This is a genomic window from Myxococcus sp. AB056 (assembly GCF_006547365.1).
Classification (GTDB): Bacteria; Myxococcota; Myxococcia; order Myxococcales; family Myxococcaceae; genus Myxococcus; species Myxococcus virescens.
In genome coordinates, this window is record NZ_VHLB01000040.1 from 1 (window position 1) to 56,568 (window position 56,568).

Here is a 56,568-nt window from a genome sequence, read left to right on the forward strand (position 1 = left end):
GGGTTCCTCAGGGGGCACAAGAACTCCGCGACGGACATGGTGGGGCTGGTCGGCATCCCTTATTCTCGCGTGCAGAACCGGGGTGTGCGGACCGACGCCACGGGCTACCCGGACCTCTATCCGTCGCTCCATCCCTTCACCGCGCCGTGGTTCCAGGTGGGCGCCGTCGCGAACCAGGTGTGCCAGCACCACGGGTTCGCGACGGGCGTCGCCTCCGGGGCCTACACGACCAGCACCGTTGGCGTCCTGAGCCTGACCTTCGACTGCTTCTCGTGATGTAGCCGCGCGACTCGGAGCCGCGCCGCTACTTCGCGGCGCGGCTCAGCATGTCCCAGTAGCTGTGCAGGCCACGGATGTGGTTTCCACCATCGACGGAGAGGGTCTCCCCGGTGATCCACGCCGCGTCCTCTCCGCACAGGAAGGAGACCACGCCCGCGACATCCGACGGCATTCCACACGGCTTGCCCAGCGGCGTGCGAGCCAGGAACTCATGACCCATGACCTCGATGAGTCCGACACTCTCCGCCAGCGGTGTCTGGATGGCTCCAGGGGCCACCACATTCACCCGGATTCCATGCCGCCCGAGCTCCGACGCGGCGACCTTCGAGAGGTTCGCCAGTCCCGCCTTCGACGCGCAGTAGTGCGACAACCCATCCGTCACCGCGAGCTGGTTCAGGGAGGAGATGTTGACCACCACGCCGGGCTTCTTGGCCTGCACGAGCGCCCGCGCGAAGGCCTTCATGAACAGGAAGGGCCCCTTCAGGTTGATGGCCATCACCTGGTCGAAGTCCTCGTCCGGCAGGTCGAGCAGCGGCGCCAGCGTGGCGGTCCCCGCGTTGTTCACCAGAATCCCTGGCAGGCCCAGCTCGCGCGTGGCGACCTCGAGACTCCGGGCAACATCCTCCGACCGGCGGACGTCACCCGTGAAAGGCACGGCGCGCGCATTCCCGTCGAACATGCGGTTGAGGTCCCTGGCGGTCTCCTCCACCTTCGCCTGAGTCCGGCCAAAGACAAGCACGTTGGCCCCATCCCGCATCAGTCGCTCGGCGATTCCCCGCCCGATGCCCTGTGCAGCTCCCGTCACGATGGCACTGTTTGATATGAGCTTCACGCCGCCTCCTGGCTGCTGGTGAGTCACGCGGGATGATGGCAGCCCGGAGCTCTTCGTCCATTTCAGGGGAATCGTCCTTGGCTGCCGTAGCAGACACCCGTGTCGCCGTCGTCAGGGAACGCCGCTCACGGCCACGCACGAGACTTTTCCACGAAGAGGGCCACTCTTGTTGCCCCCGTTTCCCGCCAGGGAGTCTGCAATCACCCTCCCAGCGGGGCCCCCCGCGGCTGGGCTTGCCCACGGCATGTGCGAGGTTGGCCCCGGCACGAGGCCCCCCAGGCCGCGTGGGGTTGAGGCTCAAGAGGCGCCAAGAGGTCCTGGCCCCTGCTACGCACCTGAGGGGAGCGCGCTCTGGGCAGGCCTGCACCCCAAGGGGGCTCAAGCGGCCCGTCCACCGGACGGGAGCATCACTCGGGCGGCCCCGTCAGCGGCCCTCCTCGGCCCCTCTGCCCCCCTCAACAGCGCCCCCATCCCTCTTATGCGTCACGCAGAAGAGCGCGGTGCTCGCACCGATGCCCACCGCCAGCATCAGCACGCACTCCAGCGTGAAGCCGGGGCTGCGGCCCAGCGGGCGCAGGCTCTGACGCAGTCCACCCAGAACGGTATCCATCGCGACGTCTCACGGAGCCGGTCAGCGGCCTCCAAGGGCGCCTACGTCCAGTCCGACGAACGATTGCGTGGCCCCGGCTTTTTGCCGCACGCTGGCGGTCGGCACCCGTGGAAGACGGAGGGGCACCATGGAGCAGCTCGAAGAGCAAAGCACCGAAGCGCTCATCCAGATGGCACTGAAGGGAGACGAGGATGATGAGCGAGCCTGGGACGCAATCGGGACGCTGCATCGCCGGGGGACGCGCGAGGTGTTGGACGCGGCCATCCAACTTACTGGCGCTCCCTCCGCGAAGGCGAGGGGACGCGGCGCCGACATTCTTGGTCAGCTCGGAGGAGAGGAGCGCACCTTCCCGGCGGAGTGTTGCGAAGCGCTAGTGGACCTGCTTCGGCGGGAACCGGAACCCGCCGTCCTCCTTTCGGCTGGCGTTGCGCTGGGGCACCTGAGGGATGCGCGTGCCCTTTCCGACCTCATCAAGCTGGCGGGCCATCCCTCGGACGAGGCACGGTATGGCGCGGCACATGGACTGGCTGTCTTGCATGCGCCGGAAGCCGTTGAGGCGCTCTTCCGGCTTTCGGCCGACGAGGACCGTGATGTCCGGGACTGGGCGACCTTTGGCCTGGGCACGATGATGGAGGACGTCGACACTCCCGCGCTGCGGGATGCGCTGGCTGCGCGACTCGGCGAAGAAGACACCGAGATTTTCGGGGAGGCCCTGGTGGGCCTTGCAGACCGGAAGGACCCACGCGCTATCGAGCCCGTGCGCGCGGCGCTGCGTGGCGAGTGGGTGACGGTGTATGTGCTCGAATCAGCCGCGTCCCTGGGCGACCCGAGCTTCTACCCACTGCTCCTCGCCATTCGGGATAGACAGGGGCCCGCTGATGACTACTTCCAGCACGTTCTGGATGACGTCATCTCCCAGTTCGAGCAGAGAGAACAGGCCTGAGGCGCACCCCTTTCAAGGTGTTGTAAGTAGCCGTTTTTGTATTCAGACATGTCCTGCAGCCAGGACTCGTGTGATGGAGACATGGCGCGAGGCAACGCCGTGAGCGACGTAGCCCGTCTTGGTCTTCTTCTTGGGTTCTCGGGGGTGCTTGCGCAGGCGCTTGGGTTGGGCATTGGCCGCGATGCGAATGAGGCTTTGGGCGAGGGCTGCGGGCGACGCGGTCTCATATTCAACCCATGCCTGTTCAGGGACGGCGATAAGCATGCCCTCGTACGCGGCACGCGCTTCGATGGCGACGAAGTATGCGGACAGCTCGATGCCCTCCTCTTTGGCTTATGGATGAGCCGCCTCCACCGCCGTCTGCAGCACGGATAGGACATTGTAGGCGACGACCGCGGCACCGAAGGCGAACAGGGCTGCCTTTGACTGGCCGAGCGTCCTCAACTCGCTCTGAATGACAGACGCAAGCGACGCCTGCCGGCTTTGCATGGGCGAGACGACCGGGGCAAGCCGCTCGGCGCTCTGCTGCACCAATGCCCGGACCACTCGCCCTTCCACGCGGTTGACTTTGTCGTAGACGGCCGTCGTCGAGACCGAGAGGTTGCTGGCCTTGGCCGCCGCATGCAGCGAGGGACGCAGCCCCATTGCCACAAGGCACATCATCTCCACCACCGATGAGAACATCAGCTCGCGCGTGTACTGCCGCTCCCGGTGCTCCTCGAACAAGGAGTCCACCCACTCCGGGCTGACCGCACGCTGAACCGCCAGCCGTGCCATCACGCTGACGGGACTCTTCTCGATGAACCGCTCCAGGACTGCCCCCATTGCCATGGCACCTCTCCGAGAAACCTTCCTCCCGGTCCGAGCCACGGCAAGGTCGACCCATTCCGCTCCGTGCCTGAACGGCTTGCTCTCATGCACGCCGCGCCGTCAGGCGGGCCTGTATCTTTGGGATCTTGAAAGGGGCGGCAACTCGACAGGCCCGTGCCTCGGTTCCATCCGACGCCGGAGGGGCACATTGGGGGCACATGACGCTGACGGAATGAGAGAAGGCCCAGCAACCCGTTGAGATTGCTGGGCCTGAAGGTGTGTGCCGCGGGCGGGATTCGAACCCGCAACCTCTGCATTCTGAGTGCAGCGCCTCTACCAGTTGGGCTACCGCGGCGTTCTTCGATGACGGCAACCCGGATGGGCTGCCGGAAAGCGGTCGACGGGATTCGAACCCGTGTTCACGTGGATGGCGACCAGGGGCCTGACCACTCGGCCACGACCGCATGTGCTGCCACGACCCGGAAAAGAAAGAGGCCGGGTTCCCTCGGGGAGCCCGGCCTCTGGCCTGCCATGCCACGTCGATGGACGGGCGAAAGGCGTCAGAGTCCGGGCCATCTACCGCCGATGGGTAGGCCGGGCAGCACGGGAGCGGGCAGCAGGGCGACGGGCGCGAGCACGCCGATGCCGATGACAGTGTCGTTCAAGGTGTCGGGATTCATCGGGCTCGTCAGGTTCGTCGTCTGCATGTCACCGCTCCTTTCTGTGAAAAATGACGCGCTGGAAGCGCGGGGCCTGACACAGCGCCACGCCTGTCACCGGCCCGGCCCGCGGATGGGGTAAGAAGGCCCTGGAGCCTGCGCCGCCTCCCCCAGGCCGAGGTCACCCGGGCGGCGCCCCCCCTCGATGAAGACCGTTCCCTGCCTGCTCGCATGGTCCGCGATGTTGCTCCTGTCCGGGTGTGCGGACCCCGGCGATGACTGCGGCCTCGTCCCGCCGCCAGGAGGCATGGGACAGACCCCGCCCCTGCTGTCGCTGGAGGTCCCCGCGGAGCTCCAAGTCCAGCCGAGCCTGAACTCCACCTGTGAGGGCCCCGACACCTCCCAGGTCCCCGACAGCATCACGGCGGAGGTGTTCGACCCGAACAACCACGCCGTGGCCTCGGAGGCGTCCCTCACCGGCAATGGACAGGCGGCCACCGTCCGCTTCACCCCGACGACCACCGGACGCCACCACGTCCGCGTCGCCTTCGCCCCGGTGGGCAGCCTCCAGCAGTTCGGCGCCTACGTGTCACGCGCGTGGACCGGAGGAGCGCCGACAGTGCTCCCGCTGCCCCGCTGCACGCAACTGGACCGCACCACGCATGGCACCTGGCTGTGTGACGGTGTGGCGGTGCACGCGGCGAACGGAACCCAGACGCCACTCGGCGGCGTCTCCGGCATGCCCGACGTGGCCGTCGCGGGAGACGTCGTCTGGGTCGTGGGCGAGGACCGAGTGCGCCGCTTCGTCGACACCGGCTCGGAACTCGAGCTCACCGGCTCGCTCCTGCTCAACCAGCGCGACACCGTGAAGGTCATCCAGAACCGGCTCGCCACCGCGGATGAGCTGTGGGTGCTCGACTCGGAGCGCCTGCACCGCTTCGCCTTCACCTCAGAAGGCGTCGTCATCGGTGCCACCCCCACGCCGTGGGTGCGGGCCAACCAGTTGCCCTTCGGCGTCGACATGGTGCTGGGCCTGCTCGTGCGTCTGGGCCCCGACACGGTCAGCGTCATCCAGGTGACGCACGAACCCGGCAGCCGCGCGTGCACGTTCCGGTTGGGCCCGAACGGGGCCTTCGTCGCCTCGGAGGCGCCGTGTCAGCGCCTGCCGGGCGTGCCAGCGGGCATCGAGGAGGGCGCGGTGTGGACCCGCGTAGACACCCTGCTCCTGCCGCAGCCAGGACAGACGCTGTACCGGTGGGCCGCGGTGGATGGCGCGCTGACCGAACGAGGCACCCTGGTCGTGGACGCGCCGCTCGAGCTGGTGAGCGCGCCCCTCCGCCCCGGCTTCGCCATCCCCTTCCTCCAGTGGCGGCAGTCCCGCGTCGGCTCCGCGGTGCCCGTGCCGCCCGAGTCACAGGGCCCGCTGGGACTGGAGCTGCTGCCGGGCAACGCGGACCTGTCTCCCGGACTGCGAACCATCTCTCCGCGCTTCTACTGGGAGGCCGGCGGCGGGCAGGGCCTCGGTGGCACGCGGGTGTACGAACGGCGTGCGTCTTCGTTGAAATAACGAGACGGTTGGGGCACACACGGAAGGAAAGCGCGAAATGTCGCCTGCCTGCCTCTCGCGATACCTGGCCTTCCGGGTGTAGAGAGGCCCGCGCGCCGCGGCACCACGCGCTCCACCCTACACGCCCGGAGGTGAGCCCCCATGATGGAAAGCCCCCAGAGCGCCGCGCTCTCCATGGAGGAACTGCACGAGGCGTGGCCCGTGCTCTCCATCGATGAGCGGCTGGAGGGCTTCCGGTTGCTTCCCGCTTCGGTGGCGGACGACTTCTTCCTGGCGTTGTCAGCGCGTGAGCAGGCGGAGCTCATCCTCCACCTTCAGCCGGCCGAGCGACGGACCTGGGTCCGGCTGCTGCCCCCGGACGACCTGGCCGACCTGGTACAGGCGGTGGAGCCCGAACAGGCGGAGTCCATCCTCTCGCAGCTCGACGACGCCAGCCGCCGCGAAGTCAACGTGCTCCTGGCCTACGCGGAGGACGACGCCGGCGGTCTGATGAACCCGCGCTTCGCCCGCGTGCGGCCGGACATGTCCATCGACGAGGCCATCAGCTACCTGCGCAAGCAGGCGCGGGAGCGGGTGGAGACCGTCTACTACGCCTATGTGCTCGACGCCGAACAGCACCTGCTGGGCGTGCTGTCCCTGCGTCAGCTCTTCCAGACGGCCAGCGACAAGCGCGTGGCGGACGTCATGCAGCGCGACGTCATCACCGTGTCGGAAGACACCGACCAGGAGGCCGTGAGCCGGCTCTTCACGGAGCACGGCTTCATGGCCCTGCCCGTGCTCGACGTCCAGCAGCGGATGAAGGGCATCGTCACGGTGGACGACATCGTCGACGTCGTCCAGGAAGAGGCCACCGAGGACATCCAGAAGGCCGGCGGTATGGAGGCCCTGGAGGCGCCCTACTTCGAGACCGGCTTCTTCGGCATGTTGAAGAAGCGCATCGGCTGGCTGCTGGTGCTCTTCCTGGGGCAGATGCTCACCGCCACCGCGATGAGCAGCTTCGAGGACGAAATCGCCACCGCGGTGGTGCTGAGCCTCTTCGTGCCGCTCATCATCTCCTCGGGCGGCAACTCCGGCAGTCAGGCCTCCACGCTCATCATCCGCTCGCTCGCACTGGGCGAGATGCGGCTGAGGGACTGGTGGCGCGTGGCTCGCCGCGAGCTGCTCTCCGGACTGGTGCTGGGCGTGGTGCTGGGTGTGGTGGGCCTGGCGCGCATCCTCATCTGGAACTCCATCTCCGGCGTCTACGGGGAGCACGCCTTGGTGTTGGGCATCACCGTCGCCCTGTCCGTGCTGGGCGTGGTGACGTTCGGTACCCTGGCCGGCTCCATGCTGCCCTTGGTGCTGCGAAAGTTCGGCTTCGACCCCGCGAGCGCCTCCGCTCCCTTCGTGGCCACACTGGTGGACGTTAGCGGCGTCCTCATCTACTTCACCGTCGCCAGCCTCCTGCTGCGCGGTACGCTGCTCTGAAGCGCCGGGGCCCGTGAGGCCGCGGCTTCGCGGGAGACACGGCCATGCTTCACCTGACCCCACGGCGCACCCTCGACCTGGAGGCGCCCGTCGCGCCAGGACGTCCGTCTCACGTCACCGCCTCGAGCGGACTGGTCCGCTCGGGCGACTGGCTCTACACCGTCGCGGATGAGCCGCTGCACCTGGCCGCGTTCTCCCTGTCGAAGGCAAGTCCCGGTCATGGCGTGGTGCTCGTCGCGAACCACCAGCCCGACGCGTCTGTCTCCCTCAAGTCGTCGCAGCCCGACCTGGAGGTGCCCTGCCTGCTGGCGCCCCTGGGCAGCGCGCCCCACGGTTCGCTGCTGATGCTGCCGTCGGGCGTCTCCGCAGGCAGGCAGCGCGGCGCGCTGGTCGCCCTGGGCGCGGACGGCACCCTGGCGGGAGATGCCCGGACCGTGGACGTCACGGCGCTGTACACCCAGCTCAGCCGGGAGTTCGGACCGCTCCGCATCGCCGGGGCGGCGATGTCGGGGGGACTGATGCGGCTGCTCCAGCGCGGCAGCGGCGAGCCCGGCACCGACGCCCTCGTGGACCTGGACGCGGAGCGGGTGTTGCGCGGACTGGAAGCCGGCGCGCTGGGCCCGGACGTGGTGCGCATGACGCGCCGCTGGGAGCTGGGACAGGCCGGAGGCATGCGGCTGTCCTTCACGGCGGCGTCGCCGCTTCCTGGCGGGCGGATGGTCTTCACCGCGACTGCGGGGAGCACCGGCCCGACGGCAACCGTGGGCGGCTCCGTCGTGGGCGTGCTGGCGCCGGATGGCTCGCCGCAGTTCCTCGACGCGCTGGAGGGCCTCGTGACGGTGACGGGCGTGGATGCCCGGGTGGAACAGGGGCGCGTGCGGCTGCTCCTGGCGGCCCTCTCCGAAGATGGGGCGGGCCCCGCGAACCTGCTGGAAACGACGCTGGACGTCCCGGCGTAGGGCGGCGTGTCCGCCCCGCGTCAGTCGTGCTCGTGCGCGGCTTCCTCGGGGCGGCCACCGACAGCTTCCAGCGACGTACGCGCCGGGCGGACGCGGTCGAAGGCCACCTCGCGCTGCCCCACGCCCGCGGCCGTGGTGTTGGCGATGCGCCGACGCGCCCTCGCGATGTAGTCCTGCACCAGCGCGGGGTCGGGGTGTGTCTTCAGCGCATCCACCCACGTCTCGATGGCCTTCTCGTTCTCTCCGGCGTCGGCGCGCAGCTTGCCCATCTCGAAGAGGGCGTGCGGCGCCAGCTCGGAGTCCGGGAAGCGCGTGCGCAGGTCCGCGAAGGTGCGGGAGGCCTCCTGGCGGCGTCCCTCCATCATCGCGATGGCCTGGGCTTGGAGGTACAGGGCGTCATCCACGTAGGCGCTCGTGGGGAAGCGCTCCATGACTCGGCGGGTCTCCAGCTCGCACTGCTGATAGTCGCCCAGCTCGAAGTAGAGCTTGGTGACCAGGTAGTGCAGCTCCGCGCCCTGCGGTGGATTGAGCTTGAGGGCCGCGGTGAGCTGGTCGATGGCGCCGCGCAGGTCGCGGTAATGCACGCGCAGCAGGTCCGCCAGGATGATGCGGGACTCGAGCGCCTCCGGCGACTCGGGGCACTGCTGGATGAGCTCGCGGTAGACGCCCACCGCCTCCTTCACCTTGCGCTGCTCCAGCCAGTAGACATCCGCGGCCCCCTTGAGGGCGCGCGCGCGGAGCACCAGCGCCTCCGGTGAGGAGTCGTGGCGAAGCGCATCGAAGGCCTTGCGGTACTCGACGAGCGCCTCGTCGGGCCGCTTCTCGAAGGTGGCATCACGGGCCCGCTGGAGATGGTCCACGGGCTTGTCCCGGCACGCCGTGGCGGCCAGGGACAGCACGGCGAGCGCGAGCCGCAAGGACTTCATCAGTCGCAGGCCTCCGGCGTCACGGTGACGCACTTCGTGTCCTGACAGCGGACGCAGACTTCCACTGGCGAGACGTCGGTGACGCAGACGTTGACGCGCGAGGTGCGCGGGCAGTCCTCGGACGTGACGCAGCGGTAGGGCTCCCCGCCATCACGCGTGATGTCGCTGGCCGTCGAGCCACAGACTTCCAAGTCGTTGCATCCGAAGAGGCCCACCGCGATGGCGGCGAACGCTCCGCACAAGGCGCGTCTCACGGCGGCGGTTGTACCCGGATTCGCCCGCGTCGTCACTGACGCCCCGCTCGCTTGCCTGGTGCCAGGAGCCGCGTTCGCGATTTTGGGACAGGGATGTCGGGTGTGTCATGGAGCACCCGGTGTCAGCGCCGTTCTGGGCGCTCGCGTCAAGGCGCCGCCGGGGTGATGGCGGCGAAGGCCGCGACAGGGACATGCTGAGCGCCATCGCGCCAACGACACGCATGAGCCTTCCATCCCATCCAAGAGCCGTCATCACCGGCGCAGGCACCGGCCTGGGCCGCGCGCTCTGCGAGGAGCTCGCACGCAGGCGGGCCCGCGTGCTCGTCACCGACATCAACGCCGCCTCCGCCGAGGAGACCGCGCTGCGCGTCACCCGCGCGGGAGGCGAAGCCCACGTCCATGTCTGCGATGTCACCGAGCCGGCCCAGGTCGAAGCCATGGCCGACGCCGCGGAGCGGCTCCTGGGCGGCGTGGACCTATTGGTCAACAACGCGGGCGTCGTCAGCGCGGGCCCAGTAGGCGAGCTGTCGCTCTCCGAATGGAAGCGCGTGCTGGACATCAACCTGTGGGGCGTCATCCACGGCTGCCATGTCTTCGTCCCCCGGATGCGCAGGCAGGGGTCCGGCCACATCCTCAACATCGCCTCGGCGGCGGGGCTCGTGTACGTGCCCGACCTGGCGGCCTACAACGTGTCCAAGGCGGGCGTGGTCGCGCTCTCCGAGACACTCCACGCCGAGCTGAGGGCCACCGGCATCGGCGTCACCGTGGCGTGCCCCAGCTTCTTCCGCACCCAGATTGCCAGTTCGGGCGCCTACGCCAACGACACGCTGCGCGCCCTCGCCGTCGGGATGATGGATGCGGCACGCCTGGGCCCGGAGGTCGTCGCGCGCAGGCTCCTGAAGGCCGTGGACGCGCGAAGCCTCTACACCGTCCCCATGGCGGACGCGCGCTGGGGCTGGCGCCTGCGTCGCATGTCCCCCAGCCTCTTCCTCCGCGCCGTCGCCGCGATGGACCGCTTCGCTCGCGAGTGGCTTCTGCGACGACGCTGAGCCCCTTCAAGGCGCTGGCCGACAGAAGCCGCGCTCGATGAGGCTCGGCGGCAGCATCCCGTTCTCGCCCGGCTTGCAGAGGGGCTGCATCTCGCCACGCCCTTTCGTCGCTGTTCGTCCTGTCGCGGCTCCTGCGCTCGCTGAGCTATCTGGAGGAGCGGCTGACTCAGCTCGCTTCTTCCGCGCCAGCCGCCAGCACCTCATCAACCTGGACTTCATCGAGTCCCTGGAGCCTGGGCCCAGCGGCACGCGGGTGGCGCGCCTGCGCGGTGGCCGCGAGGTGGAGATGACCTGCCGCCAGTCGCAGCGCTTCCGCGAAAGGCTCAGCGCCTGAGCGCCGTCAGTTGTTGCCGCGCGGCGCCTTGCCGGAGGTGAGCACCGCCTTGTCCACCGAGGCGACACCACTGCCGCGCCGCTTGAGCTGACGCGCGCGGTCCTCCTGCTTCTTGTAGTGCTTCATCATCGCGACCATGTGCGGGTCGGACGTCTCGCAGTGCAGCTGCGTCACCTGCTGGTGGCGGCGGCCAAGCTCCTGCCACGTCTGGAGCATGGCCTGGTTGCCCAGGAGCCGCTCCTCGACGGAGTCGAGCACCGCGTCCATCGCCTCGCCCTCGGCCTCCAGCGCCGCGAGACGCTCCTGAGCCTCCTGAGAGGGCGACATGCACCCCGTGCCCAGAGAGAGCCCCATCACCATGGAAAGCCCGAGCCACCTCCGCCGAATCCCCACGTCGCCTCCCGCAGTGTCTCGCGCCGCCCACCGGCCGCTTACGCGAAACGCAAGCTAGGGAGGCACCCCCGGGGCGACAACCCGCTCCAGCAGCAGAGGCAGTCGTTCTTTCAGCAGGCGACGATTCCCGACACTGGTGGCGCGGGGGGCAGGTCGGCAGCGGAAGGGGGTGCGCACACACCTGCGTCCAGCCAACGACGTGCGGCCCCCGCACACTGTCCAGTGACGTCTACTTCGGCACGGCCTTGAGCGACGCCTTGCCGTCCTTGATGACGACCTTGAACTCCACCGCCTTCGCGTTGTGCTGCTTGAGCAGCTCCGGCACCTGCTTGCGCAACGTGGCCGCCACCGACTCGTAGGACAGCTTCGACGTGTCCTCCTGGCAACGGCGCTTCGCGGTGACGTACGCGTCGTAGACGGCACGCAGCTTGTCATCCGCCAACCCGCCTCCACCGCTCGCCGAGGGAGGCCGGAACGCGGCAGAGGAAGGCGGCGTCGAAGCAGGCCGCGACGGCGGAGGGATGCTGCCGGCCGCGCCCGTGCCGGGCGCCCTCGACGGGGGAGCCATGCTCCCGGCGCCGGTTGCCACGGGCCGCGACGGAGGCGGCGTGCTGCTCGCGCCGACGGCAGAAGTCCTCGACGGAGGCGGTGTGCTGGCCACGGCGCCTGGTGCCTTCGCCGCCATGCCCGGCGGCGCCACCGACGTGCCGTGCGCAGGCGTGCCTCCCACCGCGGACGTCACGGTGGGTTGACCGCGCGGCGGTGTCCCCGCCACGGGCGCCACGGAGGGAATCCCTGTCAGCGGCGCAACGGAGGGGGTGCCTCGCAGCGGCGTGCTTCCCACCGCAGGCATGACGGGCGCGATGGCGGGCGTCAGCGGCGCGACCGCGGGCGGGCCCTTCGACGGCGCTCCACCCGTGGCCTGGAGAAAGCTGGCGGCTACCTGCGGCTCGTTGACGGGACGGGGGCGGATCAACTCCTCCACCTCCTCGAAGTCCATGTCGGAGATGTCCTCCGGCAACTCGACTACGCCCTTCTGGCCCGCCGCGCCCGTCGAGCTGGTCTTCCGGCCCTCCGCGCGGCGGCGCGCCTTGAAGACATCCCGGCGATAGGTGCCCGCTTCGATTTCCTGGAGCGTGCGCGCCCACAGCCGTTCGTACGTGAGGAACTTGTTGTACAGGCCGGCGACGCGGAACTTGGCGGAGGTGCTGCGGATGAACGCGCCCTTCAGCTTGTTCATCCGCTTCTTGAGGTCTTCGTGAGCGCGCGACGGCGCCTGACGCTCGTTGCCCAGGAAGTACTGTTCGTAGAGGTTGCGGAGGACGGCGACCTCCGCCTCCAGGGCTTCGCACTCCTGGAGGACGGCCTCGCTGGAGCCGGGGTCGGCCGGGGTGGACCTGCCAGCGAAGCTCTTGGAAGCGGACTGTCGGGCGTCGGGGGGCGGCATGACTCCTCAGAGTGTCCCCAAGAGGCCCGCGCGATTCAACCTCACGCAGCCGAGGGGGTAGGCCCCAGGCTTGCCGCCTCGCTCTCCCGGCGGCGGCCTTTCTGGGCGAGCAGCACCGCGCCAAAGGTGAACATACACAGGGAGATGAACTGGCTGGTGGAGACATTGTACCACGCCTCCAGCGGCACCGCCGCCGCCAGCTCCCCCGCCCCCAGCGACTGGAGCAGACCGTGCAGGGTGCCGCGCTCCACGTCCCCACGGAACAGCTCCACCGTGCTCCGCAGCACCGCGTAGGCCATCAGCCAGAACGCCAGGACGTGGCCATGGAAGCGGCGGTAGCGCCGGGCGTACAGCAGCCCCACGAAGAGCACCAGCTGCCCGACGGACTCGAAGAGCTGGGTGGGGTACACCCCCAGGGTGTGGCCCTGCTGCGCCACCCAATCTGAGATGCGCACCGCGCCAGGCGCGGCGTGGTGGAAGATTTCACCCGTGGCCTCCACGACGTACCGCGTGTCCTGGAGCTGGGACGAATACGCCAGGCTGGACGTGTTGCCCGTCCCGCCCAGGAGGTCCTGCGCCACCCCGCTGCCGGGGAAGTGCACGGCAGAGGCGGCATGCGCGGGCGCCACGTCCCCCCAGCAGCACCCCGCGCTGAAGCACCCCAAGCGTCCCAGGCACTGGCCCAGCGACACGGTGGGGATGCACACGTCGGCGAGGCGCCAGAAGTCCAGGCCATGCATCCGCGCGAACACGAACGCGGCCACGGACGCGCCAATCAGGCCGCCGTAGAAGACGAGCCCTCCGCCCAGGGAGAACACCTGCGTCCAGTCACGGGCGTAGTCCTGCCAGTTCACGAGCACGAAGAGCAGCCGGCTCCCGCCGATACCGCCGAGCAGAATCCAGACCGTCATGTCCATGATTTGCTCGCGCTTCTTCGGCCCCTCCACGTCCACCCACGCCCCGTCCTTCAGCTCCAGCGTGCGCCATTCGTCCTGCGCCAGCCGGCCCGCCACCGTCACCGCGGTGATGAAGCCCAGGGCCAGCAGCAGGCCGTAGGTGTGCACGGGGATGCCCTCGCCCTTGGCGCCCGGAAAGGCCCCGGGCGGCAGCGAGTACTGCAGGGCGAACCAGGCCAGCACCGCGCCCACGACGCCATACCCCGCGGCCCGCAGCAGCCGGTCTTGTGAGGACACCGGCGCGCGCGTGCCCGTCCGGGCATCCAGCTCACCCTCGGCGCTGCGCCAGCCGTTGAAGACGACGTAGCCCACCGTGCCCGCGGCCATCGCGTACAGCAGGAGCTGCGACCAGAGCGAAGTGAAGGTGAGGTGGACGAGGACGGGGAGCATGGCAACGAAGGCTACCCTCGTTGCGCGGGCGGGACGACACGCATGCGCGCATCAGGGCCCGCCCGGCTGCTCGGCCCGATTCGGCGGCCTAGGCCTGGGTGGGGGCCTGGGCCGGCTTCTCCTTGCGGACGAAGGAGTCGACGATGAGCATGCCCACGCCAATGCAGATGGCGGCGTCGGCGACGTTGAAGGACGGGAAGGTCGCCTTGTCGAACCAGTGGACCTCCAGGAAGTCGATGACGAAGGCCCGGGCGATGCGGTCGATGTAATTGCCCAGCGCGCCGCCCAGCACCAGCGGCAGCCCCCAGAGCGCCCACTTCTCTTCCGGGTCCGTGCCGGTCAGCTTGCGGAAGCTGAAGGTGATGAGGATGAGCGCGCCAATGATGGCCACGTGGAAGAGCGGCACCCGCGCCTCCGGCGGCATGCTCCGGAACATGCCCCACGCGGCGCCCGGGTTCTCCAGGTAGCGGATGCGGAAGAACGACTCCGAAATCTCGATGTGCCGCCGGGGCTGGTAGTGCATCCCCGTGAAGCCCTTGGGGGGCGGCTCGGAGTACATCGCGGCCAGGCGCTCGCCCAGGCGCTCCTTGCCTTCCATCTGGGTGGTCAGCTCGCGGACGACGAGGTACTTCGTCCACTGGTCGAGCACGATGACGCCAAGGGTGACGGCGAGGAGGATGATGTATTTGCGCGGCACGGGCCGGGACTTACACCAGCCGCCGCCCGCCCGTCACGGATTGGGGCTTTTCGGCGCCCGCAGCGAGTCCAGCAGCATGAGACTCACCCCGACGGTGATGGCCACGTCCGCCACGTTGAAGGTCGGCCAGCGCATCCCCGGCTGGTTGCGCCAGTGCCAGTCGATGAAGTCGATGACGTAGCCACGCAACAACCGGTCCACGAAGTTGCCCAGCGCGCCAGCCGTCACCAGCGCCAGGGCCACCCGGGCCAGCCGCTGCTCCGAGGGCGTGCGCCGGTACATCACGAAGATGAAGCCCATGGCCGCCAGGCTCACCACGAGGAAGAAGAGGCGCCGCACGCCCTCGGGCATGTCGCCGAAGATGCCCCAGGCCGCGCCCGGGTTCTCCACGTAGCGGAAGTGCCAGTAGTCCTCGATGAAGCGATAGGGCCGCAACACCCGGTACGAGCCGTCCTCGGGCGGCGGGCGGTTGTCCAGGTTCTGCTCGGTGACGAACCCCGTCACCCGCGCCAGGCCTTCCCGCCCATCCAGGGCATCCGTCAGCCGAGAGACAGCCAGGTACTTGGTCACCTGGTCTGCGGCGAGCACCGCGACAATCACGAGGAGGACGAATCGATGGGAGACTTTCATGTCGCGCGCCCTCCTCTATCCCGCTCCCCGGAGTCCTGACAATGAAGAGTGCCCACCCGCCCCTTCCTTGTCCGCTCGCTCCATTTCCCGGCCGGCACGGGATTGGGGCATGGTGTCACCATGCCGCCTGTTGAGTCCGACGTGAATCCTTCAGTCTCCGACACGCCCCCACCCACCGAGGCCGCGGCCAAGCCAGCGAAGCCCTCGCTGATGGCCCGCTTCAAGAACCTGATGCTCGAATTCGGGCCGCTGGCGCTGGTGGTGAACTACGTCATCTTCGGCCTGGTGATCGTCGGCTTCTACGCCGCCATCGAGTTCGGCTTCCAGCCCAGCAGCACCGGCGAGAAGGCGGGCAGTTGGGCGGCGGCCTACGCGGCGTCGCAGGTGGTGAAGCCGCTGCGCCTGGCCGCGGTGTTCGTGCTCACGCCGCTCATCGCCCGGATTCCTCCCGTGGCGCGCTTCATCGAGCGGAACAAGCACAAGTGGAGCTTCTGAGCCGAGGCCCGCGGCGGCCCAGGATGGCCGCCGCGAACCCGCCAGAAAGGGCGTCCCCTCAGAAGTTGGGGACGAGGAAGTCCTTCACCACGCCCATGTGCTGCATGTTGGAGGAACTGCTGTCGCCGGACTGCACCGGGGCAATCTCCGACAGCGGCCGGTAGGTGCGGCTGTCGAGCACCAGCCCGTTGGGGAAGGTGCTGGAGCCGATGACGGTCGCCTGCTGGTACTGGCGCAGGTCCTGATCCACCAGAATCTGGTCGTAGGGCTTGTTGCGGTTGCTGTTGGTGCCCGTGTTGCCGTTGTGGTCCGCCGGGTGCGGCCCCGCCGTCGTCACGACCTGCCGGAAGGTGGCGAAGCAGGACTCGCTGAAGCTGTCCGTGTTCAGGTCGCCACCGATGACGAGGTAGTCGTCCTCGGGAATCTGCGAGCGGACCTCGTTGACGATGGCCTGCGCCTCCGCGTTGCGGTTGCTGGAGCTGGACGTGAGCAGGTGCACGCTCACCGCCCAGAGGTCGCGGGGACCGGGGATGTCGATGCGCGCCCAGGCGAAGTCCCGGTTGGACACGCGCGGGTCGGGCCACTGGCCGAACTGGATGATGGGCCAGCGGCTGATGATGCCATTGGGAATCTGCGCGCCCGTCTCACGGGAGTAGTGGAAGCCCGGCGCAATCTGGTCCACCAGCGAGCGGATGTCCGACGCCGAGTTGCTCCCGTAGTTGAACTCCTGCATCAGCACGATGTCCGGGTCCACGCCCTTGATGAGACGGATGCCGTGCCCCGGGTCGTAGGACTGGTAGTTGCCGCTGCTGAGGTTGGACGCCATCACGCGGATGGAGGTGTGGCCCGCGTCCGTGCCACCATCGGTCCCCTCGTCGGTTCCGGCATCCGTCCCCGCGTCCGTACCGGCATCCGTGCCCGCGTCGGGCTCGGTGCCAGCATCCGGCTCCGGATCCACGCCCGCGTCCGGCTCAGGGTCGGTGCCGGCATCCGGCTCCGGGTCCACGCCCGCGTCTTCTTCCTGGATGCCGCCGTCATCGGTGGACGTGCCGCCATCCTCCAGGGCGCCGCCGTCCGTCTCCTCGTTCGAGCCGCCGTCCACGCCCGCGTCGGTCGGCACGCACGCGTTGCTCGGCACGCAGTGGCCGCCCTCGGCCCCCTCTCCGGACGAGGGGCAGCAGACCGCATCCGGGTGCTCGCACGCGGTCTGCGAATCACAGGCCCGGACGCACAGGTGGCGGTCATGAGACGCGACGAAGATGCAGGATTCGCCCTGCGAGCAGTCTTCCCTGGCGCCCTCGGGGCTGCACTCCGTCCAGAGAACCCCTCCATCCTCGAGCGGCTGCGGCACCTGAGGCGGGCTGCCCTCACCACACGCCAGGGAAAGAAGGGTGAGCGAAACCGCCGCGCACAGGAGGGAGGTGAGCGTCTTCTTCATGCTGTCGGACTCAGGAGTCGAGAGGGGGGAAATCGCCGACGACACCCAGGTGCGGACGGCGGCGGGAGTATAGGAACCCTCGATGTGACGATCTTGTGACTTATGGCACAGCTGAACGATTTTATCTACGCAGTCACCCGGAAACGTCACAGGAAGTCTGGCGGACCCGGCACGGCAGTCACAGAAACATCCCCGTGAAGCGCGGAGGGCCACGACAACGCGGGCCGGAGGGTGGACATGGGACAGCCGAAGGCCCAGGTGACGATGCGCTTCCACGGCGCGCTGAATGACTTCCTGTCTCCCGCGCACCGGCATCAGACGTTCAGCCACGCGCTGAGAGGCCGCCCATCGGTGAAGGACCTCATCGAGGCCTTGGGTCCGCCCCATCCGGAAGTGGACGTGGTGCGTGTGGATGGCGAGGCCGTGGACTTCACCCACCGGGTGCAGCCGGGCGCGTGCGTGGAGGTCTATCCCGCGTCCATGGACGAGGCGCCCGGCGTCCGGGTGGGGCCTCCGCTCCAGGACACGCCCCGCTTCGTGCTCGACGTGGGGCTGGGACGGCTCGTGGGCTTCTTGCGGATGCTGGGCTTCGACGCCCTGTGGCGCAACGACTTCGCGGACGACACGCTCGCGCGGCTCTCGCATGACGAGGACCGCATCCTCCTCTCGCGTGACATCGGGGTGCTCAAGCGCGGCGAGGTCCTGCGTGGCTACTTCCCCCGCTCGACGGACCCGGCGGAGCAGTTGGTTGAGGTGGTGCGCCGCTACGGGCTGACGTCTCGCATGCATCCCTTCTCGCGCTGCGTCGCCTGCAACGCCGCGCTGACCTCCGCCGAGCCGTCCGAGGTGGCCAGCCGCGTCCCCGAGCGCGTGGCGGAGCGGCACTCGCGCTTCCAGCAGTGTCCGGACTGCCAGCGCGTCTACTGGGCCGGCACGCACCACCAACGAATGCAGGCCCTGGTGGACCGGCTGCGCGAGCTCGAAGGCGCCCCCTAGGCGTCCGGATCGCTCAGAACATTGGAACTCGAGAAGTCACCAAGGCGTAACGGAAACCTCGCAAGTAATTGCAACTCCGCAACTCTTGCGAGGTCTCTTGAGACTCAGCCCTGAAGTACGACCCCAGCGTCGTCCACGAGTTCCGGCCAGTTACAGCGCCGCCGCTCAGGCATGGCAATTGCCTAGTGCGCAACACTGGCATCGCCCTCACGGGCCGGAGTCCAAGGGAGTCCCGCGACATGGTGCAACGTCCCACAGCCCGACGGCGGCAAGGTGGCTTCACGCTGCTGCTCGCCATGGGCGTCGTCACGATGGTCACCCTCGCGGTGCTCCTCAGCTACGGCGTGGTGAGCCGCGAGGCGGAAGTCCAGGGTGATGGCCGCCGCTACAAGGAGGCGTACTTCGCGGCGGAGGCGGGCCTGGCCGAGGGGCGCGAGGCGATGCGCATCCGGCTGGGGAGGAATCAGATGTACAACGACGCCCTCGCCAGCATGCCGCTGGTCAACGAGCCAGGCCTGAACGGCGGAGCCCGGCCATACCTGGAGGTCCTCCCAGGCCCCGGCGCCCCTGGCTCGTGGAACTCGCTGGCCATCAATCCAGAAAACCTTGCTCCTGGCGAGCGACAGAGTCCTGGCGGCGAGGCCTACGCGGCCTTCCCTCTTCAGCAGAACGTGCGCTACCGCGTGTTCGTTCGCGATGACGAAGACGACAACGGCGCCCCAGACGGGCTGACGGACCTCAACGGGCAGGTCTGGCTCATCGCCGTGGGCGAGGTGGTGGGCCCCGCAGGCAGCCGTCCCACGCGGGCGGTCATCCAGACACTCATCGCCAACGAGAACGCGCCTGCTGTCACCAGCCCCGGCACCGTGATGACGGGGGGCGGCTCCGACAACACCTACAACAGCGGGGGCAGCTCGCCCACCACCCGTGACAAGGTCACGACGCTCGAATCCGGCACCCCATGAAAAGACTTTCCCTGTTATCGCTCTTGCTGGTGCCTGGCCTGGCCGTTGGCGCCGCGAATGAAGGCAAGCTGGCCTTCGACAAGGCCTGTGCCCGCTGCCACGTCATCACGCCTCAGGCCCAGGGCAGCAGCGGCAAGAATGCGACCGCCGCGAAGAAGCCCGCCCCCATCAAGAAGCGCGGCCGAAACATTGATTTGGGTCCCCTCGTTCCTCAGCGCACCCCCGAGCAACTTCGCACGTGGATCGCGGGCCCCACCCAGCTCAAGCCCAAGACGAACTGCGACACGCGCCTGCTGCCCGAAGCCGACCGGGACCTGCTCATCAACTACCTGGCGGTCAGCATCCATCCGACTCCGCCTTCGCGAGAGGAGCTGCTGCGTCAGCAGCTCAAGGAAGACCTCGCCGCGAGCCGTGCGCAGAAGCAACGCAAGGCCAATGACTCGTCCCGCCGTTCCCAGGGGAAGAAGTGATGCGCATCCTTACCCAGACGCTCGCTGCGTTCGCATTGCTGGCCGCGCCGGTCGCCTATGCCCAGGCAGCCTCGGAAACCCCGGCCAAGTTGTGCGAAGACCAGCTCGCCCAGAACAAGCAGCCGGAGTTCAGTGATGAGAACCTGGAGATCCAGGCGTCGACCATGCTCATCACCGAGGACAATCCAGCCCGGCTCCAGCTCAACACGAACCGTACGGCGCTGAACTCCGAGCACATCTTCTTCCCGTTCGACCAGAACGTCACCATCAGCTACGTGTACGAGTCCGCCGGTGCCTCGCACTCGCTCGGCTATGTCTACATGGACGACCTGCGAGAGCGCGGGTACGTCGATGCCAACGGCAACCTGCTGGACACCAACAACAACGGCATCCTGGACCTGCACGAGGACCTGTTCAACCTCGCGCCCCGGAACGGCGCCAAGTCCCGCCCCTATATCGGCAGTGCCCGTCGCTGTACGCGAAACTTCACCTCGGGCGGAGAGACGTACAACCAGCCTGAGCTGGCGATGAACGCGGATTGCAGCAACACGTTCCAGCAGAACATCAGGCTGGCGGATGCCCGGCCCGGCCTCGGCGGCGAATGGAATTGGACAGACCAGATTGGCGAATTCGCCACGGGTAGCATCACCGCGCTCAGCTTCTCTGATGGAGGGCTCTTCCCCCACCTGCCCAACCTCCTGGAGCCCCCCTCGGGGGCCAACGGCAACATGGGATTGGGGCGAATGGTGTTCCTGCTCGCCGACGATGACGACGGCTACGCCACCTACCGGGACCTGGCGCCCGTGAAGGATGAAGGCGACTTCTCAGAAGGCATCCCGGACTACGACGTCTCCAACTATGACCCGCGAGGCCTGCCGCGCGCCGGCTCCAATCCGGACGTTGGCATCACGGCCTATGACCGAACCGTGGACATGGGAATGATTGAAGGTGGCAAGGAAGTCGTCTTCTTCATTGCCGTCTATTACCAGAGCAACCATGGCCCCCGCGAAGGCTATGTCTTCCCCTGCCTGAAGCAGGACCCGGATGGCCGGTGCGCGCTGCACCTGCGCACGTCCATCAACGTCTTCTTCTCCAAGTCCGCTTGGAACATGGACCAGAACCCCGAGGGCGGCACGATTGTCGCCGAGCGCAACATCGGGTGCCAGTATCTGGAGGGCTGCAACCGGGACAACCCCGCCAGCACGCCCGCGCAGGCCTGCCGGGTCCAGGGCACCAACGAGTACTACTGCGGCTGGCTGGACGGCCCCATCGACGAGTGGGGCACCACGCTGTACCGCCTGGCGAACGACGAACTCTACGGCAACCTCGTGATGCCCATGGAGAAGGTGACGATTCCCCGTCCCCCGGGCGTGCGCAACCCCATGCCTCACGTCATCGTGGGCGCACCCACCACGGACCCCTTCCGCTGGATTCTGGGCTTCGAGGACATCCCCGGCGGTGGTGACCGCGACTTCAACGACGTGGTGTTCGTCATCAACAAGCAGAACGGCGGCAGCACGCGCTCGGCCACGGTGTCCGGCGACCTCTCGCCAGACATCGCCAACGACTTCGTCATCACCAAGGTGCGCTTCAAACGCCAGGACGACTTCGCGCCCCACCCGCGCACATGTACCGGTGGGCCGCCCTGCTTCTCCGAGGATGTCGCGGGCGCCTGCACGCCGGAGGATGGCCCCGAGCCCTCCATCACCTATTCGCTGGCGGTGGACTGCCGTATCTGTGAGCCCAATCCGGACACGGGCGAGATGGAGTGCGTCCCCAACCCGGAGCAGCCCACCTGGTTCCCGGTGGTCTTCCCCGAGACGACGCCGCCCACCCAGGAGGTGGAGCTGGACATCATGTCCATGGGCTTCACGGGCTCTCAGCTCTGCTGGAAGGTGGACATCACCAGCCCCAACGAGCTGTGCCGCCCCATCGTCGATGACGTCGAAGTGGGCTATCAGGCCGTCCGTGCCGGCAGCTACTCGCGCGCCTCCCCGTCCACGGTGGGTAACGCCATCGTCTGGGGCGTGAACGAGACACCGGGCAGCGCCTGGGGCCGGGCCGGCACCTGGCCGGGTAACGGCATGCCGGCGCCGGGGGTCCGGGCCTATGACGGCAACAAGGACTTCACGGTCCGCGGGCGACTCCACTTCCGCACGCTCTATGACCCGGAGAACCCCGTCAGCGGCACCGCTGGCGAGAGGGAACGCTGGGACGCGGGCCGGGTGATGGCGCTGTCCTTTGGCACAAGCAGAAGCGGCTCCGACCCGCTCGAGCGAAAGCTCTTCACGATGAACGCGTCGGGCAACCGCAGCACGATCTCCGACCTGATGACGGACACGAGCAGCACCAGTCCGCTCTTCCCGGACGCGCTCTGCGACCTGGAGCAGAACGGCCGGTACCTGTACGACCTCAACAACGACGGCAAGTGCGGCACGCCCTCCATCACCGCTCCCGATAAACACGTGGAGGGCCCCGCCAACGATCGCAACTTCTTCAGGGAGTGGTTGTATGGCTGGGAGCACCGCCTCAGCGGCAGCCAACGTCGGCCCTGGGCGTTGGGTGGCATCAACATGTCCACCGTCGCCATCAGCGTGCCGCCGTACCTCGACGGCTGGGCCCTGAACGCTCGCGCGGGAGAGGTGGACCTGTACCGCCGCAACTTCATGGAGCCGCTCGCCGAACGGCCGACGGTGGCATACGTCGGCACCATGAACGGTTACCTGCACGCCTTCGATGCGGGCGCGTTCCGCAACTCCACCTACGACGAGTGCCTTCCGAATTCGCCCCAGGTACGCGGCTACTTCGACACCACCGGAACGTGCGCGGGCCCCGGCAGCATCCATGAGCGGAACTATGGCTCAGGCGCTGATCGCTTCACGTACATGCCGCGCATGCTGCTGGAGCGCTATCGCAACCTCTACGTGCGCTTCAATGGCTCGGGCAATCTGGCCAGGCCCGCGATGGATGCCTCACCCAGCCTCGCCAACGTGGACTTCGGCATCAATGGGGAGTTCGAGTGGAAGCCCATGACCTCCGCGTCAAAGACGGAGGGCGCCAAGACGGTGCTCGTCAGCGCGTCCGGAAAGAACAGCCCCGCCGTCGTCGCGCTCGACATCACCAACCCCAATGACGCCTGGTACCCCCTGCCGCTCTGGGAGTTCAACCTCCGCGACACCAGCATCGACCACGCGTTCTCCACGGCGAAGCTGGCCGACCCCAGCGTCGAAATCCCGGACAACGCTGGCTCGAGCCATGCGCCCTCGATTGGCCGCCTGAAGTGGGGCTCGGAGGCAGAGGGGAAGTGGGCCGCCATCGTGGGCACGGATTACGTTCCGGCGTCGCCGATGCACGCCGGTGCGCTCTATCTCATCGACCTGAAGACGGGGCAGCCGCTCAACTTCGGCGCGTCGCCCGGCGGAGCCAGGGCCGGCATCATCACCCTGGACCGGGGCTCCGGCATCGCCGCGGAGACCGCACTGGTGGACATCGACCGCGATGGTAACTACGACGTCATGTACGTGCCCACGACGGCGGGCAGCGTCTACCGCATCAATCTGGACCAGGTGAGTACGAGTGCACCGCTGGGTCGCAAGGTGAAGACCTGCAGGATTGCCAGTGCGCCGTCCACGCTGGCGAGCCACCCGGACGCCGCGACGGGACAGGACCCCATCTACCAGCAGATTCACTCCAACCTGGGTGTGAACGTCCTCCGCAACGGCGGCAGCCCCGTGGTGCGCTTCTACTTCGGCACGGGAGACAACCCGGACGAGTTCTCCGATGGTCCGCCGAACAAGGACAGCTACCGCTACCATCTGCTGGCCTTCGAGGATTCCGACCCCACCGGCCGGGAGGCGTGCGAATTGCTGGAGCCCCTGTGGGTGCAGCAACTGGATCCGGGCCAGGCGGTGTGGGGTGGCGTGGTCCTGGCGGCAGACAAGGTCTATGCGACCACCGCCGTGGGCGCTGCGGCGGACATCTGCAACCTGAGCGAGACCGAGAGTGGCCGCTTCTACGAGTCCGGACTGCTTCCGGATGGCAACAACCCGCCCGCCATGGCCAGCGCTTCGCTCGGCGGGCATGCGGTGAATGCGCCCGTGGTGCATGACGGGCACGTCATCATTCCCAAGGCCCGGGGCGACGTCGACGTGTTGGGCGATGGAACCTACAACACCGGCTCCATCGCTGGCGGGGCGGCACGCTCGAAGGTGCTCATCTACGCCCCCAGCCCGGACGGGAGGATTCAGCAGTGAATTCCATGAAGCGGCGCCAGCACGCCCGGGGCATCACGCTCCTGGAGGTGCTGGCCACCATGGCCATCCTGCTGCTGGGCATCGGCGCGGCGATGCTGGTCGTGACCCAGACCAGCTACTCCAACCGCCGCAGCCTCAGTGCGACGCAGGCGCAGCTCATCGCCGAGCAGACCCTGGAGAACATCACCATGCTGGGCTGCACACTGGACCCGCCGTGCCTCAATCTGGTGGGCCTGGATCAGACCTTCACCCTCTTCCAGACGAGCGCGGGGGCGCTGAGCCGCGTGCCGCCCGCGGACCCGGAGGTCATCGCGCGCGCATACCAGGTCGTCGTGGATGTGGACCTCCCTTCGCAAGTCACCACCATCGAGCCAGGCTCCGTCGTTCCGGAGGACCTCACCCGAGACCTGGTCCCAGGGACTCCCGACTCCCGGGGGAACGTCGCCCACGTGCGCGTCCTGGTGAGTTGGCAGGAACAGGAGCGCAGCGACCGTCAGGTGGTGATGCTTCAGACGAGGGTGGCTCCGTGAAGCGTTCGTCCATGCGGATTCAGCGCAGGGCCCGCCGCGGCTTCACGTTGCTCGAGGTGATGATTGCGAGCACCATTGGCCTCATCGTGCTTGGAGCGGGCCTGGTGGCCGCCATGCAGATGCAGCGCCGTGCGCTCTTCGAGGAACAGACGATGCTGGCCCAGGTCACCGGGCGCACGGTGAAGGAGTTGATTGCCGCTGACCTTCAACGCGCCGGCGCGGGCATGGGGAACAGCCGCATCACGTTCCACGACATGCGTGTGCAGACGGCGATCCAGGTGTGGACCGAGCCGGACCTGGCGGCGGCGGACGCAACTCGCCCCTTTCCCGAGGATCCGGGCTTCGCGCTCCCTCCCGCGGGCCCACTTGAAGATTCCGTGTCGGACGTGCTGCAACTTCACTGGGGGGACACACGCGGCATGGTCACCATGGCGCCGTGCGGTGGCCCTCCGCCTCCGGCGACGGGCACCGCGCGTTCCGGTGTTCAGGGCTTCTGCACGTCCATGAACCCGTCCACAAGGCTCCAGCCCACGACCACCCCGTGGGTTCCCGCCTTCGTCGTCAATCCCAACAAGGACATCGCGTGCCATGTGCGCGTCACCAATGTGGACACGAGCAGCAACGTCATCACGGCTGAGCCAGGATTCGGCACGGACAATACAAACAACGGCCCCTGTGCGGAGCCGGCTGACTCGAGATGGAGCGTCAATGATCCCCGTGAGGATACCTGGCGCATCATGCAGGCCCAGAGCGCGACCTACCGGGTGAACTGGGCCAGTGGAACTCCGACGCTGGAGTACCTGGGCCCGAACGCGGAGAACTGGGTGGTCTTGAGTCGGGATGTCGAGCGCCTCACGGTGCGGCTGGGTGTCGCGGCCATCGCAGAGCCGTTCGGCGGCATGCGCTGGTTCCCGGATGAAGAGAACGGTCGGCTCTTATCCTTGGATGAATGCACCATCGACACTTGTCCCATCGAAGTGCATCCATCGGAGCCTGGCGCGCCCGGGACGGACGAGGAATTGCGCCTCCGCTTGAGGCAACGCATCCGTGAGGTGGAGGTCACCCTGGTCGTCCGCACGCCGCGGGCGGACCGCGAGGCCTTCAACCCGGACGAGCCCATCCGCCTGGACGCGGAAGAATTCCCGATTGACGGCTTCAAGCGACGCACCTTCACCTTCCGGGTGACGCTCCGGAACTTCGCGGCAGGCAGCCTGCAGCCCCGCCTGACGGAAAATTGAGCATGAGGCACACACGCGGAATCACACTGCTGGAGATGATGGTCACAGTGGCCATCGCCTGCATCCTGCTCGCCGCGGCGCTGATGGGCATCCAGACGCCCGTCAACCGTCAACGCGAGAATGAGGCCACGCGCGAGCTGTGGGCCTCCACGCTCCGTGCCCGGCAGCGCGCCCTCACCACCAACCAACCCGTGCGCATCGTCGTGGAGGAGAACGTCCCTCGCGGTGATGGAACCCGGCGCACCGTGGCCCGGTGGGAACAGCTCCGGTGCGACAATGACTGGGACAACGCGAGCTGCCCCGCGAACGGCTGTGAGAACACCACCTGCCGCGCCAACCCGGACTGCTGCAGCGAGCTGGGACCGGACATCGTCATTCCCGTCTCCATGAACGCATCCGCGATTCACGGGCTCTGCTACATGCCCGGCACCGGCCGCCCCGTCAGCCCGGGCGACCTGACCTGCATGCGGGACTTTCTCGATGACCTCCCCGCGCTGGACGCCGCGGCCCCGGGCAACCTCCGCTTCGACTTCACGTCGGGCCGGCCGCGCAGCCTCATCCAGGTGGAGCCACGGACGGGCCTCGCCAATGTGATGGACTGCAACCCTCACGCATCGACCCAGAACCAGGCTATCGAGTGCGTGAACTGAGCACTGCTGGTACCTGAAGAGGACCCTCCCACGGGACACATCCGCCGGGGAGGGTTCCACCCAGGCCGCCCGCTACGCCGCCAGCGCCTCGCGGCACTTGAGGCAGACGTCGCCGCCCTGCCCCACCGCTTCCGAGTACGTCCAGCAGCGCGGGCACTTCTCGCCGTGTGCAGGGAGCACCTCGGCCGTGACGCGGACGCCTTCGCCGAAGGCCTGCGCCACGTCCAATGTCTGCGCCGCGTCCCCCTTCACGTCCGCCAGCTCCACCTGGCTGGTGATGAAGAGGCCCGGCAGCTCGGCCAGGTTCGCCTGGAGGAAGTCGCGCGCCGCGCCCTCCGCCGTCAGCACCACCCGCGCCTCCAGCGATGAGCCGATGCGCTTGTCCCGCCGCGCCGCCTCCAGCACGCCCTGCACCGCGCCGCGCACCGCGAAGAGCTTCGCGTAGCGCTCGGCCAGCGCCGGGTCCAACTTCGCGGACACCACCGGGAAGCCGCCCAGGAAGACGCTCTCCGCCGGCTTGCCCGGCAGCGTCTGCCACGCCTCCTCCGCCGTGAAGCTCATCACCGGCGCCAGGAGGCGCAGCAGCACCGAACGGAAGGCCGCCTTCCTCATGAGTCGAGAGTTCTATGTGCAAGCCGCATCCAGAACAGCTCTTCATCCACTAACGGGCTTAAGAGAATTGCATCAGAGGATGAGATACGAGGGCCGCCGAAGCAGCACACAATAATGTTCAGCGAGAGGTCGCTGGCTGAGCGAGTACTCAAGGGGCAACTAAGGCGGACGACAGGCACCTGCTATCGCGAAGCTACACCCCTGATTATTGCCTCGGAACCGGCCCTACGAAGAGCTACGCATCGTGCTTCACTCAATCCGCGTTCATGAGCACCGTCGTAATGCAGTTATGAGCGCTGGCGAAGCATCCTCCGGGCTCTCACCGCCGCCGACGTCTTCAACAGCCTGCAAGCTCTCTCAGCGCATGTCGAGTTCGCCGCCTTCGAGCGTTTGACAGAGTAGATGCCACCCTATCACCACTACTCACGTGCGCGAGTGACAGCTCAGGCAAGCCCATTGACAAATTCACGCAGGGCAACCAGCTGTCACAACATAAGAATAGCCGAAAAACAAATCCCCACTCCCTGCGAAACCGATCGAGCTATGGCTCTACCCTCTCACTGGCCAGTCGACGCGCGCTAGGCGCTTTACATTTCGTGACTTGCAAACCCAACCCACATCCAAAGACTGCACCAGCAGCTCCAAACCACATCCAAGTCACAACTTTACAGCAAGAACACAATAACACACAAAGGCAACAATGGATTGCATCCAATTTCCGACTAAAGAACAATCGCCTCTCCACAAAGGCCCCACACCGGAACGCAAAGGTTCATGAAATCGGCACCCCTTAAGTATCTCGTACTTGGACTTGCACTATCGATGGCATGTAGCTCCCCATCGACAACAACCTCTGAGCAAGAATGGACCGGATCCACATCTCAATCCTTGGAGTCACCACGAGACCGTGTCCTGGCCGTCACACAGTGGGTCGGTATCTACAAAATTCGAAGTACAGCGAGGGGAAGCTGGACCCTGAGCGATCAGACCCAGGAATGGAATGAGAGCTACACAGCCCAAGCTCCGATGCGGGTGAGTATGTTCCCCTTTCTACAGCTAGGCACCGTGACCTTTGAGCCCGCGTTCTTTTCCCTGTCCGCGGACAGCGAGACGAGGCTAGCTGGACAAGTGATCTACGCCACCAAGGGAAACTGCTCGGACAGTGGCCATCTCATCGGCGGGGAGCAACTAACGTTCCCAACCTCTGACACCTATCGCCTGGCAGCACTCTTCCACTCGAACAATCTGTGCGACGGCACATTCCAGCATCTCACCACGATCTATCCAACCCAGGTTGGACACAGCGCTATTCCGGACATCAGCGCGCTGCCAAGCGACCTCTTTACCTTCCCGCTTCCATCCCCGACGGAAGAGGCAAAGATCCAAGGTTACAGACGATTCACCACTATCGGAAACACCGTCGTCACCAGCGTGCCCGAGCCGCTGGCGTGGGGCAGCTTGCCCATTGAATGGGAGATTGAATGGGAACTGTGGCCCGAAGAGGTCGATGCACAACTTGTGCTCGACGCTGTGGGCTACGAGGATTGGCTGCCCAAGGGCCCTCTCGATATCCCGCCGTCCAGCGTGAGCCCGCAGGGGGCACTCCTCACACCAGGCAGTACCCTGACTTTAAAGGCAGAGATCTTTCCTTCGCTCCCTTCGAATCCGGCGAGCGCAAAAAGAATTACCTTCACGCTAGCCTCCTCGAATGTCCCAGGCGTAGCCATGAATGCCCCACTCATGAACGCCAACCAGAGCCCCCTAGACCTTCAGTTTGAGGCCAGTCGCAACACAACACTGCTCTTCGAAGGCCCCGATCGTGTGACAACCCCGGACGGGAATCATACGGAGGCTTACGCAACACTGTCATCGTTTGACTACGGAGCTTACGGAGAAGCTCGAGCTGTGGCTGTATTGACCAATGGGAAGGCGCTGCTGTCCGTAGCACGCTTTCCGTACCCATCTTCACAATTTCAGGATGGTCCGCTCCTGCTCCCGAAACGTAGCCCCAACTCATTCATTTCGGATGCATGGAAATTCGACCCAGCCTGGGCCAACAAGGCGGACTCCGATGACAGCGAAAAACTTCCCGACGGATTGGGCGATGGGCATGCCGGCGATGGGCTAACCCTGTATGAGGAGTACCGGGGCTTTTTCTTGAACGGGCAACACGTCCGGACCCTGCCCACGGAGGTGGATTATTTCCTTCGGAACGAAATTGGGACTTTCGCCGAGCCAGGTATCAATTTATTCCAGAACCTCACGAAGCTCAAGGTGCACAAACTCGCTCACACTGAGATCAACACCGATACCCGCGTTATCAATCAAAACTCACTTCTCCAGGGCGGTCGCCATCACGCAGAAAGCAATCAGCATGCAGTGATTCTCAAGGAGGACCCTTTGAGAACTGACGTCTCCGAAACAATCGGAGGACCGAGCACTCCTGCAAACATCGCCAGTATCCAGATGGCGGGCAATCTGTTCGGAGATGAACGCAAGTTGGCAATTGCCCATGAACTGGGGCATTCAGTGAACATCCCGCATCATGGAGAAGGAGGCCTGCTCATCGCTCGGTGGGAGAAACGGGGCAGTGACTACTGGGAGGTACCTCTCTACCCAAGCGCCGCCCCCGAGCAGCAAGTCCCGACATTTTTTCTAGAGGACGTTGCAGGCTCCGGCTATATCCCAGGGCCTGACATTCCCAAGCTCCATGTATCTGTCCAGTGTCAAGAATCAGCCAGCAATGTCTTTAGCGGCGACGAGAACTGCATCATGCGCTACCGCGCAAATGCGCTCATCCGCACCAACTTCACAGGCACACGGTTCCACATTCAACCTGGGGAGACTCTCGGCTCATCACTTTGCAACTCCGCTCAGGGAAGTTCCTTTAACAGCCCCGGAGGCGTCCTCTACAGCGGTGGGCTCCACCGCCCATCTCGGCATGGAGACGCCGCCAGTAATCGCGGCGATTGCCAGCATCGCATCTGCGTCAACGACAGGTATCGTCATGCACCACGCTATGGACAGACATCCCTACCTGTCTGCACAATGAGGAGGTAACCCCTCTCCCCAGGTTCATGGCTCGGATGAATCCGTCACGAGTCGCGGGTTCATCCAGCCGGGGCCGGCTGGAGCTGAATGATTAGCAGCGGAGCGCGCGCCGACGTGCTTCCACACGACGAAGGACCGGCGCCTGCGCGACAGGTGCAAAGCGGTACTGATAATCGCCTGGAGCCGTCCTCAGCAGCAGATTGCCGAGGATTTGGGCACCACGATGCGCAACATCCAACGCTTCCGGCCCGCTATAGAACATGGGGACTGAAGATGCAGTGGGCTCCGGGCAAAACGTCCCCTTATCCCAGAGGAACTGGCGCCCACCATTCTGGACTGGATACTCGATACACCAGGGCCCTCATGGATGTAGCCTCAAAAAATGAAAATTAGACGCACATCGCCCTAGCTGACTTGCAGTACCGGCAAACGGGCTTTCGCGTGCGCGAAGCAGCTTGCAATAAACACATACCGCAGTGCTCAAAGTTGCCCAGTTCGATAAGCTGGTATGGAGTCTCACTTCAGCGCCTCGCGACACTTGAGGCAGACGTCGCCGCCCTGCCCCACCGCTTCCGAGTACGTCCAGCAGCGCGGGCACTTCTCGCCGTGTGCAGGGAGCACCTCGGCCGTGACGCGGACGCCTTCGCCGAAGGCCTGCGCCACTTCCAACGTCTGCGCCGCGTCCCCCTTCACGTCCGCCAGCTCCACCTGGCTGGTGATGAAGAGGCCCGGCAGCTCGGCCAGGTTCGCCTGGAGGAAGTCGCGCGCCGCGCCCTCTGCCGTCAGCATCACCCGCGCCTCCAGCGATGAGCCGATGCGCTTGTCCCGCCGCGCCGCCTCCAGCACGCCCTGCACCGCGCCGCGCACCGCGAAGAGCTTCGCGTAGCGCTCGGCCAGCGCCGGGTCCAACTTCGCGGACACCACCGGGAAGCCGCCCAGGAAGACGCTCTCCGCCGGCTTGCCCGGCAGCGTCTGCCACGCCTCCTCCGCCGTGAAGCTCATCACCGGCGCCAGGAGGCGCAGCAGCACCGAGGCCACCTCGTACAGCACCGTCTGCGCGCCGCGCCGGGGCTGCCCGTCCGCGCGCCACGTGTAGAGCCGGTCCTTGAGGATGTCGAAGTACACCGCCGACAAGTCACCGGCGACGAAGTCCACCACCGTCGCGTAGACGAGGTGGAACTCGTAGTCCTCGTACGCCTTGCGCACCCGCGCCACCACCTCCGCCAGCCGCCCCAACGCCCAGCGGTCCAACGGCAGCAGCTCCGCCTCCGGCACCGCGTGCTTCGCCGGGTCGAAGTCGTAGAGGTTGCTCAGCGCGTAGCGGACGGTGTTGCGAATCTTCCGGTAGCCTTCCGACAGGCCCTTCAGAATCTGGTCCGACAGGCGAACGTCATTGCGATAGTCGCTGGCCGCCACCCACAGGCGCAGCACCTCCGCACCGTACTGCTGAATGACCTTGTCCGGCGCCACCACGTTGCCGCGGCTCTTGGACATCTTCTCGCCCTGGCCATCCACCACGAAGCCGTGCGTGAGGCAGGCCTTGTACGGCGACATGTCGCGCGTGCCCACCGCCACCAGCATGGACGAATGGAACCAGCCGCGGTGCTGGTCGCTGCCCTCCAGGAAGAGGTCCGCCGGAATCCGCTGCCGCTTCTCCAGCACCGCGGAGAACATGCACGCCGAGTCGAACCACACGTCGAGGATGTCCGTCTCGCGGCGGAACTCACCCTTGCCGCAGCGCGGGCACTGGAAGTCCGCGCCCAGGAAGTCCTTCACCGGCGTGCGGTACCACACGCCCACGCCCTCCTTCTCTACCGCCGCCGCCACCCGCTCCATCAGCTCCGGCGACACCACGGCTTCCTCGCAGCCCTCGCAGTAGGCGATGCAGATGGGCACGCCCCACGTCCGCTGCCGGCTGATGGTCCAGTCCGGCCGCGTCTCCAGCATGCCGCGGATGCGGCTGTGCCCCCACGAGGGCACCCACTGCACCTTGTCCACCTGCTCCAGCACCACCTGCCGGAACGTCTGCGTCCCATGGAAGGGCGCGTCCATGGGGATGAACCACTGGTACGTCGCGCTCAGGATGACCGGATTGCGGCAACGCCAGCAGTGCGGATACGTGTGCGCCACCGTGTCCGTGGCGCCGTTGAGCAGCGCGCCCTTCTCCACCAGCAACTGGATGACGACGGGGTTCGCATCGAACACGCGCCGGCCTTCCAGCACCGGCCCCACCGTGTCGTCGTAGCGGCCGTCCGGACGCACGGGGTTGTAGATGTCCAACCCGTACTTCAGGCCGACCTCGTAGTCCTCCTGGCCGTGCCCCGGCGCGGTGTGCACCAGGCCCGTACCGGCCTCCAGCGTCACGTGCTCGCCCAGGATGACGCGGCCCCGGCGCTCGTAGAATGGGTGCTGGTACGTCAGGTGCTCCAGTTCCTCGCCGCGCGCGTACGCGAGGATGCGAGACGGGTCCACCAACGCCGCCGCGGAGACTTCACCGCCGGGCAGCTCCACGTGCTTCACCGCCAGCTCGTCCGCCTTCACCTCCGCCAGCACCTTGGGCAGCAGCTCCCGGGCCACGCAGATGACGCGCGCGCCGAGCTGGTAGAAGACGTACTCGAACTCCGGATTGACGGAGACGGCCAGGTTGGACGGCAGCGTCCACGGCGTGGTCGTCCAGATGACGAAGGCCACGTCCTTGCCCTTCAGCGAAGGCACGCGCTCGGCCAGCTCCGCCCCGGCCTGGAAGGCCACGTACACGGAGGGCGAGGTGTGGTTCTCGTACTCCACCTCCGCCTCCGCCAGCGCCGTCTGGTCGTACAGGCACCAGTACACCGGCTTCTTGCGGCGGTAGAGCATGCCCCGCTTCGCGAACGCGGCCAGCTCGCGGATTTCTTGCGCCTCGTAGGTGAAGTCGAGCGTCTTGTACGGGTGCTCCCACGAGCCGAACACACCCAGGCGCTGGAACTCCGCCTTCTGGATGTCGACGAACTCCAGCGCGTAGGCGCGGCACGCCTCCAGGAAGGCGTCGCGAGACAGCGTGCGCTTGTCGATCTTCTTGTCCTTGAGCCGCTTCTCGACCGCCTGCTCAATCGGAAGCCCGTGCGTGTCCCAGCCGGGGATGAAGTCACACCGGCGGCCGGACATGTTCCGGTACTTCACCACGATGTCCTTGAGGACCTTGTTGAGCGCGTGGCCCGCGTGCAGGTGGCCGTTGGCGTAGGGCGGACCATCAGGCAGGACGAAGGGCTCCGCGTCCGCGTTCTGCTCCAGAATCTTCCCCCAAATCCCCCGCTCCGCCCACCAGCCGAGCATGCGCGGCTCGAGCTGCGCCAGGTTTCCCTTCATGGGGAAATCCGTGCGCGGCAGGTTGACCGAGTCCTTGAAGTCCTTGTCCTTCGGGGGCGTGTCGCTCATGTCGACAGCGGCCGTAACACGCGGCCCCCAGGGCTTCAATGCGCTCAATCCCCACGCTATGCTGGACAGCCAGGCAAGGAGGAACCTGTCAGCCCCTCCGCCCAACACCACTGCGAGGACTGACAATGAAGAACCTTGGACTGATGCTCTTCCCACTGACGGTCCTGCTCCTGGCAGGCTCCGTCGAGGCCGCGTCGCCCATCCCTGGAGCGGAGGCGCCGGTCAGCATTGGCCAGACCAGCGACACCTCGTCCGTCAAGGACGAGGATGGCAACGACATCGAGCTGCCCAAGCACGATGCCAAGCAAACCCAATGCATCGCGAAGTGCCAGGAGCCTGTCGCGAAGTGCATCAGCGGGTGTGAAGGGGGAGACCGTAAATGCCAGCTGCGCTGTGCGCAGACCATGGAGCGCTGCGCCCGAAAGTGCGGCGTCCAGCTCTGACGGAGCGGGGCCCCAGGGCCTCACTTCGGCTGCACCCCCAGCTTGCGATAGAGCCCGACCATCAGCATGTCGCCTTCGGGCTGAGTGCGGATGGTCAGTTGCTCCGTGCCTCGCTGAAACACACCGGGCTGCTCCGGGTCCTCGACGAAGCCCGCCCGGGTCAACTCGACCTGATAGAACTCCCGGACCTCCGCGGACGTGGCCTTCACGGCGTACATGGCCATCTGTGAGCCTTCCAGATTGGACCGCGTCACCTGCTCCGCGCCAGCCATCACCGGTGCCCAGTCCAGCTGAATGCTGCCGCCCGGGGTGTACTTGGACACATCGGAGGTCCCCAGAATCAACGTGACGGTGTTGTCCTGGTTCTTCTGGAAGATGACCGTGTAGGCCGTGAGCGTCTCGGTATCCAGCGCCGTGAGCATGGGCTCGGCAATCGGCGAGTTGAGCGCCTCCGGCGAAGAGGAGATGAAGAGCCCCGCGGCCCGGAAGCGGTCCACCATGTGCTGGATGAGCGGGTCCATCTGCCAGGACGAGCGCGCGAGCTGAAGGTGCATGGGCACACCATCCGTCACCTGGAGCCCGGGAGACTCCACCCAGGCTGTCACGGCGGGGATGTCCCAGCGGAAGGACGGGCGAGCCGGTGGCGTGCCTGCATCCTGCTCGGATGCCGGTGCCGGCTTGGCGCCAGCGGCCGGAGCCTTCTTGGGAGGGGCCTTTCCCCCCTTCGCGTCCGCCGAGGGACGCACCTTCGGGTCAGCGGGCTTCTTCGACTTTTCAGCCAGCCCCGCGGAGGGCGCCGTCGCGAGCGCCACGCACATCAGCCACACGCGCATCAGGGACACTCATTCCCCAGGAAGCACGAGTCCCGGCGGCCATAGGAGACGGGATACGGAATGGCCTGCCAGTTGAGCCCCGGAGGCAACAAGCCCGGGGACGTGGGCCAGCCCTTGAAGCCCATGGTCGCCAGGCCGCCCATGGAGTCAGCGGGCAGCGGCTGACCGAAGAAGGCCTCCTCGCCCACGGCGCTCATCCAGAACATGTTCTCCGCGCCAAAGAAGAAGGGCAGCGGCAGCCCTCCGACAACCGTCTGCGCCAGACGGCTCGCCGAGAAGTCCGGTCCAAAGGCATTCACCATCAGGCTGACGCCATAGACGCTGGAAGCCATTCCCCAGTACGGCAGGTTCAAGGGGCAGGGGGCGGGAATATCGGGGATGATGGGGCACGAGCCGGACTCACCCGAGCCCGTCAGTCCCCAGTCATCCAGCATGCTGGTCAGACGGCCCGTGCAGTTGCCGCCCTGGGCGCGCCCCATGGCACACACGCGGATGGGGAGCATCTCGTAGTGCTCCGCCTGGAAGAAGCCCCCCGACTCCCGCTGGGCGACCCGCTGCGGAATCCGGAAGGCCGTGAGGTCCGCCTGCGCGGTACAGGAGATGCCGCCGCCATCGCGGTAGGCAACCGATGTGAAGACGGGATGCGGGTCGAAGGTCGGACCGCCCTGGGTACACGACACCTGCATCCCCTCCGTCCGGGTCAACGCGAGCGTGATGACTCCCGCGCTGTTGGTGGACGTGCGGCTGTCGAAGTCCCGGTAGCGCATGGCGGCGTCCTGCCCCGCGCGCTCCGCCGCCGCGGAAGAAGGCGATGAGTCATTGGGCCACTCATGCAGCTTGTGTCCCGGCGCCTCCAACATGGCGGAGTGCGCCGCTTCGGTCACCTTCACCGAAAGGAAGGACACCTCGGCGAAGTGGATGACGAAGAGGAGGATGGTGATGAAGACGAGCGAGCCGATGGCCATCTCCACCATCGCCTGGCCTCGCTGGGTGCGACGCGAAGGAGACAACGCCATGTCACGGCCCTCCCCTGTAGCCCTGTGCACGCAGGGCCTCGTATGCCTCCGCTGCCCAGCCCACGCCGGCGCCGTTCAGCTCGTCCACGAAATCCTCCGCGCCGCTGGAGTCCACGGTGGCGGGGACCAGCGTGGCGCGCCAGTACGGGTTGAGCAGATTGGGAGGCTCGCGCCAGTGCTCGCGACGATGGTAGTAGGCCAACCCGGTGGACACCGCCGTCTGGCGGCTGATGTTCAACCCACCGCCCGCCGGCCCCAGGACAAGTCCGCTGTTGTCGAACCCGCTGTCCGTCCCCCCGAACCGGAAGCGGAACAACAGGTTCCAGGGGTCCGCCTGGGTGCCACGCACGGCATAGTCCCGCTGGATGACCGCGAAGTTCTTCGGCTGGCCCCAGTTGTCATCCTTGTCCATGACCTTGACGCCGTTGTAGTCGACGAACATGGGCCAGACGGACGGGCACCCCATCCGATTGCGGCCATAACAGGTCCCCATGTTGTGACGCGTCTGCGCCGGCTCCTGGTCACCCGTTCCCAGGCGCGGAGACCAGCGGTGCCGGTCCCTGGGGTCGCTCGAATCCGAAGCGATGAGCAGCGACTCCGCGACACCGATTCCAAAAGTCTGCGTGGGGCACGGGGACCGGCCACGGGCGAAGGTGACGAAGGCCAGACCATGGTCATCCGCGATGGAGTACGTGTCCGTCGTGCCCAGATACGTGCCATGAAGCGGCGTGCGGGCCCAGTAGGTGCTGCCATCCCCCTGAATCATCACCGTGTCCGGGGCAGTCAACCGCCGCTGGATACCCGCCGTGACGAGCATGTCATCGGTGGGGAAGATGCCACGGTTGGCGACGAAGCTGTGCCCCCGGCTGCCCATGGCCGCGTAGACGTGATGCCCGTTGATGAGGTTGGGCCACGCCACGGCCCCCAGGTAGGGCGCCACCTCGCGGCGCGTGGTGGAGACCCCATCCACTCGGAGCTCCCCCGCCCAGCGACTGCCCGCGCCGGCGCTGTCGATGATGTCGTTCGCGGCGGACTGGTTGTTCAATTCGAGCATCATGCGCCCGTACTGGACGACCTGCCCCACGACGAACATCTGCTGCGCGGCCTGGCTGAGCCGCAACGCTCGCTGCGCGGCGGGCCGCTCGAGCTGATCCCACTGAGGAGCAATCTCCGTCCGGTCGTAGCGAGAGAGCGCGTTCTGGCTGCGGGTGATGTCCCGGACGCCCTGGATGGCGCACCTGCAGAAGCTGCTGCACCCCGAATAGGGAATGCAGCACGGCAACAACGCGATGTAGGGAAGCATCGCGATGGTGTAGGCATTCCGCGTGGCGCCAATCTGCGCGCGGTAGTAGCTGCTCCAGTCGATGAGGCTGTTCACCGCGGCCTTGGAGACCAGGTGGCCAATCTGCGCCCGGCTCATCAAGGCCATCTCGTTGAAGACGCGCGCCGTCGTCGCCGCCTGGCTGTAGGCAGCGGCATCCGCCGCGGCCTGGACCTCCATCTTCTCCTTCACCTTGGAGCCAAACGACAACGTCAAGGTCACCAGCAGGGTGAGGAGCAACAGCGTCAAGGCGAACAGCACCAGCGTCTGTCCGCGGCTCAGGAGCTTGTGCGTCATAGTGCCTCGGGAGCAGGAGCGCAGTTCTGCGTCTGGAAGAAGCGCCGTTGCACCGGCGTCAACATCCGAAGGGAAGCGGAGGCGTGGATGGGGATGACGTACTGCTCGGAGTTCATCCGCCGCAGCGCCTCTTCACGAATCAACCCTTCCAGCCCCATGGACGGAGGGCCCTGGGTCCACCGGGCGCGTTGGGTCTGCATCAACGGGTTCTGGTTCGTGTAATCCCGCCAGCCCCAGCGCGCCATCGTCAACCGGGCGATGACCCAGTTGGCGAAGGGAATCTTGAGCGGAAACCAGTAAACCAGCCGTGTTTCGAGCCGCACGATGCCCGCCGGATTGTCGAACTGGTCGAAGAGCGCGTCCTCGTTCGGCACCGCCGTGGCCAGTGGGCTGTCGCGGATGATCCACACGATGGCCCCGGTGTGATTCCCGTCGGGCATCGACACCCGGTTGGCCCGCCCTGTCGCCCCGTTGTACTGATTGTCGCGGCGGGCCGCGAAGGCATTGGCCAGCTTCTGCCCCGGTGAGCCCCCCGCGCCGCCCAAGAACGAATAGTAGCTGGGCATCAGCGCGAGGATGGCCGCATGAGTCATGGCCTGACAGTCGCCGTGATTGACGCTGCCCACCCGCGTCGCGCGAAAGGCGGCGTACTCCGCCAACAGCCGCCCCTGCAGCATCAGGAAGAGCTGCAGCGTCCCCAAGATGAGGAACACCATCAAGGGGAGCGTCAGGGCGGACTCCACCATCGCCTGTCCGGATTCGCCTCTTCCGCTCGGGCGCATTGAATTCATGGCGGGCGTATGTTCCGGGAATTCAGTCCAGATCGGACATACGTCAACTTGACGGGGCGTTCCTTGCATCGCGAACAGGAGAACACGGCGCTGCGACAAACGCGCTTTTCTGGCGTGAAACAACCGAGTTACAACACCCACCGCTGACTCATGGGGCTAGCGCGACTTCATCCCCTTTGTATCCAGCTGGTGCTTTTTCACCAACCGTTCAATCGACTTCCGGTGGAGCCCACTCTCACGCGCGGCGCGAGACAGGTTTCCTTCGCAGCGCGTCAAAACGCTGGTGATGTATTCGCGCTCGAAGTTCTCCAGCAGCTGCTCCTTGGCGTTCTTGAAGGAGAGGTGCTCGTTGAAGGGCAGCGGCCCTTCGCGGACCTGTCCCCGCACGCGGGGCGGCAGGTGCGCGGGCTGAATCTCCTCGCCCTCACTGAAAGTGAGGACGTGAGACAACACGTTCATCAGCTCACGCACGTTGCCGGGCCATGAATACGACATCAGCAGGCCCAGGGACTCCGCGGAGAAGCGCTTCTTGCCGTGCTTGCCCACCACTTCCGGATCCGCGAGCGCGCGCTTGAGGATGAGGGGAATGTCGTCGCGGCGCTGTCGCAGCGGCGGCAACTGGATGGTGATGACGGACAAGCGGAAGTAGAGGTCCTCGCGAAAGCCGCCGCCCTGTATCTCCTTCATCAGGTCGCGGTTGGTGGCGGCGATGACACGGCAGTCCACCTCGATGACGTCGTTGCCGCCCACGCGACGCACTTCATGGTTCTCCAGCACGCGCAGCAGCTTGGGCTGAAGGTCCAACCGCAGCTCGCCCAGCTCATCCAGGAAGATGGTGCCCCCGTGCGCGCGCTCGAAGGCGCCAGGCCGGCTGCTCACCGCGCCGGTGAAGGCGCCCTTCTCATGGCCGAACAACTCGCTTTCGATGAGGTTGGGGGGAATGGCGCCGCAGTCCAGCACCTCCATGGGCCCCTTCGTGCGGCCGGACAGCTCATGGATGGCGCGCGCCACCAGCTCCTTCCCGGTGCCCGTCTCACCTTGGATGATGACGGACACCCCCATGGGGGCGATCTTCTTGATGAGGCCGAATATCTGCCGCATCTTCATGCTCTGCCCCACCATGCCGCACAGCTCGCCCTCGCGGTCGGGCTCGATGGTGACTTCCTCATCCAGTGGCGCGAAGGTCAGCACCGACGAGCCCGCGCGAATCTGCGAGCCCGGTGACAGGTAGGCCCGCTCGATGCGCCGGCCATCCAGGAAGGTGCCGTTGGTGGAGCCCAGGTCCACCAGCAGATAACCGCGCTCGGTGAACTGGATTTCGAAGTGGTGACGGCTGGCGGTGCGGTCCTCCACCAACACCAGGTCATTGCCTGGATGCGCGCCGCAGCGCAGCCGCTCCTTGTCGCTCACCACCGAGCGGCCGGTGTCCGGTCCGGAGGTGACGGCCAGGCGGCACTTGTGGAGCTTCACCGTGGTGCGCGGGTCCACCACGAGCGTTTCGCTCAACAACGGAGAGTGGTTCAGGTCTTGTCCGACGTCGCCGGGACTGGTGTGGATGTCGTCAGGGTGCAGAGGGGGAGCACTCATCTGCGCACGAGGATAGCAAAGGCCCCCCACGAGGCCCGCCCCTCGCGGGCGTCCGTGCTAGGCTCTCACGCCCCGCCCATGCCTCCGCGCAAAGTGAAGTCGAAGAAGGTCCCGGCCCTGCCCGGGTCCCAGGCACTCGACCGTCCCGAACGGGCCCCACGGCGAGGCCACGCGAAGAAGACGGTTGTCATCCTGTCCCGCAAGCGCGCGCTGTACTCCACGCGGCGGCTGGTGGCCGCCATCCGCGCGCGGGGCCACCGCCCGTTGGTGCTGGACACCCTGCGTTGCTGCCTGCTGCTCGCGCAAGACGCGCCGCGCATGACGTACCGCGGCGTGGAGGTGCGTGGCGTGGACGTGGTGGTGCCGCGCATCGGCGCGTCCATCACCGCCTATGGCCTGGCGGTGGTGAACCACTTCGAGATGATGGGCGTGCCCGTCCTCAACCCGCCCACGTCCATCGCGCGCAGCCGCGACAAGCTGCGCGCGCTGCAGTACCTGTCGCGCTCCGGGCTGGACATCCCCCGCACCGTCATGGCGCACGACCGCAGCAACGTGCGCCGGCTGGTGGAGGAGGTCAACGGGCTGCCCGTCATCATCAAGCTCATCAAGGGCACCCAGGGCGTGGGCGTGATGATTGCCCACACGCTGTCGGAGGTGCAGACCATCCTCGACACCTTCTGGGACCTGGGACAGGAAATCGTGCTCCAGGAGTTCGTCGCGGAGAGCGAGGGACGGGACGTGCGGGCCCTCGTCGTGGGTGACCGCGTGGTGGGCGCCATGCGGCGCAAGGCCAAGTCCGGCGAGTTCCGCTCCAACATCCACCGTGGCGGCGAAGGGCAGGCAATCGAGCTGACCGCGCCCTACACGGAAGCCGCCGTGCGGGCCGCGCGCGTCGTCGGGTTGGAGGTCGCGGGCGTGGACATGCTGGAGGGCCACGCCGGCCCCCGACTGATGGAAATCAACTCCAGCCCGGGCTTCGAGGGCCTGGAGCGCGCCACGGGCATGGACATCGCGGGGGCCATCATCGACCACGCGCTGAAGTACGCCGAGGCGAAGCGCGCCGGGTGAGCGCGAACCCGGGTCACGTGAGGCTGCTCGCCTGCTTTCGAGCAGACACACAGCCGGGGCAAGGCACCTTGCATGCTCCTCAGGAACACAGGAATGCCTCCGTGGCCCGTGTGTCCTGAGGAGTTGGCAGCGACGCGGGTGCCCCTCTAATCTGGCGGCCCTCAAATGAAAACGCTGCACAAGCCGCTGCAGATCACCGTCTACCAGGACGTGCTGTGTTCCTGGTGCTACCTCGCCGACCTGCGCCTCGATGTCTTGCGCCAGGAGCTGGGCGAAGCCGTTCGCTGGAGCGTCAGGCCGTATCCGCTGCGCGTCCATGACGTGCTGCCCACGACGCGCGAACAACGCGCGTTGGTGGAAGAGGTCGAGCGCGCACAGCGCGAACCGGATGCCGCCGCGCGCATGTTGTCCACGGACCTGTGGCTCGGGGGAGATCCACCGCGCACCAGCGTGCCGGCGTTGGCGGCACTGGAAGCGGCGCGGCTGCAGGGCCCGCAGGCGCGCGCGTTCCTCGCCCGCGCCATGCAGCGCGCGGCGCTGGAGCAGGGCGTCAACGTGTCCCGCCCGGACGTGGTGTTCGAGCTGGCCTCGCGCGTGGGCCTGGCGATGAACGAATTCTCCGCGGCCTTCCGCTCGGAGGAGACGCGCCGCCTCATCCTCGACGAGCACCGGGATGCCACCCACCGTGGCGTGCGGGGCGTGCCCACGCTCGTCATCGGCGGCCGGTGGATGCTGTGCGGCCTGCGTGAGCTGGCCGAGTACCGCGAGCACATCCTCGCGTGCCTGGGCAAGGTGTCCGTGCCCCGCTCGGGTTCACCCGAGCGCGTGGTGCACTGAGGCGCCCCACCCTTCCGGAGGCCCTGCGCGCGACGGGCGCGCAAGGCCCCGTGTGGAGGTCAGGCCTCTTCGGCGCCGCTGCTGAGCGCCATGACGAGCCCGGCCATCAGCAACTGCAAGAAACCCAGGGCGGGAATCACGGGCACGCAGCAGAGGAACACGCTCACCGTGGCGAGCAAGCCCCCCAGCAGCATCGTTCCAATCATGGGCAGGCGCTCACCGCGCGAGTAGGCGAAGCAGCGGCGCAGCGTCTCCACGGCGCCGGGCGAGTCGGTCCTTGCCAGCTCCGGCTGCAGCAGGATGAGCGGCGTGAGGAGCCACCCACCCGGGAAGACGTAGAGCGCGAAGGCCACGAACCCCATCACCGCGAAGCCCGGCAACATGGGCGTCACGGCCGCGTCCAGCTCCGAGGGAGGCAGGTCCTTCAGCGCCACCAGCTCCGACCAGGACACGGTGCCAGTCGCCAGTCCCGCGCCCACCGCGATCACGACGATGAGCAACAGGAGCGGGAGCATCAACAGGAAGGACAGGAACAGCGTCCCCAGGTACGTGGGAACCTTGCCGAACTGGCTGAACATCCGCCCCAGGTCCGCGCGCCGGCCGCTGAGCACGTCCATGCTCATCCGGAGGAAACCCAGCGTTATGCCGCCCTGGATGGCGTAGGAGCCAATGATCCCGATGAAGAAGCCCAGGACGGTGATGACGGTGCTCCCCGTCGCGCCACCGACCATCGAGGAGACTTGCGAGACGACCTGCCCGGCGAAGGAGCCCGCCAGGAAGATGAGCACGCCGACACAGAGCATCACCCACTCGCGCTTGAACGCATCCCAGGACAGGTCCATCAGCCCGGAGACGCTCCAGTTCTCGCGGTTCAGCGGAAAGGCCTGCCCCACCCCTTCGCGCTGACGGCAGGCCGGGCACCAGGCTTGCGAGCCACCCTCGCCGCAGGTGCGGCACATGAAGTTGCCGCAGCGGGAGCAGGTGCCCACCGCATCGAATCCCGGGTGGAGCGGACAGCTCGCGCCCGAAGTGAACTCCGTCTCCGCCATGGTGCATCTCCCCTCGCGCCGCTGCTCACCTTTCCGGGACAGGCGGCACGCACATTTCCCCCTACACCAACCCAGGCGGTGTCCACCAGAGGACGAAGGGCGTTATCCTGGGGCGAGAGGGTGGACGAAAGCGGGACTGCCCCCGGGCGTGAATTTTCTCCACGCTCGGCCGTCTTCCTCGCGTGGCCGCAAGGTGGACGGCCCGGCCGTCCACTCCGCCCAGGAGAGTCACCACATGCGCCGCCTGCTCGCCCTCGCCGTTCCGCTTGCCCTGATGATGGGCACTGGCTGTGTCGCCCACGTCCACGGGCCGGCACGTCACCACGCCCCGGTTCAGGTCATCGAGTACAGCTATTCGAGCGACCACCCCATCCCCGATGACTTCGGCGGCGGCTGGTGCCCGTACTCGCACGTGCATGTCCACGACTACGAGCCGACCACGACGTACTACGTCTACTCGGACGACGCGTACTACTACAGTGGCCCGTCGGTGGTCTGGTACTGGAACGACCACCCGCACGCGCACGGCGGCCTCTGCAACATGCACGGGCGCCACTCCCACGACTACTACCCGAGCTCGGGCAGCATCTACCGCTACGAGCGCAACCGCGGCTACGTGTGGAGCCGCACGCACAGCGCTTCCGCGGGCTACGGCTACGTGCGCCCGGCGACGCGCCCCTCCAACCGCCCCGTGGTGCCCGGCAACACGTACAGCGGCACCCGGCCTCCCCCGGGAGGTACGCGCTGGACCACGCCGCGCGGTTCCAGCTCGGGCGGCAACCACCGGCCGTCGCGTGGCCAGGGCAACAACTCCGGCAGCGGCTGGAGCAGCCCTCCCGCGGGACGCAGCTCGAACAACGCCGCGCCCAGCAACAGCTCCGGCAGCGGCTGGAGCAGCCCTCCCGCGGGACGCAGCTCGAACAACGCCGCGCCGAAGGACGACGACTCGCGTGACAACAACAGCGGCAACCGCTGGGGCAGCGGCAACTCCGGGAGCAGCGGCAACTCCAACAGCGGCAACTCCAACAGCGGCAGCGGCTGGAACACGCGGGGAGGCAGCAGCTCGGGCTCCAGCAGCTCGGGTTCCAGCAACTCCAGCTCCAGCGGCAGCGGCAGCGGCTGGGGACGCGGTGGCAGCAGCTCCGGCAGCAGCAATCGGAGCTCCAGCAGCAGCTCGGGCTCCAGCTCCAGCAGCGGTGGCTGGGGACGCGGGGGTAGCAGCAGCGGGAAGTCGTCTTCGGGCTCCAGCGCGCCTCCGTCCGGCCGCTCGGGTTCGTCGTCCTCCTCCGGCGGCAACGGCCGCTGGCGCTGAGGCGGGCCACGCCCGCGAACAACACCTGGCTTCCACATGAACGGCGCCGCGTTCCACTCCGGGGCGCGGCGCTGATGTTTTTCGGACAGCGCGGCGCCCTCCAGCCCCATGGCCAACACCACCGCGGCGTCGACCAGGGGACGAACGGAGCGTGGGGTGGATTGCCGCCACGTGAGGCCGTGGAGAGCTTTCCCGCGATGATGCGTCCTCTCCTGATGGTTCCATGTGCCGTGCTGGGACTCTCACTGGGCTGCGGCCCTGGCGATTACACACCCGACCCTGGCGTGCAGACCGACGACGCCGAGGCCGTGGACCTGGACAACCTCCGCATTGGTGTCAGCGGCACGGTGGACCTGCTCCCCGAAGCCCGGCGGTTGCTCGAGGCCCGGGGCCTGCCCCTGCCCACGCTGGAGGGAGCGCCCCTCACCGCCGCGGAGCCTCTACGGCTGGCGGTGAATGACGCCAACGCCACCTTCGGCACCGCGCCGGCCGCCGCGGATGGCGCCTTCACCGTGCGCGACGTGGCGGTGCGGGAGATGCACTTGAGCCTCGCGGTGGGCGCGGAGGCCGCGGGCCTGGTGCCCGCCCATACCGTCGTCTACGACTCCGCCTTCACCGGTGCCAGGCCGCGCACGGACATCATCGGCGCGCGCGTGTGGGCGCTGCCGGACGCCTTCCATGACGCGCTCAGCGTCGCCGTGGGGGAGAGCGCCATCCGGGGCCACACCGACAACCGGGCGGCCACCCTGCGTGACGCCGGCTTCGTGCTGGGGCGCGTGGTGGATGCCAGCGGCCATCCCGTCGCTGGCGCGAAGGTCGCCCCCGACGGCGAGGCGCTGGCCGGTCGCATCTACTACCCCACCGCCGACCTCCAGGGAGCGAACCAGGAGGGCACCGGCCCGGACGGATTGTTCGTCTACGTCCACTCGGGCGCGGACGCGGAGGCCTTCCTCCTGTCCGTCACGGGCACGGACGGCTACACGCCGCGCAACGTAGGCGTGGCGCCGGGCTGGGGGCTGGTGCTCACCGTCCATCCCGGCCTCCACCCGCCTCCCTAGACAGCGCGGCGCCCGGCCTTCCGCTCGCGACTCGGCTGCTCGGGGTCTGCTGCCTCGCGCGCTGGCCGCCCCCATGTTCCGACGGAGGCGCGCACGGCCCGAGCCAATGACTGGCGGCGCCCCCACCGTCCGCACCCATCGCTGCGCCGCACTCGCGTCCGATGCCGGAAGCAAGGGCGCGACGCATCTCTCACTGGAGCGTCTCGACCGGGGGCCTCGGGCTGGTGCGTCACGGGAGGAGCCCTGTGCGTTCCTGGGGGACGCCACGATGAACGAGTGCTGGAGGCCGCAGCGTCGGAGCGCGGCCATGGCCCACGGCATCGCCTGGCTCGCGACGCTGGGCGCCCCGCTCGTGGGCGCGCTGTACCTCCTGGGCTGGGCCTGGGATGTGGAGATGCTGAGGCCCGGCGTGGCCGGCATCCCCATGACGCCGGTGACGGGCATCGCCATGATTTTCGGCGGCGCCGCACTGGGCCTGCGGCTGCACTCCCGCCCGTTCCGCCATCAGGACTCCACGGCCACCGCCTGCGCGCTGGTGATGGTCGTCATCGGCGCGGTGAGTCTCCTGCGCGACATCACCGGCTGGGACGTGGGGCTGGAGCACCTCATGCTGCGCCTGCTCGATGGACACGCCTCGTCGGTGCTCCCTCGGCCCTCTCCCCTCTCCGCCACCTGCATGACGCTGCTGGGCGCGGCCCTGGCCCTCCCGGAACGGAACCACTCCGTCCGGCTGCGCGACACGCTGGTCGTGTTGTCGCTGGTGACCTCGACGCTGGGCCTCAACGGCCTGCTGATGGGCCCCTTGTTGACGGTGGGCACCCTGCCCTTCCTCGCCGAGCGCAGCATGGGCCTGCCCACCGCGCTGACGCTGATGCTGCTGGCGGTGGGCACGCTCTGCGCACGGCCGGGGCTGGGGCTGATGGGCCGCATCACCCGCGACTCGCTCGGCGGCTTCCTCGCGCGCCGGTTGGTGCCGGTGACGCTGCTCGGCCCCTCGGTGCTGGGCATGGTGTTGATGCTCCTGCACGAGGTGCGCGCCATCAATCTGGAGGCGAAGCTCCCCATCTTCGCCACCTTCGTGAGCGCGGGCGGCGCGGCGCTCGTGCTCATGTCCGCGCGGGCCCTGGACCACATTGAAGCCCACCGCCAACAGGCCACCGCGGCGCTGGAGGCCTCCGAAGCACGCTACCGGGGCCTGCTGGAGACCACCCCCGCGCCGCTGCTGACGGTGGACGCGCAAGGCCTGCTGCGCTTCATCAACGCGGAGGCGGAGCGGGTGTTCGGCTACCCGCGCGAGGAGCTGCTGGGGCGCGAGGTGGAGGTGCTGATCCCCGAAGGACTCTCCGGTGGCCGGAGCCTGGACACCGGCTTGGGCGAGCGCGCCATCCAAGGCCGCCGCAAGGACGGCAGCCCGCTGTCACTGGAGGTGCGGCTGAGCCCGGTGTCAGGCCCGGAGGGCCCCAGCGTGCTCGCTGTCGTCCGCGACGTGTCGGAGCGGGAGCGGTACCTCGCCAAGGTCCAGCGCGCCCGTGAGGAAGCGGAGATGCAGCGCAGCCAGGTGCAGGCCCTGCTGGACCACACGCCCGTGGGAATCGTCTTCGCGGAGGCGGACGGCAGCGGGCTGGTGGCCAATCCCGTCGCGGAGCAGCTGCTCGGGCGTCCGCTGAAGGGCGTGTCGTTGGAGATGACGGGAATCAACCCCGTCGTGCTCACCACCGACGGCAAGCCGGCCCGCCGGGAGGACGTGCCCATCGTCCGCGCGCTGCTCACGGGCCAGCTCGCGGGGCCCGAGGAGTTCCTCATCCTCCACCCCGACGGGAGCCGGCTGCCGGTGTTGATGACCGCGGCCCCCGTCTTCGGCCCCGGCGGGAAGGTGCGCGGCGTGGTCTCCACGGCGCAGGACGTGACGACGCGTCACGAGCTGGACCGGCTTCGCGAGGAATACGTCAGCCTCATCTCCCACGACCTGCGCAATCCGCTCCACACCATCAGCCTGCGCGTGGGCCTGCTGCGGCGCGCCCTGCGCGAGCGGAACCTGGAGCAGGAGGAATCCATGACGGCGGCCATCCAGCGCAGCGTGGCCTGGATGAACACCATGATTGAGGACCTGCTGGAAGGCTCGCGGCTGGAATCCCAGCGGGAGACGATGCGCCGCGAGCCCCGAGACCTGGCGCGCTTCCTGGAAGAGGTGATGGAGCGGGACGTGGCCCCCGACGTGCGCGAGCGCTTCCACCTGGAGGTCCCAGGCGCGCTGCCCCCCATCTGGATGGATGCGGCGAGGCTGGAGCGGGTGATGGCCAACCTGCTGAGCAACGCCGCCAAGTACAGCCCCGGTGGGCAGCCCATCACCGTGCGAGCCCAGCTCCAGCCGGAACAGGTGGTGGTGTCGGTGAAGGACCTGGGCCCGGGGCTGAGCCCGGAAGACGCCGCGCGCGTCTTCGACAAGTACTTCCGCACGCAGAAGAGCGGCGCGTCGGACACGAAGGGCCTGGGCCTGGGGCTGTACATCAGCCGCCTCATCATCGAAGCGCACGGCGGGCGCATCTGGGTGGAGAGCGAGCCCGGCCAGGGCTCCACCTTCAGCTTCAGCCTGCCCGTGGCCCCGCCCGGCGCGAACCCGCTCCCGCCCCAGGTCCCGGATGACCAGGCCCCAGCGGCGGGAGACGGCTCGGCCGTCAGCGCGTAGGGGCCCAGCGCGGCAGCCAGTCCGGCCCCTTGGCGGTCGTCAGACGCGTCTGCCCGCTGCCATTCGCGCGCATGAGGTACACGTCCGTGTCGCCCTGGCGCTCGGACACGAAGGCCAGGTACTTCCCGTCCGGACTCCACGCGGGCATGTCGTCCCGGTGCTTGCCGTCCGTCAGGGCCACCGGCGCGCCGCCCGCCACCGGCACCATCCAGATGCGGGCGTTCCCATCCGGCAGACGGCTCACGTAGACCAGCCGTTGCCCATCCGGACTCCAGGCGGCCTCGCGCTCGTCGCCCTCGAAGGACTCGCCCGACACGGCGCGCAGGTCCGAACCGTCCGGACGGAGGAAGTACAGCCGGTCCTTGCGCTCGCGATCGCTGACGATGACGAGCCACTTGCCGTCCGGGCTCCACTTCGGCGTGCGGTCCTCATGGTGGAAGAAGGTGAGGCGGCGCTCACCGCTGCCGTCCGCGTTCGCCACGTAGACTTCGGGGTCGCCCTCGCGGCTGCACACGAAGGCCACCTCCTTGCCATCCGGAGACACCGCCGGCTCGAAGCAGCCTTGTGGCACCTGCGTGAGGCGCACCTCCGGAACACCCTCGCGGGGCTCCAGGCGCACCACGTCACTGAAGCCCTCCGCGTCGGACTCGGCCACCAACCAGGTGCCATCCGGCGCCCAGCTCGCGTTGCGCGCACGCGCCCGGGGCGGGTGCAGCGGTACCGCCGGGCTCTTGCCATCCAGCGGCAGGACCCGCATCTGCTGACGGTGCAGCCCGTCCTCCTCCGTCGCGGAGATGACGAGCAGCGACTTGCCGTCCGGCGACAGGGGACCGGGGTACATGTCCTCCTCGCCGCGAGTCAGCTGCGTCTCCACGCCCTCCGGACTCACCTTCCAGACATCCTTCCGCCCTGCCCGCTCCGACAAGAAGATGACCGCGCCTGGAATGGCGCGAGCCTCCTCCTTGGACAGCGGCCCGGAGCCGGACGTCCCGCCACACCGGCCGGAACACCCGACACCGAGCACGGCGAGCGCGGTCAGACACCGCGCCCGCCACGGCCAGGAACGTTGAAGCCGTTCAAGGCCCCGCATCACCACCTCACTGAATCCGGAGGGCGTCCGCCATGACGACGTAGCCTTCGGTGGCCCAGCGGCTCAGCTGCACCTTGTTCCAGCCGGCGTTGAAGTTGTAGGTGCCCAGCGTCACCCACTTGCTGCCGTTGGTCTGCTGGTTCACCGTCACCGTGCTGTTGCCGCCCGCGTGCGTAATCATGAAGGGCGCCGCGGGAGAGCGGTTGGTGCCCTGCACCCACCAGGCCTGGATGGTCCGGCTGCCCGCCGCAGGCATGTGGAAGTGGAACACCGCCGGCTCGGAGATGGGCTGCGTGGAGGCGTAGTAGTAGTCGTTGCCGTAGTAGCCCGCGCTGGTGCCACGCGCCCAGGAGGACGGCACCGCGATGTAGCCCTTGCTGGAGTCGTTGTTGGCGTTGTTGCTGTCCACGACGATGGCCGGGTTCGTTCCACCGCCGCCGTCACCACACTCGCTGCGAATCTTGCTGATGTACGTGGACCACGGCCAGTTGGGGCCCGGGTCCGTGCGGGTCTCCGGCTGCAGCCGGCCGTGCGCCACGATGTGGTAGCTGTCGCGCGGGATGCCCTGGTCCCGGGTGATGTTGCACGTCAGCTTGGCGGAGGTGGTGATCATCCCCGAGGAGAACGAGGCCGAGCTGGCGTAGCCACCGTGCTCGATGCCGATGGAGAAGTCGTTCGTCGACCGGCCGTTGAGGTGCGACTTGACGCCGCCGTTGAGGCTGCTGCGGTAGGCGGCGGCCACGTGCCAGGCGCGGCTCGACTCACGCACCAGCTGCGACACCTCGGTGCCGCTCTCGTTGACCACGTAGTGCGCGCTCACGCCCGCGGCGGAGTTGGTCAGCCAGCTCCAGCAACCCGAGTAGCCACCCTCACAGGTGTGGATGACGACCATCTGCTGACCGATGCCAGCGGGCCGCGCGTTGTAGTTGGGCGACGGGCGCCAGATGGAGGCCGCGTAGTCCGGGCCGGCCGCCAGGGCCTGCATCTTCGGCAGGGCGAACTTCGGCTCGACCTGGGTGGCATCCAGCGACACCGCCACCTTGCCCGCCGGCGTGAAGGCGCCCGCGCCCTCGCGCAGCACCGAGTACACGTCGTTGTGGATGTAGTGCGCCTGGATGTCCGGGTCGGAGATGTCCGTCAGGCGCACGGCCACCGGGGCCCACGCGCCCAGGTCCGCGCGGTCGATGCCCGCCTCGTCGGCGTACTTCGACAGCAGCGCGGCGCCGGCGCGCAGGTTGGCCAGCGGCTCGTCACGCACCGCGTCCGCGGACACACCCGCCAGGGCGGCGCCGTCGGTGATGAGCTGACCGCGCAGGGCCAGCAGACCAAAGGCCGCCGGACGGCCCTCGAACTCCTCCTCGCCGCGGACGTGCTCCCAGCGCGTCTCCGCGTAGGAGATGGCCTTGAGCAGGTTCACCGGAACGTTGAACTCACCAGCGGCCTTCGCGAACTGCGCGTCCAGTTCGTTGGGCGTGCGGCGAGCCGCGTCGGCCACCGCGCGGGCCGCGTCGTCCACCGCGCCTGCGGGAACCTGCGACTCAGGTGCTGTTTCTTCCGGAGACGTTTCGGTCTGGGGGCCACAGGCCGTCAGGGCCATGGCCGCGGCCGTCACCGCGAACGTCTTGCGCAACACGTGCATGGAAACTCCTTGAAGGGGGGTCAGCAGCTCCACGGTCGCCCCCGTCCCACGGGAGCGGCGCAGGGCGCCATGCCTGAGCACCATGCATGCCAGCCACGCGTTCCCAGGGAGCACCTCTTTTTCTCGACCCCAGGTGGAGCATGGATGCTCCACCTTCCCGTCAAGAAATCTGCCCTCGAACCCGGGCCCCCGACGGCGCAACCACCTGGAATCAGGAATGACGCACATGTAAGCCCTGACAACCCAGGCGTCGGATTGGCCAACCGATGTCGCACTGACGTGTTTCGAGACAACTCGACGTAAAGTTACTTTACTACCTTTCCAGTTCCCCCCACCTTTTGGCGTGACACCGGATGCAGGGGATAGGACGAGGGGGCCGACAGGGGCGAGGGCTTCCGCTATGAGGGGGCCATGCGGCTCTTCGGAATCGGCGACACCCACCTGCCCTCCACGCGACAGAAGGACATGCACCGCTTCGGGTGGTCCGAACACCCCCTGCCGCTGCAGCGCGCATGGGATGAACGGGTGGCTCCGGAGGACGTGGTCATCGTGGCGGGGGACATCTCCTGGGCCACGCGGGCCCACGAGGTGATGGATGATCTGGCGTGGCTGGACGCGCGCCCGGGCCGCAAGGTGCTGGTGCGCGGCAACCACGACTACTGGTGGGGCGACTCCGCCTCCAAGCTGCGCAAGCTGCTGGAGCCCTTCCGCACCCTGGAGGGCTTCCTCCACAACAACGCCGTCGTCATGGGCCCCTGGGTGATTGCGGGCAGCCGGCTGTGGACCGCGCCGGAGGCGCCGCCCATGCCCGGAGGCGAAATGGGGGACGAGGCGGCGGACACCGGCTACGTGGAGCGGGAGACGCGCCGGCTGACGGCCTCCATGGAGGACGCGAAGAAGAAGGAGGCGGCCAGCGCCACGCCACTGGTGCGCGTGGTGGCCGTGCACTTCCCGCCGGTGTACGCGAACGAGAAGTCCACCGCCTTCAGCGAGCCCATTGAAGCCTTCGGACCGAAGGTGTGCGTCTATGGCCACTTGCACGCGGCCGGCATCGCCGCGGGCTTCACGGGCGAGCGCGGCGGCGTACGCTACGTGCTGGCCTCGTGTGACGCGGCGGGCTTCGCCCCGGTGCTGCTCGACGAGGTGTGAGGAGGCGCGCCATGCCGTCCAACAAGGCGGAGCTCGAGGCCCGGCTCGCGGCCGTGCACCCTGGTGATTCGGTGCGCGGGCTGTTCTTCAAGTCGGTGCTCAGCCTCGTCCAGCAGCAGGCGGGCCTGACGGCACTTGAGACAGTGCGCCAGGGGGCGCTGAGCGCGGCGTACACCGACTTGCTCACGTACCCGGCGCGGGACTTCCTGACGCTCCTCTACCGCGCGGCGGACGCGCTGGAGCCGCTGCTGGGTCCCGAGGACGCCGTCTTCCACGCCTGCGGCGAGAAGGACGTGACGCGCTTCTCCACCGGGCCGGGCATGCTCATCTTCGGAATCATCTCCCGCGGGGACCCGCAGAAGCTCTTCGCGGGCGCGCAGATGGGCTACGGCGCGGCCGTCAGCTACGGCAGCCGCGACTACGTGCCCACCGGCCCCACCTCCGGCACGCTGCACATGCGCCGGGACATGCTGCCGCCCGCCTACCACGAGGGCATCCTCACCGGCGCGCTGAAGGTGCTGGGCCTGCGAGGCACCGCGCGCGCGACGCCGCGAGGCATCGACAGCGCGGACTACGACATCCAGTGGGCTTGAGGCGCGGCGCTCAGTCGACGCGGGTGTAGGTGACGTCCAGCTCGGCCACGACGCGCTCGCCCACCGACGCCTGGCAGGTGAAGGTGTGCGCGTCACCGTCGTGCGCGCTGCGAACGGCGCCGAACGTCACCGTCTGGCCCGCGTAGGCCAGGGTGTCCGCCTTCAGGCGCACGTCCTTCGCCATGCAGCGGGCCCACGGCGCGCCTTCCAGCCGGCGAAGCAGCGTGGTGGCCACGCGCGTCATCCCACTGGCCACCACGGCCACCGGCATCACCGGGTGCAGCGCAAAGTGCCCCTTGCACATCTCCGCCGTCACCGGCCCCAGCGTGGCCGACAGGCTCTCACCATCCGGCCGCCAGTCGCGCAGCGCCAGCGGCTTGCTGTAGGGGTTCTGCCGCAGCTTGGCCCACTCCTCGGGGGTGCGCTGCACGCCGTCGTCGCGGCGCGGCTCGCGGCGCATGTCCACCCGGGCCTCGCCGAACAGGCGCGTGAAGGCGGCGGCGGACAGCACGTTGTAGTCCACCTCCAGGCGGAAGAACGGCGTGCCGTCCGGCAGCGACAGCAGCGTGTGCGCGGTGGCCGAGCGGCGGCCGGTGAACTCCGCCTTCGCCAGCCCCCACAGCAGGTCCGTGGCGCGGGCCATGGGCTCCGGGCGCAGCCACTGCCCGCGCGCGCCGCACGCCAGGTAGAAGTGCTGGCCGTCCTTGGGCGACATCAGCGCGGACGCGCATGAACCCAGAATCGCCAGGTGCCGCCCCGCCTCACCCAGGCCAATGGGGCCCGCTTCCGCGTCCGGGTCCTGCTGCACGGGGATGCGCGCCACCACCTCGCCCTCCCCCATCACCGTCACGTCCTTGAGGGCGTAGTAGGGGTCCCGCACGCAGATGCGCGGGTAGAGGTCCGCGTGCGTCAGCAGCGTGTGCGGCGCCAGCCCCGACAGCGTCTCCAGCGTCTGCTCCGACGAAGCCCAGGCAGAAACAGGGGCAACAGCGGAATTCGCGGACGAGGGCGCAATGTCGAGGAGCATGGACTGACCTGATTTCGGACGAGGGGTGCCGGGGGACACCAGTTTTCGAGATGCCGAGCTTCGTTCCACCGACAGAAGACCAATTCCGGCGGACGAAAATGATTTTCGGCATACGGTCCGAATTGTTGCCTCCTGCCGTAATTTTCCGTCCGAAAGGTAAAATCGGACGCAAATGTGGCAGGGAGGCGCAGCCCAGGACACAGAATCGCCATTCAACGCAAAGAGTCAAGGCAGATGTGGGGTGAAGCACACCCGCCCCGGCTCAGGCGTTCACGGGGCTACAACTCCACCTGCGCGCCCAGCTCCACCACCCGGTTGGGCGGGATGCGGAAGTACGAGGTGGCGCTGCGCGCGTTGCGGCTCATCCAGGCGAACAGCGCCTCGCGCCACACGGCCATGCCCGGGCGCTTGGTGGGAATCAGCGTCTCCCGTCCCAGGAAGAAGCTGGTGCCCATCAGTTGGAACTGGAGCCCCTTCTCGCGGCAGCGCTTCAGCACGTCGGGGATGCCCGGGTTCTCCATGAAGCCGTAGCGCGCCACCACGCGCACGAAGCCCTGCTCCAGCGGCTCCACCTCCACGCGCTCGCTGTGCGGCACGTGCGGCAGCTCCTCGGAGAGGATGGTCAGCAGCACCACCTGCTCGTGCAGCACCTTGTTGTGCTTGAGGTTGTGCAGCAGCGCGGGCGGGGTGCCTTCCGCGTTGCCCGTCATGAAGATGGCCGTGCCCGGCACCCGCACTGGAGGGTGGTCGCCGAAGCTGCCCAGCAGCTCCTTCAGGGGGATGCTGGCCGCGCGCAGCTTGGCCGCCAGGATGTCGCGCCCGCGCTTCCACGTCGTCATCAGCGTGAAGACGACGACAGCCATCAGCAGTGGGAACCAGCCGCCGTCCGCCACCTTCACCGCGTTGGCGCCGAAGAAGGCCAGCTCCACGGTCAGGAACAGCCCCACCACGGGAATGGCCACCCACCGCCGCACGCCCCACAGCTCCCGGGCCACCACGTAGGCCATCAGGGTGGTGATGACCATGGCCGTGGACACCGCGATGCCGTACGCCGACGCCAGCGCGCTGGAGGAGCGGAAGCCCAGCACCAGCGCCACCACGCCCACCAGCAGCGCCCAGTTCAGACCGGGCAGGTAGATTTGCCCCATTTCCTCCGCCGAGGTGTGCACCACCTCCATGCGCGGGCTGTAGCCCAGCTGCATCGCCTGGCGCGTCAGGGAGAACACCCCCGCGATGAGCGCCTGCGAGGCGATGACGCCCGCCACCGTGGCCAGCGCCACCAGCGGGTACAGCAGCCAGGACGGCGCCAGCAGGAAGAAGGGATTGCGCGCGGCGCTCGCGTCGCGCAGCAGCAGCGCCCCCTGCCCCAGGTAGTTGAGCATCAGCGCTGGCAGCACCATGGAGAACCACGCCAGTTGGATGGGCTTGCGGCCGAAGTGGCCCATGTCCGCGTAGAGGGCCTCACAGCCCGTCACCACCAGGAACACGCCGCCCAGCACCAGGAAGCCATGCAGGTGGTTGTGGCGGAACAGCTCCACCGCATGCCAGGGCGACAGCGCCCCCAGCACCGCCGGGTTGTGGACCAGCTCCTTCACGCCCAGCCCCGCCAGCGTGAGGAACCAGACGCACATGACGGGACCGAAGACAGCGCCGATGTCCGCGGTACCGTGCCGCTGCACCAGGAAGAGCCCCACCAGGATGACCAGGGCGATGGGGATGACGTAGGGGTCGAAAACGGACGTGGCCACATGCAGGCCTTCCACCGCGCTGAGCACGGTGATGGCCGGCGTGATGATGCCGTCTCCATAAAGGAGCGCCGCGCCGAAGATGCCCAGCGTAATCAACACCGGACGCGCCCGGTGGGACGGCTGCGCGCGCTGCCGCTGCATCACCAGCGCCATCATCGCCAGGATGCCGCCTTCGCCCCGGTTGTCCGCCTTCATCACCAGCAGCAGGTACTTCACCGACACGATGATGATGAGCGACCAGAAGATGAGCGACAGCACCCCCAGCACGTTCGCGGGCGTCGGCGGAATCCCATGCGCCCCCGTGAAGCACTCGCGCAACGCGTACAGCGGGCTCGTGCCGATATCGCCGTAGACGATGCCCAAGGCCCCGAGGGCCAGCAGCGCCGAGCGCTTGAAGGTGTCCGGGCCCTTTTTGACGTCTTCGCCGCCCGGCACTCCGGTGGTGGTCGCTTTCACGAAGCCGCGCTTTAGCTGAACCCGGGCCTGGAGCAACCGCCACCGTGTTGCGCACGGAGTATTCCCTTGTGTGCCTGACGCATCCCCGCCTCGGCGTCACAGGGCCCTAGGGCGGGGAGTGCGTCCGGAACGAACACTCCCAGGCCAGGGATGTTCGACATTCGCGACGGCACGGCCGCCCTGCCCGGAGGGACGCTCCTCGCCCCGTTACAGCCATGCTCCCATGCAACACGATGGGTGGGGGGACTCGATGACGATGGTGGCGGCACTTGGTCAGGCAGAAGCCCGGCGGTCCGGAGCACGAGGTCCAGCGATGCTGGAAGCCATCCTCCAGGTCTCCCCCCTGGCCATCCACCTGATGGACCTGGATGGCACGGTGCGGCTGTGGAACCCCGCCGCCGAGCGGCTCTTCGGCTGGAGCCGGGAGGACGTGCTTGGCCACCGCGCCCCCTGGGCCACCGACGCCCGCTGGGAGACGTTCCGCCACCATCAGGAGCAGGCCACGCAGGGCCTGGAGCCGCCCTGTCTGGAGCTGGAGCTCCACCGGCGAGATGGCACGCCCCTCCATGTGGAGCTGTGGGCGGCGCCCATGCCACCGTCCACCACCGGTCCCGCCCAGTGCCTGGGCATGCTGGTGGACATCACCGAGCGGCGCCGGGGCGAGGCCCACCGACGGCTCCTGTCAGAGGCCAGTGAAGTCCTCGGCTCCAGCCTGGAGCAGGACGCGACGCTGGAGCACCTGGTGCGGCTCGCCGTGCCTGCCTGCGCGGATTCCTGCCGCGTGTTCCTCGAGGAGGCCCCGGGCGAGGTGCGATGCGTGGTGGCCGCGGGCCTGGACGCGCGGGAGCCCCTTGATGCGGGTACGCCTCACGTCCCGGACGAAGCGGCGGTGTCGCGAATCATCGCGTCCGGAGAGCCGGCGCTGCACGACGCGGAGCCGCCGTCCTGGCTGGGCGTGCCGCTGACGTGGCCGGGGCGGAAGGGCGCCGCGCTCGTCTTCTCGCGCACCGGACGGACCTTCGACGCGCGGGACATGGCACTGGCGCGGGAGCTGGCGCGCCGGGCGTCACTCGCCCTGGACCACGCGCGCCAGCACCACGAGGCGCGCCAGGCCATCCGCGCGCGCGAGGAGTTCCTGGCCATCGCCAGCCATGAGCTGAAGTCCCCCCTCAGCGCGCTCCAGCTCCAGGTGCAGAGCCTGCGCACCGCGATGGAGCGCTCACCGGACGCCGTCCCCTGGGAACGGCTGCACCG

The 56,568-nt window shown here is 67.7% G+C and carries 50 protein-coding genes and 2 tRNA genes (1 of these 52 only partly in view); 24 read left to right on the top strand and 28 right to left on the bottom strand.

From position 1 onward, the window contains the following. A partial coding sequence (locus tag FMP39_RS37465; protein ID WP_228558102.1) for a hypothetical protein occupies positions 1 to 276 on the top strand: 276 nt, incomplete at its 5' end. Positions 277 to 304: 28 nt separating this feature from the next. On the opposite strand, the gene FMP39_RS18650 is transcribed toward FMP39_RS37465, so the two are convergent. Together FMP39_RS18650 and FMP39_RS18655 are read right to left on the bottom strand one after the other, a co-directional pair. Continuing rightward, the gene (locus FMP39_RS18650) at positions 305 to 1,111 is read right to left on the bottom strand and encodes an SDR family NAD(P)-dependent oxidoreductase (RefSeq protein WP_141591698.1); all 807 of its coding nucleotides are present in this window, start codon (positions 1,109 to 1,111) and stop codon (positions 305 to 307) included. Between the two features lie 424 nt (positions 1,112 to 1,535). Beyond that, positions 1,536 to 1,721, bottom strand: coding sequence for a hypothetical protein (locus tag FMP39_RS18655; RefSeq protein ID WP_141591699.1), 186 nt, complete (start codon positions 1,719 to 1,721; stop codon positions 1,536 to 1,538). Positions 1,722 to 1,848: 127 nt separating this feature from the next. Between FMP39_RS18655 and FMP39_RS18660 the strand changes: the two genes are divergently transcribed. Then, positions 1,849 to 2,664 carry a HEAT repeat domain-containing protein gene (locus FMP39_RS18660; RefSeq protein WP_141591700.1) on the top strand — a complete coding sequence of 272 codons (816 nt, stop codon included), beginning with the start codon at positions 1,849 to 1,851 and terminating at the stop codon, positions 2,662 to 2,664. 42 nt (positions 2,665 to 2,706) lie between these two features. On the opposite strand, the gene FMP39_RS38010 is transcribed toward FMP39_RS18660, so the two are convergent. The 5 genes from FMP39_RS38010 to FMP39_RS37470 form a co-directional block, all read right to left on the bottom strand. Next, complete coding sequence (locus tag FMP39_RS38010; RefSeq protein ID WP_228558103.1) at positions 2,707 to 2,928, bottom strand: hypothetical protein; 222 nt, start codon at positions 2,926 to 2,928, stop codon at positions 2,707 to 2,709. A gap of 69 nt (positions 2,929 to 2,997) precedes the next feature. Further along, positions 2,998 to 3,495, bottom strand: coding sequence for a hypothetical protein (locus FMP39_RS38015; protein ID WP_228558104.1), 498 nt, complete (start codon positions 3,493 to 3,495; stop codon positions 2,998 to 3,000). Between the two features lie 260 nt (positions 3,496 to 3,755). Then, positions 3,756 to 3,829, bottom strand: a tRNA-Leu gene (locus FMP39_RS18670). A gap of 37 nt (positions 3,830 to 3,866) precedes the next feature. Beyond that, positions 3,867 to 3,938 (bottom strand) — tRNA-Gly (locus tag FMP39_RS18675). Positions 3,939 to 4,034: 96 nt separating this feature from the next. Beyond that, positions 4,035 to 4,181, bottom strand: coding sequence for a hypothetical protein (locus FMP39_RS37470; RefSeq protein ID WP_011550518.1), 147 nt, complete (start codon positions 4,179 to 4,181; stop codon positions 4,035 to 4,037). Positions 4,182 to 4,440: 259 nt separating this feature from the next. Between FMP39_RS37470 and FMP39_RS18680 the strand changes: the two genes are divergently transcribed. The 3 genes from FMP39_RS18680 to FMP39_RS18690 all read left to right on the top strand — a co-directional run bounded on the left by FMP39_RS18680 (position 4,441) and on the right by FMP39_RS18690 (position 8,126). Further along, positions 4,441 to 5,700 (top strand): hypothetical protein, encoded by a 1,260-nt coding sequence (locus tag FMP39_RS18680; protein ID WP_228558105.1) that lies wholly within the window; start codon positions 4,441 to 4,443, stop codon positions 5,698 to 5,700. A 141-nt stretch (positions 5,701 to 5,841) separates the two neighbouring features. Further along, complete coding sequence (mgtE, locus tag FMP39_RS18685; RefSeq protein ID WP_140786811.1) at positions 5,842 to 7,167, top strand: magnesium transporter; 1,326 nt, start codon at positions 5,842 to 5,844, stop codon at positions 7,165 to 7,167. 44 nt (positions 7,168 to 7,211) lie between these two features. Continuing rightward, positions 7,212 to 8,126 carry a hypothetical protein gene (locus FMP39_RS18690; protein WP_141591702.1) on the top strand — a complete coding sequence of 305 codons (915 nt, stop codon included), beginning with the start codon at positions 7,212 to 7,214 and terminating at the stop codon, positions 8,124 to 8,126. A gap of 20 nt (positions 8,127 to 8,146) precedes the next feature. Here the strand turns inward: FMP39_RS18690 and FMP39_RS18695 are convergent, their stop codons facing one another. Both FMP39_RS18695 and FMP39_RS18700 read right to left on the bottom strand, forming a co-directional pair. Further along, positions 8,147 to 9,052, bottom strand: a complete 906-nt coding sequence (locus FMP39_RS18695; protein ID WP_011550514.1) for a tetratricopeptide repeat protein — start codon at positions 9,050 to 9,052, stop codon at positions 8,147 to 8,149. Continuing rightward, positions 9,052 to 9,306 carry a hypothetical protein gene (locus FMP39_RS18700; RefSeq protein WP_228558106.1) on the bottom strand — a complete coding sequence of 85 codons (255 nt, stop codon included), beginning with the start codon at positions 9,304 to 9,306 and terminating at the stop codon, positions 9,052 to 9,054. The genes FMP39_RS18695 and FMP39_RS18700 overlap by 1 nt, the downstream gene beginning before the upstream one ends. Before the next feature lie 221 nt (positions 9,307 to 9,527). Here FMP39_RS18700 and FMP39_RS18705 point away from each other — a divergent pair, with 221 nt between their 5' ends. Together FMP39_RS18705 and FMP39_RS18710 are read left to right on the top strand one after the other, a co-directional pair. Beyond that, positions 9,528 to 10,355 carry an SDR family NAD(P)-dependent oxidoreductase gene (locus FMP39_RS18705; RefSeq protein WP_141591703.1) on the top strand — a complete coding sequence of 276 codons (828 nt, stop codon included), beginning with the start codon at positions 9,528 to 9,530 and terminating at the stop codon, positions 10,353 to 10,355. A 37-nt stretch (positions 10,356 to 10,392) separates the two neighbouring features. Beyond that, positions 10,393 to 10,689 (top strand): LytTR family DNA-binding domain-containing protein, encoded by a 297-nt coding sequence (locus FMP39_RS18710; RefSeq protein WP_228558107.1) that lies wholly within the window; start codon positions 10,393 to 10,395, stop codon positions 10,687 to 10,689. Between the two features lie 6 nt (positions 10,690 to 10,695). On the opposite strand, the gene FMP39_RS18715 is transcribed toward FMP39_RS18710, so the two are convergent. From FMP39_RS18715 to lspA (FMP39_RS18735), 5 genes are all read right to left on the bottom strand, one after another. Further along, the gene (locus FMP39_RS18715) at positions 10,696 to 11,082 is read right to left on the bottom strand and encodes a hypothetical protein (protein WP_090486774.1); all 387 of its coding nucleotides are present in this window, start codon (positions 11,080 to 11,082) and stop codon (positions 10,696 to 10,698) included. A 229-nt stretch (positions 11,083 to 11,311) separates the two neighbouring features. Further along, positions 11,312 to 12,529, bottom strand: a complete 1,218-nt coding sequence (locus tag FMP39_RS18720) for an MXAN_5187 C-terminal domain-containing protein (protein WP_141591704.1) — start codon at positions 12,527 to 12,529, stop codon at positions 11,312 to 11,314. A gap of 41 nt (positions 12,530 to 12,570) precedes the next feature. Next, the gene (locus FMP39_RS18725) at positions 12,571 to 13,875 is read right to left on the bottom strand and encodes a prolipoprotein diacylglyceryl transferase (protein WP_141591705.1); all 1,305 of its coding nucleotides are present in this window, start codon (positions 13,873 to 13,875) and stop codon (positions 12,571 to 12,573) included. Between the two features lie 88 nt (positions 13,876 to 13,963). Then, positions 13,964 to 14,572, bottom strand: coding sequence for a signal peptidase II (gene lspA, locus FMP39_RS18730; protein ID WP_141591706.1), 609 nt, complete (start codon positions 14,570 to 14,572; stop codon positions 13,964 to 13,966). 33 nt (positions 14,573 to 14,605) lie between these two features. Beyond that, positions 14,606 to 15,202 carry a signal peptidase II gene (gene lspA, locus FMP39_RS18735; RefSeq protein WP_141591707.1) on the bottom strand — a complete coding sequence of 199 codons (597 nt, stop codon included), beginning with the start codon at positions 15,200 to 15,202 and terminating at the stop codon, positions 14,606 to 14,608. Positions 15,203 to 15,343: 141 nt separating this feature from the next. Between lspA (FMP39_RS18735) and FMP39_RS18740 the strand changes: the two genes are divergently transcribed. Continuing rightward, positions 15,344 to 15,697 (top strand): hypothetical protein, encoded by a 354-nt coding sequence (locus FMP39_RS18740; protein WP_090486788.1) that lies wholly within the window; start codon positions 15,344 to 15,346, stop codon positions 15,695 to 15,697. A 58-nt stretch (positions 15,698 to 15,755) separates the two neighbouring features. Here FMP39_RS18740 and FMP39_RS18745 read toward each other — a convergent pair whose 3' ends face one another. After that, the gene (locus FMP39_RS18745; RefSeq protein WP_194858458.1) at positions 15,756 to 17,135 is read right to left on the bottom strand and encodes an endonuclease/exonuclease/phosphatase family protein; all 1,380 of its coding nucleotides are present in this window, start codon (positions 17,133 to 17,135) and stop codon (positions 15,756 to 15,758) included. 237 nt (positions 17,136 to 17,372) lie between these two features. On the opposite strand from FMP39_RS18745, the gene FMP39_RS18750 reads away from it, so the two are divergent. The 7 genes from FMP39_RS18750 to FMP39_RS18780 all read left to right on the top strand — a co-directional run bounded on the left by FMP39_RS18750 (position 17,373) and on the right by FMP39_RS18780 (position 26,237). After that, entirely contained in the window at positions 17,373 to 18,131 is a 759-nt protein-coding gene (locus FMP39_RS18750; RefSeq protein ID WP_194858459.1) for a Mut7-C RNAse domain-containing protein, read from the top strand. A 239-nt stretch (positions 18,132 to 18,370) separates the two neighbouring features. Further along, positions 18,371 to 19,096 carry a hypothetical protein gene (locus tag FMP39_RS18755; protein ID WP_141591710.1) on the top strand — a complete coding sequence of 242 codons (726 nt, stop codon included), beginning with the start codon at positions 18,371 to 18,373 and terminating at the stop codon, positions 19,094 to 19,096. After that, positions 19,093 to 19,566, top strand: a complete 474-nt coding sequence (locus tag FMP39_RS18760) for a cytochrome c family protein (protein ID WP_141591711.1) — start codon at positions 19,093 to 19,095, stop codon at positions 19,564 to 19,566. The genes FMP39_RS18755 and FMP39_RS18760 overlap by 4 nt, the downstream gene beginning before the upstream one ends. Continuing rightward, positions 19,566 to 23,819 (top strand): DUF4114 domain-containing protein, encoded by a 4,254-nt coding sequence (locus FMP39_RS18765; protein WP_141591712.1) that lies wholly within the window; start codon positions 19,566 to 19,568, stop codon positions 23,817 to 23,819. Before FMP39_RS18760 ends, FMP39_RS18765 begins: the two co-directional genes overlap by 1 nt. A 5-nt stretch (positions 23,820 to 23,824) precedes the next feature. Next, on the top strand, positions 23,825 to 24,349 hold the full coding sequence (locus FMP39_RS18770) for a prepilin-type N-terminal cleavage/methylation domain-containing protein (protein WP_228558114.1): 525 nt from the start codon (positions 23,825 to 23,827) through the stop codon (positions 24,347 to 24,349). After that, positions 24,346 to 25,587, top strand: a complete 1,242-nt coding sequence (locus FMP39_RS18775; RefSeq protein ID WP_141591714.1) for a PilW family protein — start codon at positions 24,346 to 24,348, stop codon at positions 25,585 to 25,587. Before FMP39_RS18770 ends, FMP39_RS18775 begins: the two co-directional genes overlap by 4 nt. A 2-nt stretch (positions 25,588 to 25,589) precedes the next feature. Beyond that, positions 25,590 to 26,237 (top strand): Tfp pilus assembly protein FimT/FimU, encoded by a 648-nt coding sequence (locus FMP39_RS18780; RefSeq protein ID WP_141591715.1) that lies wholly within the window; start codon positions 25,590 to 25,592, stop codon positions 26,235 to 26,237. 72 nt (positions 26,238 to 26,309) lie between these two features. Here FMP39_RS18780 and FMP39_RS18785 read toward each other — a convergent pair whose 3' ends face one another. Beyond that, positions 26,310 to 26,849: a class I tRNA ligase family protein gene (locus FMP39_RS18785; RefSeq protein WP_228558109.1), complete on the bottom strand. Its 540-nt coding sequence runs from the start codon at positions 26,847 to 26,849 to the stop codon at positions 26,310 to 26,312. A 1,128-nt stretch (positions 26,850 to 27,977) separates the two neighbouring features. Between FMP39_RS18785 and FMP39_RS18790 the strand changes: the two genes are divergently transcribed. Next, on the top strand, positions 27,978 to 29,909 hold the full coding sequence (locus tag FMP39_RS18790) for a hypothetical protein (protein ID WP_141591716.1): 1,932 nt from the start codon (positions 27,978 to 27,980) through the stop codon (positions 29,907 to 29,909). Positions 29,910 to 30,416: 507 nt separating this feature from the next. Here the strand turns inward: FMP39_RS18790 and ileS are convergent. Next, positions 30,417 to 33,314, bottom strand: a complete 2,898-nt coding sequence (ileS, locus tag FMP39_RS18795; RefSeq protein WP_141591717.1) for an isoleucine--tRNA ligase — start codon at positions 33,312 to 33,314, stop codon at positions 30,417 to 30,419. Positions 33,315 to 33,439: 125 nt separating this feature from the next. On the opposite strand from ileS, the gene FMP39_RS18800 reads away from it, so the two are divergent. Continuing rightward, positions 33,440 to 33,757, top strand: a complete 318-nt coding sequence (locus tag FMP39_RS18800) for a hypothetical protein (RefSeq protein WP_141591718.1) — start codon at positions 33,440 to 33,442, stop codon at positions 33,755 to 33,757. 20 nt (positions 33,758 to 33,777) lie between these two features. Here the strand turns inward: FMP39_RS18800 and FMP39_RS18805 are convergent, their stop codons facing one another. From FMP39_RS18805 to FMP39_RS18825, 5 genes are all read right to left on the bottom strand, one after another. Further along, positions 33,778 to 34,590 carry a hypothetical protein gene (locus FMP39_RS18805; RefSeq protein WP_141591719.1) on the bottom strand — a complete coding sequence of 271 codons (813 nt, stop codon included), beginning with the start codon at positions 34,588 to 34,590 and terminating at the stop codon, positions 33,778 to 33,780. Then, on the bottom strand, positions 34,590 to 35,606 hold the full coding sequence (locus tag FMP39_RS18810; RefSeq protein ID WP_141591720.1) for a TadE/TadG family type IV pilus assembly protein: 1,017 nt from the start codon (positions 35,604 to 35,606) through the stop codon (positions 34,590 to 34,592). Before FMP39_RS18810 ends, FMP39_RS18805 begins: the two co-directional genes overlap by 1 nt. Position 35,607: 1 nt before the next feature. After that, complete coding sequence (locus tag FMP39_RS18815) at positions 35,608 to 37,224, bottom strand: pilus assembly protein TadG-related protein (RefSeq protein ID WP_141591721.1); 1,617 nt, start codon at positions 37,222 to 37,224, stop codon at positions 35,608 to 35,610. Next, entirely contained in the window at positions 37,221 to 38,006 is a 786-nt protein-coding gene (locus FMP39_RS18820; protein WP_141591747.1) for a TadE/TadG family type IV pilus assembly protein, read from the bottom strand. The genes FMP39_RS18815 and FMP39_RS18820 overlap by 4 nt, the downstream gene beginning before the upstream one ends. A gap of 165 nt (positions 38,007 to 38,171) precedes the next feature. After that, the gene (locus tag FMP39_RS18825; protein ID WP_194858460.1) at positions 38,172 to 39,602 is read right to left on the bottom strand and encodes a sigma 54-interacting transcriptional regulator; all 1,431 of its coding nucleotides are present in this window, start codon (positions 39,600 to 39,602) and stop codon (positions 38,172 to 38,174) included. A gap of 78 nt (positions 39,603 to 39,680) precedes the next feature. Between FMP39_RS18825 and FMP39_RS18830 the strand changes: the two genes are divergently transcribed. Both FMP39_RS18830 and FMP39_RS18835 read left to right on the top strand, forming a co-directional pair. Continuing rightward, positions 39,681 to 40,670 (top strand): RimK family alpha-L-glutamate ligase, encoded by a 990-nt coding sequence (locus FMP39_RS18830; protein WP_141591722.1) that lies wholly within the window; start codon positions 39,681 to 39,683, stop codon positions 40,668 to 40,670. 165 nt (positions 40,671 to 40,835) lie between these two features. Then, positions 40,836 to 41,507 (top strand): DsbA family protein, encoded by a 672-nt coding sequence (locus FMP39_RS18835; protein WP_140860140.1) that lies wholly within the window; start codon positions 40,836 to 40,838, stop codon positions 41,505 to 41,507. 59 nt (positions 41,508 to 41,566) lie between these two features. Here the strand turns inward: FMP39_RS18835 and FMP39_RS18840 are convergent, their stop codons facing one another. After that, on the bottom strand, positions 41,567 to 42,556 hold the full coding sequence (locus tag FMP39_RS18840; RefSeq protein ID WP_141591723.1) for a hypothetical protein: 990 nt from the start codon (positions 42,554 to 42,556) through the stop codon (positions 41,567 to 41,569). Positions 42,557 to 43,210: 654 nt separating this feature from the next. Continuing rightward, positions 43,211 to 43,978: a hypothetical protein gene (locus FMP39_RS18845; protein WP_141591724.1), complete on the bottom strand. Its 768-nt coding sequence runs from the start codon at positions 43,976 to 43,978 to the stop codon at positions 43,211 to 43,213. On the opposite strand from FMP39_RS18845, the gene FMP39_RS18850 reads away from it, so the two are divergent. After that, positions 43,943 to 44,926, top strand: a complete 984-nt coding sequence (locus FMP39_RS18850; protein WP_141591725.1) for a carboxypeptidase regulatory-like domain-containing protein — start codon at positions 43,943 to 43,945, stop codon at positions 44,924 to 44,926. The genes FMP39_RS18845 and FMP39_RS18850 overlap by 36 nt on opposite strands. A gap of 307 nt (positions 44,927 to 45,233) precedes the next feature. After that, a complete protein-coding gene (locus tag FMP39_RS18855; protein WP_228558110.1) occupies positions 45,234 to 47,612 on the top strand; it encodes an ATP-binding protein in 2,379 nt (792 codons plus the stop codon). Here FMP39_RS18855 and FMP39_RS18860 read toward each other — a convergent pair. Together FMP39_RS18860 and FMP39_RS18865 are read right to left on the bottom strand one after the other, a co-directional pair. After that, a complete protein-coding gene (locus tag FMP39_RS18860; RefSeq protein ID WP_090487079.1) occupies positions 47,602 to 48,702 on the bottom strand; it encodes a PD40 domain-containing protein in 1,101 nt (366 codons plus the stop codon). The genes FMP39_RS18855 and FMP39_RS18860 overlap by 11 nt on opposite strands. Before the next feature lie 7 nt (positions 48,703 to 48,709). Continuing rightward, positions 48,710 to 50,569 carry an N-acetylmuramoyl-L-alanine amidase gene (locus FMP39_RS18865; protein ID WP_141591727.1) on the bottom strand — a complete coding sequence of 620 codons (1,860 nt, stop codon included), beginning with the start codon at positions 50,567 to 50,569 and terminating at the stop codon, positions 48,710 to 48,712. Positions 50,570 to 50,752: 183 nt separating this feature from the next. On the opposite strand from FMP39_RS18865, the gene FMP39_RS18870 reads away from it, so the two are divergent. Both FMP39_RS18870 and FMP39_RS18875 read left to right on the top strand, forming a co-directional pair. Continuing rightward, positions 50,753 to 51,490 carry a metallophosphoesterase gene (locus FMP39_RS18870; protein WP_141591728.1) on the top strand — a complete coding sequence of 246 codons (738 nt, stop codon included), beginning with the start codon at positions 50,753 to 50,755 and terminating at the stop codon, positions 51,488 to 51,490. A gap of 11 nt (positions 51,491 to 51,501) precedes the next feature. Next, on the top strand, positions 51,502 to 52,083 hold the full coding sequence (locus FMP39_RS18875) for a TIGR02265 family protein (RefSeq protein WP_194858461.1): 582 nt from the start codon (positions 51,502 to 51,504) through the stop codon (positions 52,081 to 52,083). Between the two features lie 10 nt (positions 52,084 to 52,093). On the opposite strand, the gene FMP39_RS18880 is transcribed toward FMP39_RS18875, so the two are convergent. Both FMP39_RS18880 and FMP39_RS18885 read right to left on the bottom strand, forming a co-directional pair. After that, the gene (locus tag FMP39_RS18880) at positions 52,094 to 53,110 is read right to left on the bottom strand and encodes a hypothetical protein (RefSeq protein ID WP_228558111.1); all 1,017 of its coding nucleotides are present in this window, start codon (positions 53,108 to 53,110) and stop codon (positions 52,094 to 52,096) included. Between the two features lie 278 nt (positions 53,111 to 53,388). After that, positions 53,389 to 55,350, bottom strand: a complete 1,962-nt coding sequence (locus tag FMP39_RS18885; RefSeq protein ID WP_141591731.1) for a potassium transporter Kup — start codon at positions 55,348 to 55,350, stop codon at positions 53,389 to 53,391. A 277-nt stretch (positions 55,351 to 55,627) separates the two neighbouring features. On the opposite strand from FMP39_RS18885, the gene FMP39_RS18890 reads away from it, so the two are divergent. Further along, positions 55,628 to 56,568: the 5' portion of an ATP-binding protein gene (locus FMP39_RS18890; protein WP_141591732.1), read on the top strand. The gene runs 553 nt beyond the window's last position; only the first 941 of its 1,494 coding nucleotides appear in the window; the start codon lies at positions 55,628 to 55,630; its stop codon lies beyond the right edge, outside the window.

Bases quoted from the DNA above. Each gene is read 5' to 3' on its own strand.
- FMP39_RS37470 (WP_011550518.1), bottom strand. From the start codon at position 4,181: ATGCAGACGACGAACCTGACGAGCCCGATGAATCCCGACACCTTGAAC.
- FMP39_RS18825 (WP_194858460.1), bottom strand. From the start codon at position 39,602: ATGAGTGCTCCCCCTCTGCACCCTGACGACATCCACACCAGTCCCGGC.
- FMP39_RS18695 (WP_011550514.1), bottom strand. From the start codon at position 9,052: ATGAAGTCCTTGCGGCTCGCGCTCGCCGTGCTGTCCCTGGCCGCCACG.
- FMP39_RS18690 (WP_141591702.1), top strand. From the start codon at position 7,212: ATGCTTCACCTGACCCCACGGCGCACCCTCGACCTGGAGGCGCCCGTC.
- FMP39_RS18875 (WP_194858461.1), top strand. From the start codon at position 51,502: ATGCCGTCCAACAAGGCGGAGCTCGAGGCCCGGCTCGCGGCCGTGCAC.
- FMP39_RS18660 (WP_141591700.1), top strand. From the start codon at position 1,849: ATGGAGCAGCTCGAAGAGCAAAGCACCGAAGCGCTCATCCAGATGGCA.
- FMP39_RS18800 (WP_141591718.1), top strand. From the start codon at position 33,440: ATGAAGAACCTTGGACTGATGCTCTTCCCACTGACGGTCCTGCTCCTG.
- FMP39_RS18710 (WP_228558107.1), top strand. From the start codon at position 10,393: ATGAGGCTCGGCGGCAGCATCCCGTTCTCGCCCGGCTTGCAGAGGGGC.
- FMP39_RS38010 (WP_228558103.1), bottom strand. From the start codon at position 2,928: ATGCTTATCGCCGTCCCTGAACAGGCATGGGTTGAATATGAGACCGCG.
- FMP39_RS18680 (WP_228558105.1), top strand. From the start codon at position 4,441: ATGGGACAGACCCCGCCCCTGCTGTCGCTGGAGGTCCCCGCGGAGCTC.
- FMP39_RS18820 (WP_141591747.1), bottom strand. From the start codon at position 38,006: ATGCGCCCGAGCGGAAGAGGCGAATCCGGACAGGCGATGGTGGAGTCC.
- FMP39_RS18755 (WP_141591710.1), top strand. From the start codon at position 18,371: ATGGTGCAACGTCCCACAGCCCGACGGCGGCAAGGTGGCTTCACGCTG.
- FMP39_RS18870 (WP_141591728.1), top strand. From the start codon at position 50,753: ATGCGGCTCTTCGGAATCGGCGACACCCACCTGCCCTCCACGCGACAG.
- FMP39_RS18720 (WP_141591704.1), bottom strand. From the start codon at position 12,529: ATGCCGCCCCCCGACGCCCGACAGTCCGCTTCCAAGAGCTTCGCTGGC.
- FMP39_RS18855 (WP_228558110.1), top strand. From the start codon at position 45,234: ATGGCCCACGGCATCGCCTGGCTCGCGACGCTGGGCGCCCCGCTCGTG.
- FMP39_RS18860 (WP_090487079.1), bottom strand. From the start codon at position 48,702: ATGCGGGGCCTTGAACGGCTTCAACGTTCCTGGCCGTGGCGGGCGCGG.
- FMP39_RS18840 (WP_141591723.1), bottom strand. From the start codon at position 42,556: ATGGCGGAGACGGAGTTCACTTCGGGCGCGAGCTGTCCGCTCCACCCG.
- FMP39_RS18805 (WP_141591719.1), bottom strand. From the start codon at position 34,590: ATGCGCGTGTGGCTGATGTGCGTGGCGCTCGCGACGGCGCCCTCCGCG.
- FMP39_RS18850 (WP_141591725.1), top strand. From the start codon at position 43,943: ATGTTTTTCGGACAGCGCGGCGCCCTCCAGCCCCATGGCCAACACCAC.
- FMP39_RS18780 (WP_141591715.1), top strand. From the start codon at position 25,590: ATGAGGCACACACGCGGAATCACACTGCTGGAGATGATGGTCACAGTG.
- FMP39_RS18880 (WP_228558111.1), bottom strand. From the start codon at position 53,110: ATGCTCCTCGACATTGCGCCCTCGTCCGCGAATTCCGCTGTTGCCCCT.
- FMP39_RS18725 (WP_141591705.1), bottom strand. From the start codon at position 13,875: ATGCTCCCCGTCCTCGTCCACCTCACCTTCACTTCGCTCTGGTCGCAG.
- FMP39_RS18865 (WP_141591727.1), bottom strand. From the start codon at position 50,569: ATGTGCGTCATTCCTGATTCCAGGTGGTTGCGCCGTCGGGGGCCCGGG.
- ileS (WP_141591717.1), bottom strand. From the start codon at position 33,314: ATGAGCGACACGCCCCCGAAGGACAAGGACTTCAAGGACTCGGTCAAC.
- FMP39_RS18745 (WP_194858458.1), bottom strand. From the start codon at position 17,135: ATGAAGAAGACGCTCACCTCCCTCCTGTGCGCGGCGGTTTCGCTCACC.
- FMP39_RS18705 (WP_141591703.1), top strand. From the start codon at position 9,528: ATGAGCCTTCCATCCCATCCAAGAGCCGTCATCACCGGCGCAGGCACC.
- FMP39_RS18785 (WP_228558109.1), bottom strand. From the start codon at position 26,849: ATGAGGAAGGCGGCCTTCCGTTCGGTGCTGCTGCGCCTCCTGGCGCCG.
- FMP39_RS18810 (WP_141591720.1), bottom strand. From the start codon at position 35,606: ATGGCGTTGTCTCCTTCGCGTCGCACCCAGCGAGGCCAGGCGATGGTG.
- FMP39_RS38015 (WP_228558104.1), bottom strand. From the start codon at position 3,495: ATGGCAATGGGGGCAGTCCTGGAGCGGTTCATCGAGAAGAGTCCCGTC.
- FMP39_RS18655 (WP_141591699.1), bottom strand. From the start codon at position 1,721: ATGGATACCGTTCTGGGTGGACTGCGTCAGAGCCTGCGCCCGCTGGGC.
- FMP39_RS18770 (WP_228558114.1), top strand. From the start codon at position 23,825: ATGAAGCGGCGCCAGCACGCCCGGGGCATCACGCTCCTGGAGGTGCTG.
- FMP39_RS18760 (WP_141591711.1), top strand. From the start codon at position 19,093: ATGAAAAGACTTTCCCTGTTATCGCTCTTGCTGGTGCCTGGCCTGGCC.
- FMP39_RS18815 (WP_141591721.1), bottom strand. From the start codon at position 37,224: ATGACGCACAAGCTCCTGAGCCGCGGACAGACGCTGGTGCTGTTCGCC.
- lspA (WP_141591707.1), bottom strand. From the start codon at position 15,202: ATGAAAGTCTCCCATCGATTCGTCCTCCTCGTGATTGTCGCGGTGCTC.
- FMP39_RS18750 (WP_194858459.1), top strand. From the start codon at position 17,373: ATGGGACAGCCGAAGGCCCAGGTGACGATGCGCTTCCACGGCGCGCTG.
- FMP39_RS18845 (WP_141591724.1), bottom strand. From the start codon at position 43,978: ATGGGGCTGGAGGGCGCCGCGCTGTCCGAAAAACATCAGCGCCGCGCC.
- FMP39_RS18765 (WP_141591712.1), top strand. From the start codon at position 19,566: ATGCGCATCCTTACCCAGACGCTCGCTGCGTTCGCATTGCTGGCCGCG.
- FMP39_RS18830 (WP_141591722.1), top strand. From the start codon at position 39,681: ATGCCTCCGCGCAAAGTGAAGTCGAAGAAGGTCCCGGCCCTGCCCGGG.
- mgtE (WP_140786811.1), top strand. From the start codon at position 5,842: ATGATGGAAAGCCCCCAGAGCGCCGCGCTCTCCATGGAGGAACTGCAC.
- FMP39_RS18835 (WP_140860140.1), top strand. From the start codon at position 40,836: ATGAAAACGCTGCACAAGCCGCTGCAGATCACCGTCTACCAGGACGTG.